Genomic DNA, 57671 nt, shown 5'->3' with positions numbered 1-57671 from the left:
CGAGTGTCATGAGTTTTTCACCCCCTGGATTTTAACTTTACCCCTTTCGGGGGTAGGGGGTTAGGTCATTGCAATGACGATAACTTCATGACACTGAAGATTTTAGATTTTAGATTTAATCTCATCTAAAATCCAAAATTTATTGGTTTTCCTCCCAAGGACAATAGCGCTGACTATAGTAGTCCAAAATCTGCGTGACCCATTGGTGACTCAATGAATCGGCATCTGCTGCATACTGAATCCACAAGCCGCCAACTTGGCTTTGATAATAGTCAAACGATTGCCCCGAAGGCTGGGGAACCAAACCTGTATCTACTCCTCCCACCTGACGCAAATGGGCAGTAATTTCCCGATATACCGCTAAGGGTAACCCAGGGAAGCGAATTTCATACCGCAGGCGTTCTCCTCCAGCAGTTTGCACCCTTTCAACTCCTACAACAACTGAATCGTGGTAATTGTTTAAGCTTGAGGAGAGCCATTGATTCCTGGCTCCTTAGCAGGAGCAACAGCCGTTGGTGTACCAGGTTGATCGGGCGTTGCAACTGGTTTTTCCCCAACCCGTCTGGCAACTTCTCTGCCGTATTGCTCCAGAATCACTACCGGACTGGCACCATTATTGACTTCAATCCGCTTGACTAGCACCTGTCCATTAGATAAGCGCTGTCCCACTCCAACGTAGCGACTTGGCTCGTTTGGTACCCTCACAATTGCCTGAGGTTCACCACCCACCTGAACCACTCCTGTGACTTCTACACTTCTTGCCAGGTTTGGTTCTGGTAGCGGTGGCAGTTTGGGTAGAAGTGGCGCGGGAGCAGGAATCCGAGGAGCCGTAACAATCGGGATTGGAGCTACACGGTTTCTGTTCCCTGGAGGTGTAGTGTTTCTCCCACGCGGAGGCACCCCATTTGGCCTACTGGGAGCGGGAGCGCGTGGTATTGTCCTCCCTCCGCCTGTACTCCCTTGACTGCCATTGCCTCCGCCTCGATTCGGTCTGGGAGGTCTGACATTGGGCAGGGGTGGCGGTACGGGAATGGGACGCCCGCTAGGAGTCAAACCCTGAGGAGGAGCTACACCAGGAGCCGGAAACGGAGGGGGAGGCGAACCCGAACCCGTCTCGTTTGGTGTCACTTCCACAATTGGTTTCAGGGGAACAAGTGCAAACGGATCTTGCCGCCCTTTCTGAATTTCTCGCAGCCGTGCATCAGAGTTCGTAGATGGAATCAAGCCAGAAAGCCCAGGAAGGGGCGGTTTTGGGGTAACTGTCGGAGGCTCGGTAAATGGCGGGGTTGTTGGTGAAACAGACGGAGCGGGAACTGGAACAATGCTAGGGCTAGGAGCTACAGCCGTATCCTCTCCCTGCGAACAGCCACCCGCTAACACAGCAAGTATTCCCAAAAACGCAATCCATGAATGTTGACGCATGACCAGTCTCCCAGTGCTTTACCTGCATCCGCCAATAGAAATTCCCTGTCTGCTTTCAACAGTTCTAATATATATGCGGATAATTTATTTTATTAAATGTGTGCAAAAACACCCATCTATATATTCAGTTTAGTGGACAGAGATCGATTCATCGCGTTTGTGTTCCTTATCTTCCAGGAATCGGGAATCTCAGTTTCCGGTTGTTGGAAGAATCAATCGTCAATCCCTACCATTGACTTTTTCAGTGCATCCAGTCCCTTTTTTACCCGCCGAGAAACTGTCACAACACTGATATCTAAGCGTTCTGCAACTTCTTTTTGCGTTAAGTCGTGTAAGAAAACAAATTCCAAGATTTCGCGGGTTCGCTTTTCTAGCTGAACTAAAGCTTGTTGCAGGCGAAGCTGGTCTTCTTGCGCTAACTGAAAACTCCGATATTGCGGGTCTGGGACGATTTCACCTAAGCAAGTTTCACCTTCCGAACCATCCCCTAGGGGTACATCTAAACTTACAAGTTCGCGGTTTTGAAAGGCCAACTTGATTTCCTGCCATTCTGCCTGTGAAATTTCTAGCTTTGCTGCCACCTCTGAATCGGTAGGAGGTCGGTTGTACTTCTGCTGGAAATACCGCGTCAAAGAAACTGCCTGATAGTGCAGTGCTTCCCAACGGCGAGGAATGCGGAATGAGCCGCCTTTATCCCGTAAATAGTGCTGAATTTCTCCGCGAATGTAGGGGATAGCAAAGGAACTGAAGGCGTGACCCTTGGACAAGTCAAAGCGCTCAATTGCTCGAATTAAGCCTAAACAGCCGACTTGAAGCAAGTCTTCATAACTTTCTGTACACTGATTAGTCCAGTGATGTGCTTCTTTTCTCACCAATCCAAAATTCAGTTTTACCAGCTGATTGCGAACAGTATCTAAACGATTTTGCTGGTACTCTCGCAACAGCCGTAAGCTTTCATGCTTCAGTTCAGGAGTGGCAGTGCTATACATATACGAAATTCAGTTGGTAGAGTGGCCCGGTTAAAAACGTTTGTTTCAGTTATATTCTGTTTTTGAAGTGGGTGCTGTGATACTAAACATAGGTTGCGATAACAAAACTTTAAGCCGGAAAGCGAACAAATGCAGTTGGGGAAACGCCCAGGAATGTAGCCTTTTCCCCAAATTGCGATAAGTTGCTTTCTTTTCCTCGCTTCAAAATTCAGTTTATTCTCTGAACCTGGTCAATTACAACAGCATTTTCACCGAGAAACTCTCTTGTGGGAATCACTCACATGATTGCGGAGTGTAGGCAGAAGGATTAAACAGCAGATGCTGACCTTGCTAAGGAAAAGAAAAAAGGGGTTCCAAACCCCTTTTCTTCACCTGCCAGCAAAGCCAAGCCGCGTGGCTCGGTGCTAACGAGCAGATTTAAGCCTGATCTGGTGAAATCCGAGCATAGAAAATGCCGCGAATTTTCACTTCCTTAGCTTCGCCAGCGCCTAGATCGGTATCGGATGGCTGTTCGCTCTCAAATGTACCGGCAATTTCACCTGTGGCGTTATCCACTTTAGCGACTTGGAGAGAAATTTCGCCCTTAAGGGTTTCAGCACGCTTCACATTGGCACGTGTCAGTGCTTCCTGATCGGCTTGACTGGGGAGTGCTACTGCATTGTCATAACCAGTGACAACACCGCGACCCTTGGGATCGAGGAAAGCTGCTCCCCGATAGGAGGGAACGTTAAACTCGCCTTCAAAGTCAGTCGAGGTGTTAATACTGTCCATTCCTGGCTGGCTTTTGGCAACCAGATTTTTGATCGTGAATAGAAAGGGTACTCGCTCACCACCCGGTAGCTGGACGGTAATGGCTTGGAAGTCGAGACCATCCTGTTCAATAAAGGTCAAACGACGATCTTGATCAACTTGCAATTTACCCAGCACCTGGTCGATGCTAGAAGTAAACCGGGTCAACAACTTACCCTGAACGAATTGGGCGGATTGACGTTTGTTTGTAGATTCTTCTTTGACAAAGAAGCTGGTTGGCTGTAAGCACAGATTCGTCAAAGCATACGACTGTCCAGGCTGAATGGGAATGGCACCGCGTGTCGTTTCTGACAGTTGCGGGCAGTTATTCGCAAGCCCGGTACCTCGAATTTGGTCGTAAGTGAGTGGAGTGGGAACACTGGTCGCAGCTGCTGGACCTTCACTACAAGCAGTTAATACTCCCAAGCACAAAGCTAGGAAGGCAACAATGAAAGCGCGATACCTCATGGTCAACCTCAAATATTTAATCTAGGAATCCCTACCAGTAGAATCTGATATTGGGCTTAAGTTACAACAGACAAAAGTGAAATTCTTAATCAGGCTCGGAATGGTTCGGCTCAGAATCTCTACAGTGAATTTTACAAGGCTTTGTGTTGCCTTTATCCTGAAGCTCAGTGTAAATTGACCATTCCAGTCAGTGAAAGACTCGGTTAAAGTTGAGTTGATCAAACGGAGTAAAGGGGATGGCGTGAACAGCGATCAGAATTTAGAATTGGGGCTTTTGAAGCCGGAACTGCAAGCGATCGCTACTTCTGTTCGCGCTTTGGCACAGACTTGCCAGGGGGATACTCTGGCTCTGTTGGCGTTGCTGCGGGCGTTAGAAAGTTGGCATCGTGAGATTCGAGATACTGTGTTTCAAGCGTCTTTACCGGATAATCGTCAGGCTCTATATGCCCTGCTGAAGGATATGGAAGAAGAAGGCGGCTGGCCCTATATTGAGCGCATGAAGGTGCGATCGCTGTTGGAAAAGCTCTCAGCCGCAGAATCGCCCAATTCTTCACACCCTCTACCACTGGAGTCAGAAACTCACCCACCTCAGCCTGGTTGAAGTTACACGGTTGAAGGCAAAACTCTTTCACTGGCGTGGCTCTAGGCGTGTGAACTTGTCAATCTTTATTGGGCTATAGAGTACAACAAATGCTAAGATCCTCCAGTTATTAATGCAATCTCTGAACACTAACCCCCTGCTTAATTTATGCCGGTTGCTGTTAATCCGATTAAGTTTGGTACAGATGGCTGGCGAGGCATCATCGCCGCAGAGTTTACGTTTGAGCGGGTGGCTTTGGTAGCACCGTTGGCGGCACAAGTCCTGGCAAATGTCTATGGCGAGACGACGGGTAGCCGCACAATTATTGTGGGTTATGACCGGCGCTTTATGGCGGAAACGTTTGCCCGTAAAGCGGCCCAAGTCGTGCAAGCAGCCGGATTTGAGGTGCTGCTGAGCAGTAGTTATGCCCCCACACCGGCATTCAGCTGGGCGGCTTATCAACGGAGAGCTTTGGGAGCTTTGGTGATAACCGCTAGTCATAATCCCGGATCATATTTAGGGTTAAAAGTCAAGGGTGCATTTGGAGGATCGGTACCTCCGGAAATTACTCAGCAGATTGAAGCGTTGTTAGAGAAGGAACCGTCACCTGACTCGACGATGGCGGGAAGCTTCGAGATGTTCGACCCGTGGCCCAATTACTGCGAAGCACTACGGGCGAAAGTCGATATTGCTTGCATTCAGGATGCGATCGCCCAACATAAGCTTGCTGTCTTTGCTGATGTGATGCACGGTGCTGCTGCGACAGGACTAGAACAACTGCTGCAAACGCCAATCCAGGAAATTAATAGTTCCCGCGATCCTTTATTTGGTGGCAGTGCACCGGAACCTTTGCCGCGTTACCTTTCCCAGATGTTTCGGCAGATGCGGACTCACCGACGCCGCAGCGGTGATGGGTTGGCAGTGGGGTTTGTATTTGATGGAGATAGCGATCGCATTGCGGCTGTCGATGGACAGGGAAATTTCCTCAGTTCCCAAATCCTCATCCCAATTTTGATCGAACATATGGCATCTCGGCGGGGATTGACGGGAGAAGTCGTGAAAACGGTGAGTGGTTCCGACTTGTTTCCCCGCGTAGCCGCCCTGTACAATCTGCCGGTGTATGAGACGCCTATTGGATACAAGTACATCGCCGACCGGATGTTAATGACTCAGGTGTTAGTCGGCGGTGAAGAGTCAGGAGGGATTGGCTACGGCAATCATATTCCAGAACGGGATGGGCTGTTGTCAGCGCTGTATCTGCTAGAAGCGATCGCGCAATCAGGAATGGATCTCAGCGATCTTTACCAGCGCTTGCAGGAGAAAACTGGCTTTCATTCTGCCTACGACCGCATTGACCTACCATTAGCGAGTATGGAAGTGCGATCGCGCCTGCTAGAACAATTACAAAATACACCCTTAACTGAGATTGCCGGTCGGTCGGTAATTGATTGCCTAACGATTGATGGTTATAAGTTCCGGTTAGCCGATGATAGTTGGTTGATGATTCGCTTCAGCGGAACCGAACCCGTTTTGCGGTTGTACTGCGAAGCGCCAACGCTGAAACAAGTTCATCACACCTTAGAGTGGGCGAACAAGTGGGCGAATTCAGTTTAAACCCTACAAAGTATCTAGCTCGGTACCCAATGCCCGTAGTTTCGCAACAAAAAGGAATCGGCTCAAGCTTGAGCCGATTCCTTTTTGTAAATAAGCAAAAATAAATTTCAATGCTGAGTAAACCAGACACTTTAAACACTCCTTTTGGTGCATGATTAGGAATGCAGAATGCCAAAGAATTGCATCATTTGCTTATATAAGTCTTGGTTTTCCTATTCAATATAAAGACGGATATAAGTTGTATATTTTAGCACTGATATAGAGACTGTCAAAACGGTTGGCTTGCTGCTGACAATATCCCTCCTTACTACTAAACAGATATAAACAGATAAAAACGGACTTAGCCAAATTTGCTCCTTTCTGTGGCAATCTGAGAAACAGAGAGGAAAGCCAAAATTAAAGAAAAGGTTATGCAAACCCTGCCCAATCCAAGCACTACCAGTGCATCTTCCAGTCAACCCTCCTTTGAAACCACTATCAAGCGGCGCAAAACTCGTCCCGTCAAGGTGGGAAATGTCACGATTGGCGGCAACTACCCAGTGGTAGTGCAGTCGATGATTAATGAAGACACGCTTGATATTGATGGGTCGGTTGCCGGAATTCGCCGCCTGCACGAGATTGGCTGCGAAATTGTCCGCGTTACCGTGCCAAGTATCGGTCATGCCAAAGCTTTAGCGGAAATCAAGCATAAATTAGCTCAAACCTATCAACCAGTGCCCCTGGTCGCTGATGTGCATCACAACGGCATGAAGATTGCCTTGGAAGTTGCCAAGCACGTTGATAAGGTGCGGATTAATCCAGGGTTGTATGTATTTGAAAAGCCAAAAGCGGATAGAACGGAATATACCCAAGCTGAATTTGATGAAATTGGCGAAAAAATCCGCGAAACTTTAGAACCCCTGGTAGTTTCCTTGCGAGATCAGGGTAAGGCAATGCGAATCGGGGTAAATCACGGTTCTCTTGCTGAAAGAATGCTGTTTTCCTACGGCGACACCCCCGAAGGGATGGTGGAATCTGCCCTAGAATTTATCAAAATTTGTGAATCTCTCGACTTCCGGAACCTGGTAATTTCTCTGAAAGCCTCGCGGGTGCCAGTGATGTTAGCCGCTTATCGTCTGATGGCACAGCGGATGGATGCGCTAGGCATGGATTATCCCTTGCATTTGGGCGTCACTGAAGCGGGTGATGGCGAATACGGACGGATTAAGTCTACCGCAGGCATTGCGCCTCTGCTTGCTGATGGGATTGGCGATACGATTCGAGTCTCAATCACTGAAGCACCGGAAAAGGAGATTCCCGTTTGCTACAGCATTCTGCAAGCTCTGGGATTGCGGAAAACGATGGTGGAATATGTCGCCTGCCCCTCATGTGGGCGGACATTGTTTAATCTAGAAGAAGTGCTGCACGAAGTGCGGGAAGCCACCAAACATCTTACAGGTCTGGACATAGCAGTCATGGGATGTATTGTCAATGGTCCCGGAGAAATGGCGGATGCCGACTATGGTTATGTTGGTAAACAGCCCGGTTACATCTCTCTGTATCGTGGCAGAGAAGAAATCAAAAAAGTGCCAGAGTCTCAAGGAGTTGAAGAGTTGATTAATTTAATTAAGGCAGATGGACGTTGGGTCGATCCTTAAGTAAGTGCTGAGTGGTGAGTGTCGAGACAAAAGTTAATTCAAAACTCACAAAATAATAAGTGTTGAGGAAAGCATTAATTTAAAACTCAATCGCGAGAAATCGCGTTTTTACAGCTCAAAACTCAAAACTCTCTACTTCCGGACTTGCACTTAGTGCAGCTGGATAAATAATTGCGCTCTCCGGCTTCCATATATGGCCTGTGCTAGAGTTAGCGTAATTCCTTGGCAGTAGTTTCCCCCCGGCTCAGAAAGGATCATGGTAATTACAAAACGCGGGCTCGTTCTCGGTGCGACAGCACTGGTTTTATCGACTGTTGCTGTTACGGGCGCTGGTATTCATCTGTCTCAAGGTCAGGCTTTTTTTCGTGAAAGTCCCAAGGAACTTGTAGATGAAGTATGGCAGATTATTGACCGCAGTTACGTAGATGGCACCTTTAATAAAGTCAATTGGCGGTCAGTTCGTAAAGACTACCTGAATCGGTCTTACCCCAGCAAGAAGGAAGCCTATGAGGCGATCCGGGAGATGCTGAAAAAGCTGAACGATCCCTACACCCGCTTCATGGACCCGGAAGAGTTCAAGAGCATGCAGATTGATACTTCTGGGGAATTAACTGGCGTTGGCATTCAACTCGCTCAAGATGAGAAATCGAAAAAGCTAACGGTTATTGCGCCAATTGAAGATACACCAGCGTCTAAGGCTGGTGTTCTGGCAAAGGACACTATCACTAAAATTGATGGCAAGAGTACCGAGGGCATGGATGTCAATGATGCTGTGCGCCTGATCCGAGGACAACCAGGAACGCAAGTAACCTTGACCATTCAGCGGGGCGAAAAGGAATTAGTATTTCCTCTGAAACGAGCGCGGATTGAAATCCATCCGGTGCGCTCTAGCAAGCAGAACAGTCCTACGGGTGAGATAGGCTACATTCGCCTGAATCAGTTTAGCGCCAATGCTGCTAAGGAAATGGCAGATGCGATTAAGGGTTTAGAACGGCAGAAGGTAAATGGCTACATTCTGGATCTGCGTTCTAATCCAGGTGGATTACTCTACGCCAGTATTGAGATTGCCCAGATGTGGTTAAAAGACGGCACAATTGTCTCAACGGTGGATCGTCAGGGCGAAAGGGAGCGAGAGAAAGCGAATAATCGCGCCCTCACAGATAAACCGTTGGTGGTGTTGGTAGATGGCGGCTCGGCGAGTGCTAGTGAAATCCTCTCTGGGGCGTTGCAGGATAACAAGCGAGCTGTTTTGGTAGGGACAAAAACCTTTGGTAAAGGCTTGGTGCAATCGGTGCGGGGGCTGGGGGATGGTTCGGGACTAGCGGTGACGATCGCTAAGTATTTCACTCCCAACGGGCGCGATATTAATCAGGCGGGGATCAAGCCGGATGTGGTGCTGGAAATGACGGAAGAGCAGCGCAAGGCATTGCAAGCCGATCGCAATAAAATCGGCAGTGCTGACGATCCTCAATACGCTAAAGCGCTGGAAGTGCTGAATCAGAGGATTGCCGCCCAGCGAGGGAACCAGGCGCAGAAATAGTTTTGAGTTATGAGTTTTGAGTTAAAATTCCAAACTCAAAACTCATAACTTATTGGGGTTGGCACTTTCCAGCGCGAATTAAGCCGACGCGACGAGCGATCGCTTCCGCTTGAGAATCAAATGGTCCCCATCGTTCCACAAAAGCTGATTTATCCTCTCCTTCGACTTGTTCGCTGGAGAGGATTTCGCATTTTCCTTCTTGGCGCTTGACAATATACCAGATTTGTGTAGCAGTCATTCGGTGAAGATTCGCAAAAAACGCCTTGAAGAGTAGCTTAGTGATGAGTTTTGAATGATGAGCAATTAATTCAGAATTCAAAATTCAAAACTCATAACTTTTCTAGTTAATGTGCGCCGTTGCCGTTTCCAGAAGTTGCGATCGCGCGTTCAACCAGCTTGTCTGGAACTTCTTGGAGATGGTCGTACTTCCAGTGAAAGAAGCCGACGCCCATTGTAAGCGATCGCAATTCCACAATAAAATTGTGCATCTCTGCTTGGGGTAAGTAAGCAGAAATGCAATCCCAACCGGGCCAATCTGACTTCCCTTCGTAGCCGAGAATTTGTCCCCGACGTCCGCTGACTAGCTGGAGAACCTTAGAGGTAAATTCGGCTGGGGCACACGCCTGAATCGCGGTAATCGGTTCTAGGAGCGTTGGTTCGCACTTGGGCATTCCTTCCTGCATCGCAATCCGGGCTGCCTGTTTAAACGCTTGTTCAGAACTATCAACCGAGTGGTAAGAACCATTCGTCAGCGTCACCGCTACATCGACCACGGGGAAGCCCAAGGGGCCATGTACCAAATACTCCCGAACACCCGTCTCAACGCCAGGGATATACTGTCTCGGTACGACGCCACCGACAATTGTTTGACTGAAGTTAACGCCTTCGCCACGCGACAGCGGCTTGATATCCAGATAAACATCGCCAAACTGTCCGTGACCGCCACTTTGGTGCTTGTAGCGCCCGTGAATCGAGGATGCGGGTTTGCGGATGGTTTCTTTGTAGGGTACGCGGGGCAGGTGAGTCGTCATTGGCAGGTTGTACTTGCGCCGCAGTCGGTCGAGGGCAACTTGCAGATGAATTTCACCTTGACCCCAAAGGATGACTTCGTGGGTGTCTCCATGTTGTTCCCAAGCTAGGGAGGGGTCTTCTTCTAGCAGCTTTGTGATGGCGCTGCTGAGTTTAACTTCATCGTTGCGTTTTTCGGGCGTAATCGCTAAAGCAAAAACGGGTGCCATTTGCTCGGCTTTGGGGAGTTCGGTCGCCAGTGGGTCGCCGGAAGCGGTCAAGGTATCGCCTGTTTTAATTCCCTCTAAGCGTCCCAAGACAACAATCTCACCGGCTTCGGCTGAAGTCAGCGGCTGTTGTTGCTGACCCATCAGACGATACAAGCCACCAGTCCGAACGCCATTGAGGACAATTCCATCAGTCAACGTGCCCTGCCACACCCGCACCAGGGAGATTTTCCCGCCTTGAGGAGTGTAATAGGTTTTAATCGCTTGTGCGAGGGGGGCATCGGCATGGAGAACGATTCCCCGACGTTCGGCAGTGGTGGATGGATCGGGTGCTTCTCGCAACAACGCTTCCAGCAACGGTCGCACTCCGTAATCTTGCTCGGCAACGCCCAGGAATACAGGCACGATTAAATCTGCCCCTAACTCCATCTTCAAGTCTTGGAGAATTTCTTCTTGGGGCGGGTTAATTTCTTCTAGCAGTTCTTCTAGCAGGTGGTCGTCAAAATTTGCCAATTCCTCCAGCATTTCGGCACGGGCGGCTTGTTCCTGCTCTTTGAGGTTATCTGGCATCGGCACCGGGTCGGCGGCGGCACCAGGATGGTAGTGATAAGCTTGTTCGCTCACCAGGTCGATAAAGCCGCTGAGCTGTTCGCCTTGACCAATGGGATACTGGTGTGGGATCACGGGGCGACTGGAGACCGTTTTTAGGGCGTGCAGCACGTCCATGAAGTTGTTGTTCGCCCGATCCATTTTGTTGATGAAGACTAGGTGCGGAATTTCCCAGTCGTCGAGGAATTTAAATAGCGGCGCGAGAGTCATGACGCGATCGCTCACGGGTTCGCACACGACAATTGCTGCATCGACGCCAATCAGAGCATTGTAGGTTTCTTGAGCAAATTCAACCGATCCGGGACAATCGACAAAGGTGAAGCGGACACTGTCGTACTCGGTGCTGGCAGTTGATACTTCCACGCTCATGTGGCGATCGCGTGCCTCTTGGGAACTATCTCCCACCGTGTTACCGTCTGAAGTGCGACCTTTGCGGGAAATCGCACCCGTGACGAAAAGCAAACTTTCCAGTAACGTAGTTTTGCCACTTAAATAGGGGCCAACAATTGCAACATTGCGTACCCCGGACATGACTTTTTCGTTCATGATTCACCCCCAACAAAATAAAAAAGATGTAGAGATGTGAGCGATCGCATGGGTATACGGGATTGATGCCATTGGCAGCTCCCGGAGAATTTTTGCCCTCCCGTGCCGATGGCGATCGCTGTTAACAGTTAGATGGAATTTTGTATCCCTGAATGTGAGGTTAGCGCGTTCTAGGGGCAATGACTGAGAAATTGCAATTTCTTTTAAAGCAAACCCAGCAAAAACTTAAGTTGAATGAATCAGTATAAATTAGCTATAAATTTTATGAATATATGCAACAAATAACCGCAAATTTGTTAGAAGAAAATCTGAATGAGTGGGCGACAAACGTAACAATTGTAAAGAGGTGACACGGAGAATGAGAACGTACCAGCAGATGAGATGGATAGCTGGAGGGTTAATACTGTTACTGGGTGGGAGGATGACGCCAGCGGTGGCTGGGACACCCGCGACGCCGGTACAAATCGCTCAAGCTCAATCGGCGGTGGACTTGATGAATCAGGGACTCCAGCTGATCGGTCAAGCAAAAACACAAGAAGCGATCGCCTCTTTTCGACAAGCCGCCAAACTCGACCCCAAACTGGCACCCGCGCATTACAACTTGGGGCTGGCTTTGCGTCAGGTGGGGCAATTGCAGCCAGCAGCGGATGCCTTTTACCAAGCAGTTCAAGCCGATCCTAACTTTGCTCTCGCCTATGCCAATTTGGGTGCAGCGCTGCTTGAGGGAAACAACTTGCAGCAGGCGGGTGATTATTTGTCACGGGCACTGGAACTCAACCCACAGTTGGGAGTTGCTCATTACAATCTAGGTTTGGTAAGGGAACAGCAGGGAGATGAGGAACGAGCGATCGCATCTTTTAAACAAGCGATGCAGTTGAGTCCCAACGCACCAGAACCTGCTTATCATTTGGGACTCGCTTATCTACAACAAAACAACCTGAACGAAGCAAAAAAGGCATTCCAGCAAGCCATTAAAATCAGCCCTAAATATCCAGAAGCCCACTATAATCTCGGTTCCATCCTGATGAATCAGGGGAATTTAGACGAAGCTCTCGCCGCCTTTCGCAAGGCAGCAGAGGCTAATTCTAACTACCCCAATGCCTACTACGCTGCTGGGTTAGTCTTCCTGCGCCAAGGTCGTTACAGTGACGCCCAGCAAGTTTTGCAATATGCCAAACAGCTTTACACTGCCCAAGGGAATACCCAGTGGGCTTCTAATGCAGAGGAATTATTAAAGCGATCGCAAAACCCCTAAACAATTAAAAATTAGTTTTTTAATCTTTAATTGTTTCCCCGATGCACTCTAACCCGCTTATTCGGGTCTTGCTTCTTCACCCAAGACAAAAACTTCTCCATTTGCGGCTCATCCTTCAGCCTATCCAAAGAATTAAGTTCCTGGGCTAATCGCGTATTGTCAAATAAATTATGTATTTGCCGATGGCAGGCAGAACATATCTTTGCAGTCGGCCCTGGATCTTCATTTTTCCGTTTAGTTTTCTGCCTGGGAATCAAGTGATGGACGGTCAACCGCTCCACTTCTCTTTCACACAACTCGCAAATCATGTTTGGCACAAAAAAACTATTATGATCCTAAAAAATATTTTTCACCTGCTGCATTTTCTGTTTAATTAACCTATAGTTGCAGCCCTCTGGACTTATAAAGGGCAAAAAAATAGTCATACAGCATTACCAACAGTAAAGGAAGCAAAATCATGGGATTATCTGATGGCGCTAACCGCTCGCTCAGAGCGCAAATGAACGACCTTATCAACCAAGCTGGAGGTTATGAAGAAATCCTAGAGTGGGCTATCCTGAAAATGCAGGAAGAATTAGAGCATTCCCGTCAAGCTTTGAGCAGTGCAACTGTTCGCCAAAACCGCACCCAGCACCAGTACGACGAAGCCCAGGCAGAAGCGGAAAAATGGGAGCGACGGGTTAAACTTGCATTGGAAAAAGGGCGTTCAGATTTAGCGCTTGAAGCACTACCTCGTCAGAATACTAACCAAGAAATGGTTAGGAGATTGAAAGTTCAGCTAGACCAGCTAACGGTTCAAGTAAAAACTCTTAAAAAGAATTTAACTGCTCTTGAGAGTAAAGTTGATCAAGCTAGAACCAAACGAGACCACCTCCAGATAGCTGCTGTCAAGGTCAATGAACCGTTGCCAACTATCGGCGCTGAGATTATATTGCTTGAGGAAAACCCTGGAGAGATTCTAGAGGAAGCTATCTCGGACACTCAGCAGGCTATTGCTAATGCAATTACCGATTGGGAAAGACTTCAGCAACAATACAACCAAGCTGAGGAAGAAACTAGCCACTGGTATCAACAGGCTCAGATAGCTCTGCAAAAAGACGATGATAATTTAGCTTTTCAAGCTCTGATCAGCAAGACAGTTCAAGGCAAAATAACTATTGCCCTCAAAACTCAGCTCGTTCGGCAAGTGGCAATATTAGAACTCTTAAAGCGAAACTTAATGGCTCTAGAAAATGTCAAGGGCAAGCTTGAGGCACAGGTATCCGCTGAAATCGATGATGAGTGGGATGATGATTTACTGGTTATAGATGCTGACATATGTCTACCTTCCCCTGACCAAACAGCTGTCTCTAAATCAAATTCAGCGGTTAATTTGGAATAAAAATTGCTGCGAGTTGGCTCCGCGCACACTTCGCCAACACCACTCGGTCTCCTTTAGGCTCTCACTGTTTGATCTGACCTAGTCGTGAAGGCTGCCATCCGGCATGATGGCTCCACTCAAATTAGCTTCGCTGAGGTCGGCTCCACTCAAATTGGCTCCACTCAAATTGGCTCCACTCAAATTGGCTCCACTCAAATTAGCTCCACTCAAATCTACCCAAACCATATCTGCCTTGCTCAAGTTAGTACCGCTCAAGTTAGCTCCACGCAGATTAACCCCAGGAAGGTTCGCTCTACTCAGGTCTAGCCCTGCCAGCAATACATTCGGGGCAATCAACAATGCTCCTGCTAGTTTTGGATCAAACTCTTCGGGAAACTTAGTTTGTTCGTTGTAGAGCGCTCTCCGGAAGTTCGTTCCCTCCAAGTTGGCCTCACTCAAGTCAGCTTCATAGAGATGGGATGCACTCAGATTAGCCTCATTCAGATTAGCTCCACTCAGGTCAGCTCCCCGCAGGTCGGCTAAACTCAAGTTAGCTTCACTCAAGTCAGTTCCAATCAAGTCAGCTCCAATCAAGTCGGTTAAACTCAAATTGGCTTTCGTCAAGTCGGTGCCAATCAAGTCGGCTAAACTCAGGTTGGCTGCAATTAAGAAGGCTCCAAACATTTCAGCTCCACTCAAATCGGCTCTACGCAAGTCTGCCTCACACAAGTCGGCTTCCTCCATGTGGGTTGCGGCTAGGGTGCATCGGCTCAGAATCGCTCGACTCAAGGTAGCTTTTTTTAAGTTGGCTCCACTAAAATCCGCCTGACTGAGATTTACCCCACTCAGGTCGGCTCCACTTAGGTCGGCTAGACAAAAATCTCTTTCGCCCTCTACATATTTCCTCAGTAGTTCATCTGCGTCCATCGATTCATACCAATTTGCGGAACAGTTGCATGATTTTCAATCGGGAAAGTCGCTGACTGTCTAAGATTTTCAACCCAAAATCCCAAACCCCAAATCTAAAATTTTAGGACTCCTTCCCGCCTCCAATCAGTAGAGTAACTTTTCCTCATAAAAAAGCCCCCAATTGGGGGCAAGCTTTGTCAAAAAAGCAAAAACAAAGATTCAAATCAGATAGAGGATGGTGAACAAAATAATCCACACAATATCGACGAAGTGCCAATAAATCTCTGCGGCTTCAACGCCAAAGTGGTGTTCGCTGCTGTAGTGACCGGGTTTTAAACTGCGCCACAAAACGGCAATCATCGCCCCTAGTCCTAAAAGAACGTGGAGACCGTGGAAACCAGTCAGAACATAAAACGTGCTGGCAAACAAGTTAGTGCTGAGGCCAAATTCCAAATGGGTATACTCGTAAACCTGACCCCCCAGGAAAATCGCTCCCATCAGGGCAGTTGCGGCAAACCAAGTCCTTAAACCTGCCACATCGTTCTTTTTGATGGCAGTATCCGCATTGTGGATCACGAAACTGCTAGAAATCAGAATCAGTGTGTTGATTCCGGGCAGTAATAGCTCTAACTTTGGCGTTCCTTCCGGGGGCCAACTGGGTGCCACAGCGCGAAAGGCGAGATAGGCGGTAAATAAGCCGACAAAGATCATGCCTTCCGCAATCAGAAACACAATCAGCCCCTGGATGCGGAAATCATGATGTTCTACGCCGTGGGCTTCCACAGTCGCTTCTGAGTTGTGGTGATAGTTGAGGGCAGTTTTCGCTGGGTCAATCGTTGAACCTTGCATGAATCTCCTCTAGAAAGAGTTGGATACGTAATGGGTAGTGGAGAATCGGTAATAGGTCATCGTTTCCCGATTACCGATTACCATTACCGATTGTGACTTTCTCCTTGGCGGTCATCGGGATTCACCGCCACTGCGGGATCGGGATCGGCACGGAGAGCCGAGTCAGGGCCAGCAGCCAAGACTGGATTTCGAGGCTCGTCAAAGGGCACCTCTACTTGAGTGCGGCGATCGCCCATCCCATAGTCATAAGGCCCAGTGGCTAACACTGGGTCTTTTTCAAAGTTTTCCGGTGGCGGGGGCGAGGTTGTCATCCACTCTAGGGTCAGTCCTTGCCAGGGGTTATCAGGTGCCTTGGGACCCGCTATCCAACTCCAGCAGGCATTAACAATGAAAGGAATGGTGGAGACGGCGAGGATGTATGCCCCAATCGTGCAGATCACGTTGAGAGTGGTAAATTTCGGGTCATACGAAGCAATCCGTCGGTTCATCCCTTCTAGACCTAGCTTGTGCATCGGCAGGAATGCCATATTGAAGCCAACCAACATCAGGACAAAGTGAACTTTGCCCCAAGTTTCGTTCAGCATCCGCCCCGTCATCTTGGGGAACCAGTGATAGAATCCGGCATAAATGCCGAAAACACTGCCGCCAAAGAGGACGTAGTGCAGGTGAGCCACGACAAAGTAGGTGTCGTGAACGTGGATATCAAAGGGCACAGCTGCCACCATGACGCCACTGATGCCGCCGATGACAAACATGGAGATGAAGCCCATTGCGAACAGCATGGCGCTGTTCAGGCGCAGTTTGCCGCCCCAAATGGTTGCCAACCAGCTAAATACTTTGATCCCGGTAGGGACAGCAATCACCATTGTGGTGATCATGAAAAACATCCGCAACCAGGCAGGGGTGCCGCTGGTAAACATGTGGTGCGCCCAGACGATTAGCCCCAAAAAGCTGATTGCCAGACTGGAATAAGCGATCGCTTTATAACCAAAAATCGGCTTGCGGGCGTGAACCGGCAAAATTTCAGAGATCATCCCGAAGAAGGGGAGGATCATGATGTAAACCGCCGGGTGGGAGTAAAACCAGAATAGGTGTTGATACACGATGGGATCGCCCCCCCCGGTCGGGTTAAAGAAGGACGTACCCACCAGCAGGTCAAAGGATAGTAGAATCAGTGCCCCTGCTAATACAGGCGTAGCGATAAGAGCCAATGCAGAAGTGGCGAGCATTGCCCAGCAGAACAAGGGCATTTGATTCCACCCCATCCCTGGCGTCCGCATCTTCCAGATGGTGACGAGAAAATTGATCGCTGCCAGGATCGAAGAGGTCCCCAGGATCAGGACGCTGAGAATCCAAATCGCTTCACCGGGTTTGCCACTAACAACGCTCAAGGGGGGATAAGAAGTCCAACCCGCACCGGGTGCCCCGACCAAGAAACTGCTCAACAGCAGCAACCCGGCCGGTGGGATGATCCAGAAGGCGATCGCATTCAGTCTCGGAAACGCCATATCCCTTGCCCCAATTAGCAAGGGCACCAGGTAATTCCCAAAGCCGCCGGTTCCCGCAGGCACGATCCACAAGAAGATCATCACCGTCGCGTGAACCGTAAATAAGCTGTTGTAAACATCTGGGGCGACAAAATCGGACTCTGGGGTTGCCAGTTCCGTGCGAACGGCTGTTGCCAGGACTCCACCAATCAAATAAAAGATAAACGTCGTGACCAGGTATTGAATCCCAATCACTTTGTGGTCGGTACTAAAGCTAAAGTATTCTCGCCAATGCGTTACCTTCGGTTGTTCACCGTGGGCTGGTAGATTTGCTTTTTCTTGAAGCTCTACTTGTGTCATCTCAAATTCAGAAGTTAAGGGGGGTCAGAAGAGTTTTGAGTTTTGAATTTTGAGTTTTGAATTAAATAAAAGATTTTTACGAGAACTTTTTTAACTCACAACTCAACACTCATCACTCATCACTCTCTTACTCAGTGGTGGTGGAGAGGGTGTAGAGTTTCGGCATCGATCCCCATTTCACTGGCGTAGGGAGCCAAAAACTCAGCATCTGAGCGTTCTGCGGGGTTTACTGCCACCGCCCGATCGAGAGCCTCCGAACTGGCAACTTCTTGCTGCTCGGCAAGCCAATTCTGGAAATCTTCGGGGGTCTGAACAATGACCGTTGTCTTCATGACTCCATGATAAGCACCACAGAGTTCCGCACAAATGAGCGGATACTCACCGAGTCTGTTGGGTGTAAACCGCAGCTCAGTTTGGCGTCCTGGAACCGCATCCTGCTTGAGGCGAAACTCAGGCACCCAAAAAGCGTGTATAACATCATTTGCCGAGATGTTCAATTTCACTTCCCGTCCAAGCGGAAGATGCAATTCGCCCGCTGTCACATCGGTTCCGGGGTAGCTAAAAAGCCAAGCAAACTGTAGACCCGTAACATTCACATAAAATTCTGGATCTTGACCTTGCTTGTCAGGTGTGGGACCAATGCGACCGGAAGTTACGCCTACATCGGCTGAATCCCGCAGTTGAGGAAGCTCCTTGCGGACTTTTGCCGTAGCGGGGTCTTCTAAGACTTTATCTTGCAGCTGCTGATTGCGATTTTCAGTGTCCGTGGCGTTTTCAGCCTCTGTTAAGGTAGCTGCAATCGCCGCTCCAGGCATTTTGGCAACCTGCTGATGACTCGGAGCGTGAGCAACCGAATGATCCATCGGATTCAGTCCGCCGATTTGACCATAAACCTCAAAACTGTAAATCGAGATTCCCAGGACGATCACCGCTGGAATCGCCGTCCACAAAATTTCTAAGGGAACGTTGCCATGCACGGGTGGCCCGTCCGTATCATCGCCAGGACGTTGCCGAAATCTAATTGCCGCAATGATAATTATTCCCTGAACCAGCAGGAACAGACCTGTGGAAATGGTCATCATCGCGTTAAACAGCCTGTCGATTAGGGTTGCTTCTTCAGAGGCTGCTATCGGCAAAAGACCGTGGTTTTGACCGTACCACAGGCTGACAAGGGTCAGCACAATGCCAACCAGTAAAGTTAATATCGAGCTTGGGATTTTCACGGGCTTTGTCTTGGATTTGGTGCAATTCTAAACAAAACAGTGTGGGCTGATGCCCAGACCGATTTGGTCTATCTAGACTGCCTCGAAGTGAAGCTGCCTTTGTGTTCGATCTTAGGAAATCAGTAAGAGCCTCATTAACCACGGTAAGGCAGAGATCCCATAAAGGTGAGCCAATCTGAGTTATCTTTTGGAATTTTTTTGGGATCGCCGCCATTTTCAGGAAAGGTACCAGCAGACAAAGCCATTTCCGCTAGGATGAATCCTGGGAGGCGTCTCCCGCCCTGTCAGGGATTCGGGATTTAGAGCTAGAAGATTGCTTCTGGATTCTAGCGGTTTTCTCTTTGAATACCAGTATTCTTTTTTACAATGAAATACCTAATTTAGAAGAAATCTAAAAATTTTAGCTACCAAGATGATTGCATTGCCGTAATTCGCCTCAATTTCCGCAAAATCTCGGCAATTGGAAGAAATTCCTAAAGCGGTGGCTGATGATGCAACGGGGTCATTAGAGTGGTAGCTAGAGCCGGTCATCTTCCTCCATTCAGATGCTAGGTTGGAATTGAGCGGATACTCTGATTTGATTGGTGAAAAATTAGCTTTTTGAACGCTATGACAGAATCCGTCCTTCATCAGGATGTTCGCACTCCGGAGGATTCCCACCCTAGGGACAAGATCCGTCGCTTGGTGTTTCGGTTGGGCGTAGCTACGCTGATTTTGATGGCGATTGGGAGTGCCACGAGGGTGATGAATGCTGGGCTGGCGTGCCCGGATTGGCCTCTATGCTACGGTCAACTGGTGCCTTCTTCGCAGATGAATCTTCAGGTGTTTCTGGAGTGGTTTCACAGGTTGGATGCATCGGCGATCGGCTTAGGCGCGATCGCGCTAGCAGTTCTTTCCTGGTGGCATCAGCGATCGCTCCCCAAATGGCTACCTTGGGCGTCCACCTTCGCACTCTTTTTAGTCGTATTTCAGGGCGTCTTGGGGGGACTGACGGTTACGCAACTGCTGCGTTTTGACATTGTCACCGCTCACCTGGGAACAGCATTGTTGTTTTTTATCACCCTCCTGACAATCGGCGCGGCACTCTTGCCTTATCAAGGCACCGGCACGGTTGGAAAATTGCCGTGGGTGAGTTTAACGGCTGCAATTTTGGTCTATCTACAAAGCCTCCTGGGTGGATTAGTGGGTTCTCGCTGGGCGCTCCATCAGTGCTTTGGGGCGCAAGAGTTGTGTACGGTGATGAATAGCCACATTGCGGGTGTCGTTCCCCCAACTTTAGCGATCGTCGCTGTCGTGCTTTTGGCATGGCGCACACCCGCACTGCACCCGATGCTGCGCCGTCTGGCTAATCTGGGTGGTGGTTTACTGGTGTTACAAGTGATTCTCGGTGTGGCGACCTTCCGCTTGCACCTCCAAGTAGAACCACTGACCGTCGCTCACCAGGCAGTCGGAGCCGCCTTACTCGGAACGCTTGTTGCTTTTACTGTTTTGGCGTTGCGCGATCGCGCCAGTGTCATTCCAAACCCTTCCGTATAGCTCTTCATCGATCTACACCCCTTCGGGTGGGACTCCACAAACAAAGCCTGCGCTCGTTTACCCTTGAGCGATCGCGTTGCGGCAGGCTAAGTAATTTAGGAAAAAATAAATAATGCAGGAAATGATAGTTGGAACCGATGTCTCCCGCAGACACCAAAACTTCCTAGAGGTCATTCAGAGTTACTACCAGCTGACAAAGCCCCGAATTATCCCGCTGCTGTTGATCACAACGGCGGCGAGTATGTGGATGGCATCAGATGGACAGGTAGATCCGCTGTTGTTATTGGTGACGATGGCGGGTGGGACTCTCGCTGCCGCATCTGCTCAAACCCTCAACTGCATCTACGATCGCGATATCGATTATGCAATGGAGCGCACCCGCCACCGCCCGATTCCTTCCGGTCGGGTGCAGTCCCGCGATGCGCTAATTTTTGCAATTGTCCTGGCTTGTCTCTCTTTCACCTTGCTGACCGTCTTCGCCAACCTGCTCAGTGCCCTGTTGGCAATGTCAGGCGTTGTCTTCTACATGGGCATCTACACCCACTTGCTAAAACGCCACACCACGCAAAACATCGTGATTGGCGGTGCCGCAGGAGCGATCCCGGCGCTAGTCGGTTGGGCATCTGTTACCGGCACCTTAAGCTGGGCAGCTTGGCTGCTTTTTGCGATTGTGTTTGTGTGGACGCCTCCCCATTTCTGGGCGTTAGCTTTAATGATTCGAGATGACTACGCCAAAGTCAGGATTCCGATGCTGCCAGTGGTTGAAGGTGAAGTGGTCACGACTCGGCAAATCTGGCTGTACACCCTGATTATGGTGCCGATGACGTTGCTGCTGGTTTATCCTTTGGGGGCGTCTGGTATTGTTTATGGGATTTTTACCTCTTTCTTGGGGAGTATCTTTATTAAGAAAGCATGGCAATTATTGCAGTCACCTGGAGATAAACAGGTCGCGCGCTCGCTTTTTAAATACTCTATCCTCTACATGATGCTGCTCTGCACCGGCATTGTCGTCGATAGTTTACCAGTGACGCATCAATTCACCGCATTTGTTGGCGAACATGTCCAGACATTCATTAGCGCGATCGCAATTTTGCAATGATCCCGCGATTAGAAATCGCATCTAAACAAAAAAACCCGCCTTGGCGGGTTTTTTGCATTGAAAGCGATCGCGCTTTCTCTATCTCACCTATGGGAAGGGCGCGATCGCTGATACCTATACTTGTCTGGCGCTATATTGTCCTGAGATGTCACTGTACGGGCTTTTCGCCTTTCAAAGGATGAATTCAGTACGGTGGGAGTATAAATCCTGATGAGGGATTGAAATACAATAGAAACAAAGAGTGTTTAGATTTGTTAATTTGGGACATCTATGGCTCCCGCTGTTTTAATCGAAAAGCTTCAGAAACGCTACGGCTCAGTAGAAGCCGTTAAAAATGTTTCCTTTCAGGTAGAACCTGGTGAAATTTTTGGTCTATTGGGGCCGAATGGTGCCGGGAAAACGACAACTCTGCGGGTCTTGTGTACCCTGACAAAACCCGATGCTGGCAAAATTGAAGTTTCTGGCATCTCCGTTGTAGATAACCCCAGAGGGGCACGGCAACGCTTGGGCTATGTAGCTCAGGAGGTCGCCTTAGATAAGGTGCTGACGGGGCGGGAACTCCTGCAACTACAAGCCGCGCTGTATCACCTCCCCGGTGCTGTGGCGAAACAGAGAATTGAGGCGGTGCTGAGCGTCTTGGGATTGCAAGAATACGCTGATAAAAAAACTGGCACCTACTCTGGCGGTTTACGCAAGCGCCTCGACTTAGCCGCTGGGTTGCTGCATCAGCCAGATGTCTTAGTTCTGGATGAACCAACCGTAGGGCTAGATATTGAAAGCCGTGTAGTCGTGTGGGATTTCTTGCGCCAGTTGCGAGCATCCGGGACAACGGTGCTGATTACCAGCCACTATTTAGAAGAAATTGATGCTTTAGCCGACCGAGTGGCGATTATCGACCGAGGGGTGGTAATTGCCTCTGGGACGCCTTCTGAGTTGAAGGATCGGGTGGGAGGCGATCGCATCACCCTGCGTATCCGCGAATTTTCTCCTATTGAGGAAGCAGAGAAAGCGAAAAATATGCTGCAATCTCTGCCCTTTGTCCAAGAAGCAATCATCAATAGCGCTCAGGGGAATTCCCTCAATTTAGTCGTAACGCCCCAAAGCGACGCGCTGATGACGATACAGCAATCTCTACAAGCCGCTAATTTACCGATTTTTGGCATTGCCCAAGCTAGACCTAGCTTAGATGATGTTTACCTCGCGGCTACGGGTAGAACCCTTATGGATGCAGAACTTGCAGCAGCGGGTAGCCGCGATCCGAAGGCAGAGAAAAAGCAGAATATGCGGTAGAGACAGCTTTTACACCACCAAGCTACCAAAATCCTACATCCAAAATTGATATGAGCAGTACGATAACTCCTCCTAAACCTGATATCCGGTTGCAGCCAGAGGCAGCGGGTAAATCTAATGCCGGTGCTGCATCCAGCCTCGTTAGCGACTTTATTCAAGAAACTCTGGCTTTAACGAAGCGCTTATTCATTCAATTGCAACGGCGTCCCTCGACGCTCGTGGCGGGAATTATCCAGCCTTTGATGTGGCTGGTTCTATTCGGGGCGCTGTTTCAAAATGCTCCTCAAGGCATTTTTGGTAATGACTTGAGCTACGGACAATTTCTCGGTGCCGGGGTGATTGTTTTTACCGCCTTTGCCGGGGCACTGAATGCTGGATTGCCAGTAATGTTTGACCGGGAATTTGGCTTTCTCAACCGCTTATTAGTCGCTCCTCTGGCATCTCGATTTTCGATTGTGGCTGCCTCAGCTATCTATATTGTGACGTTGAGCTTAATCCAAGCGGCAGTGATTGTTGCAGCCAGCGCTTTTCTGGGAGCTGGTTTACCCAATCTTTTAGGCTTGGGCGCGATCGCATTGATTGTTCTGTTACTGGTTCTGGGTGTCACCGCTTTGAGCTTGGGTTTAGCTTTTGCTTTGCCCGGTCACGTCGAGCTGATTGCTGTAATTTTTGTTACCAACCTGCCTTTACTGTTTGCCAGCACAGCTCTCGCCCCACTATCTTTCATGCCCAATTGGTTGCAGGTTGTCGCAACGCTTAATCCTCTAAGCTATGCGATTGAGCCAATTCGTTATCTGTATCTCCACAGCGATTGGGCACTCAGTAGTGTCGTCATGCAAGCGCCTGGGGGTGCTGTAACTTTTGGCACTGCGATATTGGTGCTTCTCGGTTTTGATGCAGTAATATTATTAGCAATTCAGCCACTGCTGCGTCGTCGGTTTGCTTAAGAATCGTCTTGAGTGATGAGTACGGAGTCTTGAGTGAGTTTTGAGTTATAAAGTTGAACATAGAGATCAATTTTTTCGTCTTTATTCAAAACTCAAAACTCACAACTTTCGTAGCGTGTTTCGCCCCAAATTGTCATGAATAAAAAAACTAAACTGGTTCTCGGTGTCCTGGCTGGCATGGGATTCGTCTCCTGCTTGCTGCCTCAATTGACTCTGGCTCAATCAACCCTGTCGCAACCAGGAGCGGTCAGTCCCGCAGACACTTTCCAAGAGCAAAATACAGACCCATTTTCTCGGACGAATAACGGCGGTGCGTCTGGTGTCTTTGACTTGATGCATCGAGCCACCTTGGGCAACATTCGCAGTATGGACGAGTTTAATACTGACCAGAAGAATAATCTGAATACTGCCGCCGATCAGTTCCGACGTCAACAACTACAACTTCTTGGTACTCCCAATCAGGCAGCACCTGTAGCACCTGTCACTCCAGCAAACTCAGTAACACCCGCCTCTTCGACGCCATAACTAATTACTATTCAAATAGTCCTGTGATGGAGAAGCCCGGTTTCCTTAAGGAAATCGGGCTTCTCGGATTATTTCTAGCGACTAAAGTCGTCGGCTCAAGAAGCCAGTGCCGCTAAGATATCCTGAGCATGACTACCCGTGTTGACGCTGGAATCAACGTGAACGATCTTGCCAGTGCCATCAATCACGTAAGTTACGCGCTGGGCATAACCGCTACTTCCTTCAACGTCATAAGCTTTGATAATGCTGCCATCGACATCTGCCAGTAGGGGAAAAGGCAAATTGAACTTCTCGGTGAATTTCTGGTGAGATGCTTCATCATCCTTACTAACGCCCAAGACGATAATATCTTTGCCTTGATAGTCTGCATAGGCATCTCGAAAGCTACAAGCTTGTTTGGTACAGCCGGGTGTATCATCTTTGGGATAAAAATACAAAATCACGGTTTTTCCCGCCAAATCAGACAACGAGACAGTGTTCCCATTGGTATCTTTGGCGGTGAAAGCGGGTGCCGTTGTACCGACTGCTAGAGCCATAAATTCTATTTCCTACTCAGTTATGATTGTTTGGTGAAAATCAAATTTTACAATATTTTAAAATTCCGCTTGGGCTAAGCTAAGGTGGATGACGGCAGTCAGTCTCCTAAAGAGACGCGCCGGAGAGCGTCTACAGCTACAACCATAAAGCTTGTGGGTGCGATCGCGAGAAGTCGGTGAAAGAATAACCGATATTGACTAGATAGCAATTTTTAATCCTCTGCTGTTTCCTGGCATTAGAGATAGAGATGAATTCTGTTGAGGCAAAAAACTCCCAGTCGATTCAATATTCCCCTAGCAGTGTGTCCCGTGCCGAACGGGCGATGCGCTGTTCGCCCTTCCTCCTCCCTTTGTTTGCGGCGATGCGCTCAACCAGCGTTCCCCTGCAAGCGATCGCGGGTGCTTCAGGCGTCCAACACTCCTACACCCGCCATCCTGTGAGGGAACTAGGCGCAGAAAGTTCGCTGTTGTGGCTGATTCAGGTAGGCATTCTGCGGCGAGAGGTGGATGGTCAAGGAATCACCGATAGTTTTCGCCTCACCCCCTTGGGACGCCAATTAGTTGAAAAATGGGAACTTCAGGGTGGTTCCTGGCCTTCCCCCTCTCTTAGCGATCGCCTTTATAATGCCTTAAATCGTTGGTTCCGGTTGTTTTGAGGACTGAGGACTGAGTAAGAATTTTTCGCTGCCCCTCTGTTTTGTGCCTTTCTCCTGCTTCGTGCTTTTCTCCTGCTTGCCCGCTTGCCTGCTCTTCCCTATAACCCCAAACTATTAGAATGAAAGCGATTATGGTCGTGGGAACCACATCCCACGCAGGAAAATCTCTACTAACCGCAGCACTTTGCCGGATTCTATCTCGGCGCGGCTGGCGAGTGGCTCCCTTTAAAGCGCAGAATATGGCGCTGAATGCTTACGTAACGCCCACTGGAGGAGAAATTGGTTATGCCCAGGCAGTGCAAGCTTGGGCGGCGGGAGTAACGCCTTGGGTGGAGATGAACCCAATTTTACTTAAGCCCCAAGGGGACATGACTTCCCAGGTAATTATCAAGGGCAGATCCGTCGGGCAAGTGGGGGCTGCGGAGTACTACGAGCAGTATTTTGATATCGGTTGGCAGGCAATTGAAGAATCGCTGCAACGTCTTTCCGAAGAATTTGATTTATTGGTCTGTGAGGGAGCGGGTAGCCCAGCAGAGATTAACCTTAAGCACCGCGACATGGCGAATATGCGGGTAGCGAAGCATTTAAATGCCTCAACTTTGCTGGTCGTGGATATCGATCGGGGGGGTGCTTTTGCCCATGTGGTGGGGACTCTGGAGTTGCTGGAGAAGGAAGAACGGGCGTTGATTAAGGGGATTGTCATTAATAAATTCCGAGGACAGCGATCGCTCTTAGACTCCGGCATCACCTGGCTAGAAGAACGCACCGGCATTCCCGTTGCAGGTGTCATTCCCTGGATCGATCAAGCTTTGCCCGCCGAAGATTCCCTAGATTTGTTTGAGCGTCGCACGACCAAATCTCACAGCGATCTCACTATTGCCATCATCCGCCTTCCCCGGATTTCTAACTTCACCGATTTTGACCCCCTAGAAGCAGAATCCAGCGTTACGGTGAAATACATTAGCCCCAGAGAACCCTTGGGACATCCGGATGCCGTGATTATTCCAGGTTCCAAAACCACCATCGCTGACTTGATGCTGCTGCAAAAAACCGGCATGGCGCAGGCAATTCAAAATTACGCGGCAGCAGGCGGTACTATTCTGGGAATCTGCGGCGGTTTCCAGATGCTAGGCAAATTTTTAGCCGATCCTGAAGGAATTGAAGGTGAAACCGGACGTTACAAAGGTCTGGAATTGTTACCCGTAAAAACCGTAATTACCGCCCAAAAAATTGCCCGCCAACGACTCGTAACTTCTAACTATCCTCAAACTGGTTTACCCGTCGCCGGTTATGAAATCCATCAAGGGCGCACGCGGCTGTTGGATTCAGAGGAAGGAATGGGGCCATCCGGACACGCACCCAAGCAATACTCCTACAAAACCCTATTTGACGATCCGAGTTTAGGGATTGTCGATGCTACTCAATCCGTTGTGGGCACTTATCTCCACGGTCTTTTTGATAATGGCCCTTGGCGAAGAGCCTGGTTAAATCACCTACGGCAGCAACGGGGGCTTCCATCTCTCCCCACAGGCGTTGCCAACTACCGCGAACACCGAGAAACCATTCTGGATTCGCTGGCAGATACGGTGGAAGCTCACCTAGATTTAAACCCTATTTTGTCTTAAGGCATGGGTAATGGGTCATTGCTTTTCACCCATTACCCATTACCAAATACCCATTATCCATTACCAACTACTGATGAGCGTAAGTGTACTTTTTTTACCTGACGAGATTGCGGTTGACGCTGAGGTAGGAGAAGCGTTATTACAGGTAGCAGAACGGGCTGGGGTGTTCATTCCCACCGGGTGCCTGATGGGTTCGTGTCACGCCTGCGAAGTGGAGGTAGCGGACGGACATACCATCTGTGCTTGTATCACAGCAGTACCGGCAGGGTGCGAACAATTAACAATCAATCTCTACGTTGACCCCGCCTGGTAGCAAACTATACACAGGGTTGGGCCGTTAATGGAATATTTGCTTTACGGATTAGCAGTCTATGGGTTGCTAGTAGCGTGCCGCTACTTGATTTTTTTTCAGCGACTTTTAGGCTTGACTCTACAGTACATCGATTACGAAATTCGGAGCGGCGAGGAAATCCCTGCTTATATCAAAGATTTATTTGAGATTCCGTTACCAGAACTTGAAAAGCTAGGGTTTCAGTTCCATTCCTATTTCAGCTTTAATGACATTTACCTGGATGCCTCGAAAAGCTGGGGGATGGTGCTATACAACGAGGCATTTAAAACATTTGCAAATGTAAACATTCGTAGCCTACCGGAATCGGTGAGGCTGTTTACGATCGAGTTTCTTACGTTTTTTGAGGATGGTGTTCTGTTACACACGATGAATGGACAAGCTTACGGCGTGATTGGGAAAATACCCAATACCATTCTCCAAGATCCTTACGCGGTGGAAACCCAGGAACAGTGGCAAGTCCATCAAGACAAGCTTGAGCATTTGGCACTTACAAAAATGCCCCTCGCTATGTCATCAAAGACATTTATTGAGACATTGCGATCGCATCATGTCACCTACATAGACAGCTTGGTGAAATCAGGGCAGCTGTCACCGATTAAAGGAACGGAACTGCTAGAACTCAATCTCAGTGCTGCGATGAAAACAGCGATTAAGCTGGGGCGGGATAGCGGCAAGTATACAACTCTGGTCAAAAAGTGGACGCAAAAGGCAAAAACAGAACCCTATCGGTATGTGGAGATTCCTTCGGCGGTGGAAGTGGAGGGATTCCGCCGCATGGAACGAATCGAACGGGGACGTGCCAGAAAGGGGATAAAGTCGTGGTTGTTGCTTGGCAGTTTGGTCGTGTTTGCTATCTCGTTCACGCCATTTTTTGACTTGCAGACACTGCTGATTCTCGTCGGCGTCCTGTTTTTGCACGAACTAGGACACTTTTTGACAATGAGAGGATGCGGCTATAAAGATACGTCGATTTTCTTCTTGCCCTTATTTGGTGCTGCGGCTTCCGGACGCAAAGAAAATGCTACGATTCGGGAAAAATTTCTAGTTTTGCTGGCGGGGCCGGTTCCGGGAATAATCTTAGGAGTTGCGATCGCGCTGGCAATTCCCGATTCTCTCCAGCGTTCCTTAGGGTTGCAAGAGGTAATCAGCTTTCTGGTCATTATTAACTACTTCAATCTACTTCCTATCTTGCCCTTAGATGGAGGACGCATCCTAGATTTATTAATATTTTCTCGTCATCCCTATACCGATGTTTTGTTCAAACTTTTCGCAGTTGGGTTGCTAGTTTTTATCGGCATGAGTCCGGGGACTGGGATTTTCCTTTTCCTCGGATTTTTGATTGCATTTAGCATCCCTGCTAGCTTCCGTAGTGCCAAGATTCTCAAGATACTGCGGCGAGAACTGCCCCAATCAACTGACGATTCTGATAGCGTACTGATGGCTATTTTCCAGACGCTCAAAAAGTTAGGTTACGGTTCCCTACCGTTTGCTCAGAAGTACAGAATGGTCAAAGATATTGCCCAACGCTGTCGAGAATCCCATTCCAGTTGGGGAACCAGACTATTGTTGTTAGGCGTTTATCTGGTGTGTTTGTTTGGTGGTTTGATACTTGTAGGTATCAGCTTTGTACCAGTTCGTTAGCTATTTATCCGCAAAGTGAGATTCAGCTCTTAGATATCTCCCTTTTTAAGACGGGTTAGGCGGGAGCGTATCGGTTCTCATCGAAAAATCATATAAAGATCAACAGTAAGAGGGTGTAATGAATCAAGAACAACTCAACGTTGAAAGTATTGAAGAGGAACTTAGAAATTTTCCTCAGTATGATCTATTTAAATTTACCCTTGAGGAATGGAACAGAATTTTCGCAAGATTTACTGAATTTCTTGGTCATCAGAACGAGAAGATTAGAGAATTAGCGGTTGAGAAAATTGTTGCGGCTATTTGGTCAGAAAGTTCCCAGAAATACCGCCAAGATAACTTTGTACCGGAAGCGATCGCGCAACGCATCGCACCGATTTTAAGCGCGATCGCTTACCAAGAAAATCAAACACCCGGATTAGTTGAAGATTTTTGTTACAACGCTCAGCGCCTTCCCAGATATGACAATTATCACGAATTAATTCTCCAATGGCTAAACGATTTGGCAGAGAATAAACAGTGTGAATCCCTAAGTGCAGAAACAATTCTAACTTGCCAAATCCGCTTTGATTTTTATGGTTGTATTTGGAAAGAAGCTCAATTAAATTTACTCGCTGCTCTGGATCATCCTCACCCTTCAGTTCGAGCTTCTGCTGCACAGAAAATCGGTGAATTTTATAAGGATGGCGATCCAGATATGCCGCCAATTAATGAAATTATGCAATTAATTAAAGACAAAGAAATAGAACGTCCTGGCATTGCTGGACCGTTTTTCTGGCCTATCAGTTTCGATTTTCAAAATATTCAGCAATCCTATGAAACGCAGATTGATGTTTGCCAATGGATATTGGATATTTTAGAAAATCGGAAATCTTCAGCGCCAAACTTAAAACTAAAACATTTCGGTGTAAGTATTGATTTTCAGGCTCACCAATTTCTTTGCCACAATCCATCCCACATTCAACACCTAATAAAAATAGGTAGATTTGACATTGCTGTAGCAGCTGCGACAGAGTGGCAAGGCAAAATCGAAGCGCTTGAATCTATTTTAATAGACTTAGGAAATACCAACGATCCGGAAACAGTACGCCTAGCCTCTTGGCATTTGGCATATTATTACCATCGCTTGCATCCGAAAGGCGAAGAGATGAATTTTGTCAAGCTCATTTCTGAACTAGCAGATATTGATATATTTCTGAATTTTTCCTCGGACTCAAAAACACCTTTTGCAGCAATTATTTATCCAAAAGACGATAATAAACTGATGAATAATCAGACAGCTTGGAGATGGATAAATAAAATTTTCCCGGAATCGGTTCGAGGCAAGGTAGTTCCAAGTACCTGGGATAATTACAACTTAGAAAATGAAGTGACTTATCGGTACCAATACGGTTGCATCCAGTTTCGGGGGTCTGTTGAGCAAAAAGAATGGCAAAATGTAACTATCGCAGATTATGGTAATTTCTGGAACCCTATCAAGCTACTTGAGCTACCCAACTAAGATTTAGCTTGAGAGTTAATCGCGTATTCTCGAAACCGATCCAAATCGGCTTGGATAGTGGATTCGACAACACGCCCTAGAAAAAGATTATCCATTAATCTGCCCAGCCAACCGGGAATGCCGTAAGCCACCGTTAGTTTAACAATGCTACTGCCGTGTCGGTCATAAAAGCGAATCGCACCCCGATTCGGCAATCCATCAACCGATTCCCATTGGATAATCTGGTTGGGCGCTTTTTTCACGATACGAGCAAGCCAGGTAAATTCTAAGCCACCTGTAGCCAGTTTCCAGCGTGACAAGTTTGGGTCATTATCCAGAACTGTAACCGAGTCAATCCACTTCATCCACCGAGGCATTTGCTCCAGATCGGACCAGAGGTTCCACACCTCGTCAATGGGAACCGGCACCTCTACCTGCACGCTATGCTCTAGCCACTCAGCCATTTACTTCTTTTTTCCTTCGCACTATGCAGCGTTTTTTCGGTTTATTCCCCTAAACTGCCGACAACTGGCTCTTACCCTTTATTTCCTGTACATTTTCTAAAATCGCCTTTGCTGCCTGACGCCCAGACAGCGTTGCCCCCTCCATACTATCGATGTAATCTTGCTGAGTATAGCTACCCGCAAGGAAGAAATTGGCGATTGGCGTCTTCTGAGGAGGACGATAGGGGTCCATGCCAGGGGCTTCGCGGTAGAGAGACTGAGCCAGCTTCACCACACTGTACCAAGTCATGTTCAAATCGCGGGAGGAAGGGAATAGCTCGTGTACTTGCTTGAGGACGTGTTGAGCGATCGCTTCGTTACTTTCCTTGATAAACGGATCTCCCGGCGTCAGCACCAACTGCAACAGCGAACCTTGTCCCTCTCGGTAATAATCAGAGGGACTCGTTAAAGCTAAATCTGCAAAGCAGGAAAAGTCGGCATCCGCTGTATAAAGCAGATTATCAATTCCGGCAGCATGATGCACTTGGTGTCTTTCTTCGGCATCGTGCAACTCAGTCACCCAGCCATCAAACCGCAGCTGCACTGTCGCGACGGGCACTGTATCCAGCTTATAAATATTGTCAAATTCCGACCATTGACGCCACGCTTGCGGCAAAACGCGCTGAATTCCGGGCACGTCGCAGGCGCAGACATAAGCATCGGCGGTGATGGTTTCTTCAGTTTCGCCTTTAGCAATCAGTAAGCCAGTTACTCGCGTCTCATTGCCTTCGCCAGTATATTGAATTTCTCTTACCCGGCGACGAGTGTGAATTTTCGCGCCTCGGGCTTCTATGTATTCAATAATCGGCTTGTGCAGATACTCGGAGGGAGAACCTTCCAGCATTCGCAGCACCGATGCCTCGGTTCTAGCAGCAAACATCTGAAAGATGGTCAGCATACAACGAGCAGAAATATTTTCGCAATCAATGAATCCAAGTGCATATGCAATTGGGTTCCACATCCGCTTGATGCTACCATTACTGCCACCGTGACTGCGAAACCAATCGGCAAAGCTAATTTTATCGAGAGCGCGAATTGTTTTCATCGAACCCTCGAAGTCTACCAAGCCGCGCACGATGGTACTGCTGCCAAGGGCGATCGCATTCTGTACTTTATCCTGCAATGACAGCTGCGATGTTGTAAAAAATGCTTTTAATCCGTTGAAAGGCGCACCCGTGATGAAGCGAAAATCCAAGGCACCTGTGACGCCTCCTTGATTGATAAAGGTGTGGATATGTTCTTTCAGGCGCAAATTGTCACCTGCCCCCACCTTCTTCATCAATTCAAATAGCTGGTAGTAGTTCCCAAAAAAGACGTGCAATCCCATCTCAACGTGATTGCCGTCGGCATCCACCCAACTGCCGACCTTACCCCCCACAAACGGACGAGACTCAAAGATTTCGACTTCGCAACCGGCATCGACTAAATCGACTGCCGCTGCCATTCCAGCCAATCCTGCCCCGACGATTGCAACCCGCATGCCATCTGTCCTTCTCAATTTCTTTACAAAGTTTAACAGGTGACAGCAGAAGATTACCGATTTTCATCGCCTGGATTAAGGAATTGGGGATTGGCGATCGCTCACGGCGTCCCCATCTCCTCTAGCCCTTTGCCGCTTTACTCGAACTCAAACTGAGGCATCAGCTGGAGCATCCCCAATCCTAAATCTTTACTAGAGAGCGATCGCGCTTCAAATAAAGCCATCATGTCGCCTAGCTGAGGATTTCCCCTAGATGCGCCTTTTAGCCCCCTAGCCACAATCAAGCCGCAGTAGCCTTTGGTTTTCTTACAACGCTGATCCCATTTGCGACGAGCTTCGCTATGAATCGGATCGTCTTCTTGAAATTCACCAAACAGGTACATATTGCCATTTTCTGTTTGGAGAATTCCCAAGTCATAGCGATCGCCTTCAAAAGGATCTTCTCCCGGATTAAAGCAAATTCCCTTTAACCCTCCCGCGCTTTGGATTTGCTCAATCAATTCCTTTGCCTTGGGACGGGAAGTTTGAATCAAAACCACTGGCATTCCCTCTCCCGCCGCGATCGCTTCCTTCGCTTGATAGCAATCAACGGTTTTACGCAGCAACTCTACTTTCTCCCAAGTCATCATCCCCAAGCTGAGGAAAGAATCTTTGGGCACTAAGTCATCCCGCAGGGGCAGCATCATCTCTTCGAGATCGCTGTCTTCCTCCTCTGCCAACCCTGCCACCTCTGCCATGTCAAACAGTTCCGTCGCCACATCGGGAACCGTTGCCACCTTAACGGGAATCGATTTTTGCAGATCCGCCTCTAGCGGCGCGGCGATGCGGTAGCGTTTGCTCAAGGTAGGGAATTTCTCTGCTGCTAGCTGCCGATTGGATGCTCGGAAAAAGCGATGGAGGGCTTCGAGTGCCACGTAAACTGCGATCGCTTCTTCCTCATATAAAAAGGGTCGCATCCCCTCTAACGGATGCACATTTCCGAAATTGGGTTGAATTTCTGAAAGCGGCAAGTCAGCTAAATCAATGCCTTCGTCCTCTTCATCTTCGTCTAAGGAATCTTCAGCCTGCTCGAAGGTGACAAACAAGCAATCTTGCCCTAAAAATGCTTCTTCTAGCTCCTCAAAAGACTCTTTTGCCAAAACCGACGAGCGAAACCGTTTCAGAGAGTCCAGAGAGCGATACAACAAAATGCCGTACTCCATGCCCAGCATTCCCATCACCGAGGCGTACAGCGTCTCCACATCCCACTGATTTAGCTCAATTGAGATAATCTGGTGATCGGCAAGCAGTTCCCAAGGTGCATCGTCCCAAATCTCATAAGCTTTTTGCACCAGCAACTCGGCATATTCAGGCGGTAGTTTGGGGGGGCGAGTGCTGGTGATTTCTTGGAACCCGCGAAATAGTTCGTCAATCAGGGGCAGTTCTGGTACATAATCAACAGCAATGTCTAGATCCTGAAGAACACCCCGCAGGTAGAACTGAAGTTCTCTGTGTCGGACTACAATTTTCTGAGGACGGGATGGCTTGGCAGGGCTGTGGGGATGTTCCATTGCTCGCAGCAGGGCGCGAACAACGGCTTCCGGCCCAGTCTCGGAAGTTACGACATCCATCGCTCGAACCATTCCTTCGACGCCATCCACCCAAACAATGCATTCGCTGTCTGTCTGAGTATCCGACTCTAAGCTTTGCGCCATCCCAGCAGATAATCGACGGCGATCGCCTTCCCAGACGCTAGGAATTTGTTGTAAAGTTTGCAGCCGACGAGACGTGGAGCGAGTGAGAACAGACATAGACTATGCCAACTGGGGGAACAACACACCGTGCGCTTTGTAGATCCTCATTTTAAATACTAATCGCCTCTCTGCCGTCCTCCTCTAAACTAATGCTTGGCAGTGATGAAAGCACCACAATACAATCCTTGCGCGATCGCTCTATCTAACCCCAACGCCTAATCGTTAACATAAATAATAAAAAGCTTTTCGCTTCGCCGGTCTGCGGTTAAGTTAAGAATCTTCGATAAAATTGACCTAGTGGACTGGCTTCCTCAAGTCGTCTAGATAAAACACCAAATTAGGAGTCGAGAGCGCCATGACACAAGCTACTCAATCGCAAAAACGCGGCATCCAGTTAAGCGAATCTGCCCTCAAACACGTTCTCTCTCTGCGGGAGAAACAAGGCAAGGATCTGTGCCTGCGAGTTGGCGTCCGCCAAGGTGGCTGCTCTGGAATGTCGTACATGATGGATTTTGAAGAGCCTAGTCAAATTCGGGACAATGATGAAGTCTACGACTACGATGGCTTCAAAATTGTCTGCGATCCCAAGAGTATGCTATACCTCTATGGTCTGATGCTGGACTATAGCGATGCCATGATTGGCGGTGGTTTCCAATTTACAAACCCCAATGCTGCTCAAAGCTGTGGCTGCGGTAAGTCATTTGGAGTCTAAGTCATTTGCATTTGGTGTCTAAGTTCAAGCTTGGCTTACAGTTTGTAAAAACTTCTGATTGGAAAGCAGGTATCCCGCCTGCTTTCCAGATAAGGGTGGATTCAACCCCCCATGGCCCCGTAAAATAACGCATCCGGCGAAGAGAGCGTCGCTATCTAGCCCGCCATCCGCTACGCGATCGCTAACATCTTTCATCTTTCAGAAATGACCGAGCCAATTAACGACCTTTTTGACAATGGCCTAGAACGCTATAAAGCGGGAGAAGGCCCGGATACTTTGCTTCCTGTTTTCAAGGATATTTGCGATCGCGCCCCCAAACTTACTGCTGCCTGGATTTGTCTATCCTGGCTGTATCTATTAGACGATCAAGCCACTCTGGCCTACAAAGCCGCTCAAAAAGCTGTTAAGTTAAATCCCCAAGATCCCCAGGCTCACATTAACCTAGTTCTGGCGATGCTTGAAGAAGGGAAAACCGGCGTCCGGCAACACATTGAAGAGGCTCAGCGATCTCTGGCGATTAATCCAGAATTACGCCCCGATATCCAAGAAAGTATTGAGGATGGATTAGCGAGAAAACCCGACTGGAAGGGTTTAAATCGGGTAAAAAACTGGTTGTTTACCTAATTTGAAATTGTCCTCAGAATCCCTAACTTTGAAAGTAAAATATTGAAGAAGTTAGGGCTTTTCAGGATATAATTATTTAATTAAATCTGAATAATATGTTTTAAATAATGGAATATTAGCCGTTAGAAAAAAGCAAAACTATTCCATTATAAAAGTATACCATTTGTGGACGAAGAGGAAGATAAAATAGGTACAATGTTTTGTAAATCGCATTAATAAAACATAGTTAGATGCGCCGCTTAGAAACAAAAACAAAGCGCCCTCGCTATACTAATTTGGGATATCTAATCTCACGATCGCCCTGAGATTAGCACCGCATCAATCAATTCTTTTGTTTTAGTTCTTTTTTTTGAGATTTCCTCCATGTTGCCTTCAAGGACACCCTTAATCGGTCTCTCGGCAGATAAATTTCGCCATCCCTTAGATTTAGAAGCGACTAACGCCTTAAAACAACTACCGGGAATGGATATCCTGGTCAGAAATCTGCTTGGTCCCCTCGCAGAACAGTTTTTTTATTTGGAAAATATAGCGGCGGGCGTCCTCGTAGGCGAACAACAGCTGCCTCATCTGCATAAACTGCTGTTAGAAGCGTGCCAGATATTGGATTTGGAACCCCCCCAACTGTATGTCCGTTCCTCACCCACGCCAAACGCCTACACCTTTGCCATGCGAGGAAAGCAGCCATTTATTGTGTTGCACACCTCATTAATCGATTTGCTGACACCCGAAGAGATTCAGGCAGTCATCGCCCACGAACTGGGACACCTAAAATGCGAGCATGGAGTGTACCTAACACCCGTCAATATTATGGTGTTAGCAGCAGGATTAATTCCGACTTGGGGTGCAGCGATCGCTGAAACTTTGAGGGGACAGATGCTACAGTGGCTGCGATGTGCAGAATTTACTTGCGATCGCGCTGCACTTCTCGCCACTCAAGACTCTAAAGTCGTCAGTTCCGTCTTAATGAAACTGGCTGGAGGTTCACCCATTCTTGCGCCGCAGCTGAATCTGGAAGCCTTTTTAGATCAAGCCAGAGCTTACGACGATATCAGTAAAAATCAGCTGGGTGAAATGCTCAAACAAGCGCAGACAGCCCAACTCAGCCACCCAGTACCCGTCCTGCGGGCGCGGGAAATTGACCGTTGGGCTAGCAGTCAAGAATATCAAGCCTTGCTACAACAGCATTCGATAGGCTATAATAGTGAAGCTAAACCCAAGGGCGGGTGGCGAAATTGGTAGACGCATCAGACTCAAAATCTGACGATCGTGAGATCGTGAGAGTTCGATTCTCTCCCTGCCCACTCTTTACACAAGAGAACGACCATGACTCAACGACTCAAGCGGTGGGAATCTCCCCGCCGAGAGGGACGAAACGACAAAGGGAAAGGTGGCTCCGCTAGGGCGAGACAGATTAGAAAGCAACAGAAGATGTTGCGGAAGAAGCTAAAAGACCAGGGCGCATCTGAAAATAGTCAAGATTCGAGGAGAGGGAAGATTAACTTCCCTCTCTTTTTTTATGCATAATTCCAGTTAAGTTAGACCTTGAGAAATGGGAATCTCAATCCAAAACTCCGCTCCTTGTCCTGGTTTGGAGACACATTTTAAAGTGCCACCGTGCTTTTCCACCACAATTTGATAACTGATGGATAATCCCAGACCTGTACCTTTCCCTACAGGTTTAGTCGTAAAGAAGGGATCAAATAGGCGAGCTTTTACTGGCTCGGTCATCCCTGGGCCGTTATCAGCAATCCGAATCAAAACATAAGGGTCAGGAAGGGATTTCCCACGTCCCACTTCAGTCCGAATGGTAATGATTCTCGGTTCGGGCTGCGTTTCTAGGGCATCAATCCCATTGTTGAGCAGGTTCATAAACACTTGATTGAGCTGTCCCGCGTAGCATTCCACCAGCGGTAGATTGCCATACTCTTTAACAATTTCAATGCTGGGATAGTTGGGGGCGGCTCTCAGTCGGTTTTGCAAGATCAGGAGGGTGCTATCAATCCCTTCATGAATATCCACTGCCTTCATGGCGGCTTCATCCAAGCGCGAGAAATTCCGCAGCGACAGAACAATCTGACGGATGCGGTCAGTCCCCATCTTCATCGAACCCAGGATTTTCGGGAGGTCTTCTACCACAAAATCAAGGTCAATCGCCTCGATTTCATCTTGAATTTCCGGAACTGGATTGGGATAGTGCTGCTTGTAAAGCTGGAGGAGATTCAGTAAATCTTGGCTGTATTGATTTGCGTGGGTGAGGTTGCCGTGGATGAAGTTGACAGGATTGTTGATTTCGTGAGCAACACCAGCAACCATCTGACCGAGGCTGGACATTTTTTCACTTTGAATCAGATGACTTTGAGTTTGTTGCAACTGGTGCAAAGTTTGCTGTAGTTGGTGAGCTTTTTCTTGAGCTTGCTGTGCAGAGTCTTGAGCTTGCGTGTAGAGTTCGGCTTGGAAAAGCGCGATCGCGAGTTGGTCAGTTACCGCTTGCAGCAGTTCCACCTCCGAGCCACTCCAAGACCGAGAACCACGATGATGGATGCAACTGACCACACCAATCTCACCAGAAGGAGCTTGAATTGGCAGCGATAGGATAGCATTGTAGCCCGAAGCACTATAGAGTTCCTGTTCGGCTGGATCGCTGGCGTTTGCAAGATCGTCAACTTGGAGGATTTCCAAGTTGGTGAACTTCTGAGTTAGCGAACTTGCTGGGGCTGGGTATTGACCCAGCAAGCTAGGCAGGGTAGGTATCTTCGCTTCTTTTACCACTTCCCAGACTGGTTGTTCTGCTGATGGTCGATACCAAAGAAACAGGCATCGGTCAATCTGCAACAAATTGCGGATCTCCTGCACAGCCGTTCCTAATATGGTACTGACATCAAGGGAGTTCCTGATATCGCTGGACAAACGGTTGAGCAGTGCCTCGCGTTGAGCGAGTTGTCTAAATCGTGCTTCCGAGTGTCGCAACGCCTCCTCTGCCTGTAGGCGCTTAACACCTAATGCAATCTCGTCCGCTGCAAATTCTAGCGCCCCCAGCGTAGCTTCGGTAAGCGGTTTCCGGGCAAACATGGCGATAACCCCTAATATCTGGTTTTCGATAATCAGGGGATAACCAGCGAAGGAGATCAAGCCCTCTCTTTTTGCCCAATCTTTATCAGCAACACGAGGATCGTCAATCACAGAGTTGGTCAGGTGGGGCTGGCACTCTTGGGCAATTAGGCCGATCTTGAATTGACCAACGGGTACGCGGCTATGAGAGCCATTAAGGTGGGTATACATCCCCGCACTCGCTTGCAACTCCAATACATTCTCCTCTCTGTTAAGCGTCCATAGCCTTGCAAACGCGGCATCGAGATGTTGGACTACAGCCTCGGTGCAGCGTTGCAGTATCACCTGCAAGCGATCGCCCTGAGTCAGCGCAGTGTCTACATCCGCACGAAACGCGGCTAAGCAAGCTTTCTCTGCTAGCGCTTCTTCAGCGGCTTTGCGTTCGGTTACGTCCACACCAATGCCCCAAGTGGTCCAGCCGGGAATGGGGAATCCCTCGGAGATATTCGACCATGCTACTGTTTTGACACTTCCATCTTTAGCCGTGATTTCCCATTCCCAGTTACGGTAGTTATTGCCAAGTTCAGCCCATATGGTCAGCATTGATGTGCGATAGGCGGGATCTGGATACACCCACTCCAGTGCTTTGGGATTGCCAACAATTTCCGCAGCACTGTAGCCTGCAACCCTTTCGCACTCGCGGTTCCAGACAGTGATGTTTCCGTCTGCATCGAAGGCAGTCATCATAACTGGCATATTCTGAAGAATCTGGCGCAATTGTTCTTCCCGCTGCCGCAACGCCTCCTCTGCCTGTTTGCGATCGCTGATATTTTGCGTCAACGTCATCCCCGCAAAGATTTCTCCCTGCTGGTTGGTGACGGGCAGAATTTGCAACAGATAGGTGCGCTCGCCATAGGGGATTTCAGAAACCGTCATGGCACCAGCTAATGCTGCTTGATACATCGGTTCCACAGTTTCGCAGGTGTCTGGAGGAAAAACCTCCCATAGGGTTTTTCCTTCCATAAGTTCTTTGGAAAGCCCGATGGCGGCTAATTCGCTTCCATCTGCCAGCAGGTAGCGCAAGTCCTTATCAAATAAAGCCACCGAACCGTCGGGGAAATTTCGGGCAAGGGCGCGGTATAGTTCTTCGCTTTGTCGTAGGGCTTCTTCTTGTTGCTTGCGCTGGGTGATGTCTAGTCCTGTTCCAAATAGCTTGATGACCCGACCCTCAGAGTTGATAATCGGTTGCCCTTTGGAGAACATATATCCAATCGAACCATCAGGGCGCAAAGTGCGATTGTCGAATTCGTAGGGCTTGCCTTCAGTAATTGCTAGCTCAACTGCTTTTACAAAAACTTCCCGGTCATCCGGATAAATTTTTTGCACCAACTCTTCGTAAGTCGGTACGGGTTGGTTCGGCTCCATACCCCACACGCGGAATAGTTCCTCCGACCAAGCGATTTCTCCAGTCGCCAGATCGAATTCCCAACTGCCGATATGGGCAATTTTTTGAGCTTCTGCAAGTCTAGTTTCGCTTTGGCGGATGGCTTCCTCTGCCCGCTTAGCAGGAGTGATATCGCGGGCGATCGTAGAGAAAAATTCAACCTCCCCATTTTCTAATTTATGGCTCATCCATACCTGGGAGATAGGAACCTCTCTGCCATCCCGGTGCTGCAACGCTGATTCGCCACTCCAAATACCTTCTCTGACAACAGCCTGCCACCCTTCGTTCAGAATCCCGTCGATAACTGAAGCTGCCATAAAATCGGGGATATACATCGTTGTAATATCCTCATTCTCGCCAATTCCTATCATTTGGCGACCGGCCTTGTTGACGTATAAGGCGCGTCCTTCTGCATTGGCGATGCCTACGAAGTCAGGTGTTGCTTCTAAGATTGCGGTCAGTCTTGCCTGAGCTTTTTCTGCCTGTTTGCGCTCGGTAATGTCAGAAGATAAACCATCTATACGAATAGCTTTCCCGGTTTCATCGTAAATCACCCGGCTCTTGTCACGAACCCAACGAACTTCGCCATCGGGTCGGAGAATTCGGTACTCTATGTCACCGCTGCCCTCGACTATAACCTGACGGTTGTATTCAAAGGCGCGATCGCGATCTTCGGGGTGAATGCTATCAAACCACACTTGGGGGTTGTCAAAGAAATCTTGTCTTGGGCGTTGATAAACACTCTCGGTCGCTGGGTTGAGGTAAAGCACTTCAAAGGTGCTGGCTGAAACAGACCACACCACGTCTTTCAGCGAATTTAGGATGCTGTTGAGCCGCGACTCGCTTTCGCTCAGAGCTGCCTCGGCTTGCTTGCGATCTGTGATATCGGTGGACAGACCATCCATGCGGGTAGCAGTACCGTACTCGTCATAAATCATCCAGGCTCGACTGTAAACCCATCGCACTTCGCCATCGGGTCGGATAATTCGGTACTCCAGTTCACCATTGCCCTCTTGCATAACCCTGTGGTTATAGGCAAGGGCGAGTTCGCGATCTTCTGGATGAATAACCTCCAGCCAGAGGTTGGAGTTGTTGAAGAACTCCGAGTAAGACCGCCCATAAAACTTCTCAGCCACTGGGTTCATAAACAGCGTTTTATAGGTGGTGGCTGAAATAGACCACACCAAATCTTTAAGGCAATTTAGAATACTGTTGAGTCGTAACTCACTCTGTTGTAAAGCCGCTTCTACTTCCTTGCGCTCGGTGATGTCGTGCATCGCCACAACTGCACCTAGTTTTTTTCCCTGAGCATCAACGATCGCTTGTCCGCTAGCTAGTAAGGTGCGGATTTTTCCTTGCTTCGGGGCGATGATCATTTCTACTTCCCGAACCGTCTCTCCCCGAAACGCTCTAAACAACGGAATATCTTCCGTTTTCATCAGTGTTTTCCCATCAGGCAGATATAAATCGAAATGTTCAGCCCATTGCTCGGCAGGAAGAGCTTGTTCCGGCAACCCATGAAACTCTTGTGTCGCTCGATTAAATAGCGTTAAAACTCCATTGGCGTCACAAGCGACAATGCCGTCTGCCAAGTTATTGAGCAATGCATTTAAGAATTCTCTTTCTTTGTATAAAGCTTTCTCTGCCCGCTGGCGCTCAGTTATTTCGTCTTCTAGCTGCTGGAGGGTATGCCTTAATTGGGCGGTGCGTTCCTCGACTCGGATTTCGAGGGCTTCATTCGCCTGTTTGAGTGCTGACTCTGCTAACTTGCGATCGCTGATATCAACGAAGGTGACAACAGCCCCTTTGATTTCCTCTCCCTCAAAAATCGGATAAGCCGAATATTCGGCAGCAAAAGCAGCTCCATCCCGCCGCCATAGAACTTCGTTGTCGATTCGGCAACTGTTCCTGTTGCGAACAGCACAAAAAATCGGAGACTCAACACTGGGATAGAAGGAGCCATCGGGGCGACTGTGATGGATTAACTCGTGCATATCCTTGCCCATCACTTCATCCGGCTGGTATCCCAGCATCTGAGCCGCCGCTTTGTTGATGAAGGTACAACGTCCCTGTAAATCTATGCCGTAGATGCCTTCCCCGGTCGATTGCAGCAGCAATTGGATGTGATTAGCTAATTGCGATCGCTCTTGTTCGGTTCGGTGACGTTCGGTGATGTCTTTCATAAAACAGTGATGACCGATAAATCGCTGCTCTTGGTCGTAATCGCAGATCATCACCACTTGCTTATAAAAAATAGAGCCATCTTTACGGATGCCTCTCGTTTCAGCTTCTACCTTGCCATCCACCAACATTTTGTGGTAAGCAGCGATCAGCTTGTCGATCTCTTCCGGATGAACCGTTCGCTGCCATTCCATGCCAATCATTTCTTCAGGTTCGTAACCCGCTGCATTGGCGTAGGCTTTATTAACGGTAACGTAGCGCCCTTGAGTGTCTAGCCGGGAAATTCCTTCGACGGCATTCTCCAAGACAGCTCTTAAATTGAGGAGTTTTTCTTCAGCCGCTTTGCGATCGCTAATGTCACGAGCCACTGCATACAGCAAACCTTCTTCAGTGGAGACCGCAGAAGTCCATAATAGCCATTTATAGGAGCCGTCTTTGCATCGGTAGCGGTTCTCAAAAGAGATTGTTTCCGCGCCTGTAGCAAGCTTCTGCGCTTCGGTGATGGTTGCTTCCCAATCTTCCGGGTGAACCAACTCCATAAACGATTGGCTTAAGAGTTCTTCCTTCGTAAAACCCAGAGTTTTTTCCCAGGCAGGGTTCAGGTGCTTGAAGTAGCCATCAAGTCCGGCGATACAAAGCAGATCCAGCGAGAGATTGAAGAAACCCGCCTCTGCCCACTCGTATCCGTTTAGGCTCTTTCCTTTGTCGCGATTGTGAGTCAACACTTTGGTTTACTTCCTTCGTCTCAGATGGAACTGAACTTAGTTTTCCCATAAACCGAACTAAAAGTTGCCGCGATCGCACACTTAATGAATGTTTAGGGAACAGAGCCGACTTGCCAAATTTTAATGGTTCTGTCAAACCCCCCACTCGCCAGAGTTCGCCCGTCAGGACTAAAGGCAACCGATTTCACCCAATCGGAATGTCCGACCAGCAAAGCAATCAGTTCGCCCGTTCTCAAGTTCCACAAGCGGACTCCATCCTGACTCGCGGTAGCCATAACTTGTCCAGAAGGAGCGATCGCGATCGCCCGAATCCAACCTGTATGCCCTGAAAGGGTGTAAAGCAATCGTCCGCTATTAAAATCCCAAACTTTGATGGTGCGATCGTAGCTGCCACTGATCAGCGTACTTCCATCCGGCGTGAACGCTAAAGTACTGATTGCACCGCTATGTCCCGACAATGAGTCAAGAAATCTTCCATTCTGGAGATCCCAGACCTTAATCGCAGTATCTTTGCCGCCGCTTGCTAGAATCTCCCCATTGGGATTTGGGGCAACTGCATAAGTTTGGTTATCGAAACGCACCAGGTTGTAAATCGGGCGCTGCGTTCTCAAATTCCAGACTCGAATCCCATCCAAAGCACCCGTCACCAGCATTTCACTATCCGAGGTAATCGCCGCTGACAGAATATTACTCGTATGATCCAGAAAAGTCCGGGTATATTTTCCAGTCTTCCAATTCCATAAATTCAGCGAGGAGTCATTGCTGCAACTCGCCAGAATTTCTGAATTAGGACTCATCGCAAGGGTCATCACTGCCTGACTATGCGCCCTGAGGCTACCCACTTCTTTCCAACTTCTCACCCACCAAAATTTTATTCTGCCGTCATTGTCGCTCCCCCCGCTGATGAGAAATTTTCCATCAGGGGTGAAGGTCAAGGAATCAATTGTCGCGTTGTGACCCTTGAGGGTGCGGAGGAGTTGAACGTTTCTCCAAGCTTCAGGAGGCAGGTTTTGGGCTGGGGCAGACGGAACAGCTTCAGCTTCCTGGATTATTGTTTTGGCGGCGGCTGGGAGAGGCTGACTGGCAAGGGCGAAACAATAAAAGCTAAAAGGTAAAAATGCAAAACTCAGAATTTTTTCTTTGTATAAATGCCTTTTGACTTTTGCCTTCCGAGCCGGAGGTTTCATGGTGCTGATTGAATATTGGGGCAGATAGTATGATCGATGTGGTGAGCGGGCGGTCGGTCTTGCCAACCAGAGATTAACCCTTCTAGCTCGCTCTTGAGGATTTCTAGCGATTCAATTTGTTCTGCGATCGCCTCTACTTTCGCGTGCAGAAGCTGCTTCAAGGCACCGCAGGGTAACTGCCCCCGATCGTGAACTGTTAAAATTTCTTGAATCTCGCTGAGAGTGAGTCCGAGTGCTTGCGATCGCTTGATGAATGCCAGCCGATTAACAATCTCACGATTAAAAAGACGATAGCCGGAAGGTGTCCGCTTCACCGTCGGTGCTAACAGACCAATATCTTCGTAATAGCGAATGGTTTTGACAGGCAGACCACTCCGAGCGGCAACTTCACCGATTTTAAGCCATTCAATTGAAACAGAAGTGCCAATCATGGTTTTCGGAAGCTCCCACCCAAAGGGTTACGGTTTTGGATGGTGTTTGGAGTTACTCAGCATGGGCAGGACAGGACGAGAGGTTGGGGGGGGAAGAAAGTGTTTTGCCGTTTGGGGGATTGGTTCGACTTCTTTACCCTGGGTTTGCCACCAACGCAGAGCGATCGCTGCCCCTACTGTCAACACTCCGAAACTAAACAAACCCCAGCTTTCATCTACGCCGCCAATCACTGCATCTACAGTACCAACGATTACCACAAAGCTGGAAATTGGCTCTTTACGATAGGCTGACTTTAAAAATCTAGGCCACAAAGCATTCATCACGACTTGCTCTATTCCGTTATTCTTTAATCTAATTTCAGGTTATCTCATTCAGGAGTCAGGAGTCAGGCGGCAGAAGTCAGAATCATTTTTGGATTCTAAACTTCATCCTTCATCCCACCCTTCGGCAAGGGCAGAACCCTACATCCTGTATCCTGAGACAAATTCTTGTACTTGTTGTGCTAGACCGAGGAAAGCCTGTACGGGTTGCCGATTCCGAAGGACTAGACAAAAGAAGAGCGCTTTTTTATTGCAAGCCCAGCCAGGATAGCACTCCTTGACCCGTGACATATTCAATGAGCACCATTAGCAAAAAGCCGATCATTGCGGCTCGACCATTCAATCGCTCTGCGTAATCATTGAAGCCTAACTTGGGTTCTTCCAGCTTAGGAGTGGTCGTAGGTTGAAGTTGTGTCATGGCTTTGGCAATCCTTGCCCCTTCAGAGGTTTACAATTCGTTATAGATTGTCTTCTATTGTAGAGGTGCTAAGCCTTGAGTCAAGAGCAAAGCAAACACAGTTGCTAATCAACCTCTTTGATCACCATGACTTCGGTCGCCTTGATCAGGGCACTCACTTCATCGCCAACTGAAATTTGCAGATTTTCTGCCGAACGACGAGTAATCACCGCATCAATTAAGTTATCTCCCACCTGAATTGTCACCTCGGCGAGGATATCACCCAGTTGAATCGCAGTCACTTTACCCCTGAGTTGATTCCGTCCGCTAATTTGCATCGTCATATTGGTGTTTCCAAATCCTTTGGATAAGGTAGCCGTCTTGATTGTTGCAGCATTTTTGTGAAGTAATCCGAAAATTTTTGGGACTCCTAAATAAATAAGTAATGATGGGGATCAGGGGCGAGAGAGAGTTTCAGGAATAAAGAGACTTCAGGAGTAAAGGGAGAGGGGAGCGATCGATACCTCATTCGATACCTCATTCCCGATCGGCTGCCCCTCCCGATCGATGCGCGAATTACCCAAACCAAAAACCGTTTTACTTGAGAAGTTGTCAGTCCAATTTCTCACTCGCTCCTTCAGGGAGGTAACTCCCAATGCAACAAGTCACCAGGTGTGGCACCTATAGTCAATTCAATAGATAGCCGAGCAATTTGAGGTATATAAATGGAAATTGGCGTTCCCAAGGAAACCAAAGATCGTGAATTTCGGGTAGGGTTAAGTCCTAGTAGCGTCCGGGTACTCAGTGAAAACGGTCACGCGATTTTTGTAGAATCCGCGGCTGGTAATGGTGCTGGCTTCTCTGATGAAGATTATATTCTTGCCGGGGCAAAAATTGTCCTAGAAGCGAAGGATGCTTGGAACCGAGAACTGGTGGTTAAGGTGAAAGAACCACTGAAGCCAGAGTACCAGTTTCTCCAGAAAGGGCAGATGCTGTTTACTTATTTGCACTTGGCAGCCGATCGGGGGTTGACCGAGCATCTGATTGATTGTGGCGTCAGCGCGATCGCTTACGAAACGGTAGAACTCCCCGATAGAAAATTGCCCCTGCTCACCCCCATGAGCATTATCGCCGGTCGCCTCTCCGTACAGTTCGGGGCACAGTTTTTGGAGCGCCATCAAGGAGGTCGGGGGATTCTTCTGGGCGGTATTCCCGGTGTCAGACCGGGTAACGTGGTGATTTTAGGCGGCGGTGTCGTTGGCACCGAAGCGGCTCGAATGGCGGTAGGACTGGGTGCCCGCGTCCAGATTTTGGATGTGAATGTCGAGCGGTTGGCGTATCTGGAAACCCTCTTTGGCTCCAGAGTTGAGCTGCTCTACAGTAACTCCCTGCAAGTAGAAGCGGTCGTTTCGGAAGCCGATTTACTTGTTGGGGCGGTTTTAGTTCCAGGGCGTCGCGCCCCTATCTTAGTCCCTCGGAAGTTGGTACAAAAAATGCATCCCGGTTCGGTAATTGTCGATGTGGCAGTCGATCAAGGCGGTTGTGTCGAGACCGTGCGACCAACGACCCACACCAATCCTATCTACATCGAGGAAGGCGTCGTCCACTACGGCGTCCCGAATATGCCGGGAGCCGTTCCCTGGACAGCAACTCAGGGACTGAACAACAGCACTTTACCCTACGTCCTGAAGCTGGCGAACCAGGGGATGAAAGCTCTAGAACTCGACCCGGCTTTAGCAAGGGGCATCAATGTACAGAATCACCGCCTGGTTCATCCTGCCGTCCGCGAAGTGTTTCCCGATTTAGCTGATTAACTGTGACATTACGGGTAAGGAAATAGGCGAGAGGTTGGTAGTGGGGCGATCGCGATCTGTGGCGTTCATGGTACAGCGATCGCCCCCAGCGTCCTCACGGCGTAGGCTGAGATTCACTCACCAAAATTGATTGCTCACTGGCAGGTTCGCCCTTGCTTGGGGGTTCGACTGGCTCACCAAAGGCGATCCGCAGAAACGGTGGAGCCAGAAATGTGGTCAGAATCACCATGATAATAATGGATACCTCTAACGGCTTATCCAGAACCCCACTCGCAGAACCGATTCCGGCAAACACTAGCCCGACTTCACCCCGTGGAATCATGCCAACTCCGATCGCGAGTCGATTAATTCCGGGCTGACCAAACACCGCCCAACCCGTCACTACCTTGCCGAGAATGGCAACTACCATCAAAAATGCGGCAATCAAAATTCCGGCACGATTCTCAGGCACCGTCGGATTCAACACGCCTAGATCGGCTCGCGCTCCCACCGTCACAAAGAAGATGGGTACCAGTAGATCGGCGATCGGTTTTACTAGTTCATCTAACTCATTACGGGCATCAGTTTCATCCAGAACCAAGCCAGCGGCAAAAGCACCCAAAATCGCTTCTAGATGAATCGCGCTGCCCAGAAATGCCATGAAAAAGGCAAAGATAAATGCTGGCATAACCACATTGCCACGGGTTTTGAATTTCTCCACAATCGCATTGAAGGTTTGGTTAAAGATGCCGCCCAACAAAATGGAACCGAGCAGAAACGCTGTTGCACTCACAATCAGGTAGATGACATTAGCAACATCAATCTCACCCGTTTTGGCTAAACTGGCGACAACAGCCAAGACAATGATTCCCAGGACATCATCAATCACCGCCGCACCAACAATGATTTGACCTTCTTTGGATTTAAGCTGTCCTAACTCAGACAACACTTTGGACGTAATTCCGATGCTGGTTGCCGTCAAAGCAGCGCCTGCAAAAATTGCTGGAATTGCAGGTGTGTGAAAGAACATCATCAAGCCAGCGGTACCAGCGGCAAACGGAACTGCCACCCCCACGCAGGCGACTATCGCAGCTTGAGAACCCACTTCTTTGAGTTGTTTGAGATCCGATTCCAGACCAATTTCAAATAGCAGAATAATCACGCCCAATTCAGCCAGCACTGAAATGACTTCACTCTGGGACTCATATACGCTCGTGAGGGCTGCGGGAGACAGATGATTAATCCATTGCAGCACGGTCATCACCGCTGAATCTGAGGCTGACAGTCCACTTTCGGGAAAGATGATCAGGTGTAAAGCAGATACCCCGACAACCACCCCTGCCACCAGTTCACCCAGAACGGGTGGAAAATCAAATCGTTTAGCCGCTTCCGCGCCGAGTTTACTGGCGATATAAATCACGACTAAACTCAGCAGAACTCCAGCCAGAACAATCGGTGAATTTTCTGCCTCTACCGTTGCTAACAAGGGCATGGGAGCAATCAGAGATGCCATCCCAGAACTTAAAGCTGTCATTGTATGGTTCAAAAACATGGGTTAGGTTTTGGTGGTAAAAATGAATCAAACCTTATTTGAATGGGAGGCAATTGATTGCCAGCTAGTTTTCTGACGCATTAGATCGCCTCGATTCATCAAACCTCCAAACAGGTGAATTAGGCAACTATCTCTTTGCGGTAAACCAGATCAACCGCTTGACGCAGGGCTTCAGTGCGATCGCTTAAGATATGCGCTGGGTTCACCAGATCAAACAGTCCTAACTTTTGCAAGCGGTGCTGAATTTTCTCACTGGCACCGACGATATAGACTTCTAACCCCTTATCGTGGGCATCGCGAATCGCATTTTCGATCGCCAGTGAAGCTGTTACCCCCAGTATGGGTACATCGCTGAGATCCATCACCAACGCATCGGCTTCCTTCATGGCATTGTGTTCGCGTGCGATCGCTTTCGACAAGCCAAAAATCATTGGGCCACTCAGGTAAAACAGCAAGACGCGCCCGTTGCCTTTATCCAGCAGTTGCTTCTGCTCATCGCTCAACCGAACGTCATCATCTGTATCGGTAATCAACTTGACTTCCTTGGATTGCAAATTGCTCAACCGTTCAATGGTGAGGATATTGGCAATAAACACACCCACACCCACACCCACTGCCACGATTAGATCCACAAACACCGTCAAGAGCAACACCCCATACACGATCGGGGAACCCTTGAGGGATACTTTGTGCGATCGTGCGATCGCTTCAAGAAGCTCCAGTCGAGAATATCTATCCCTACCTTCAGAGCAATCCCCGCTAACACTGCCATCGGAATCGGTTCAGTCAGTCTGGCAGCGCCCAAAACGCCGGGGTCATGACCCGGCTTTTTGTGTCTACGTCGTCTCGATTCAACAGCCGTCTGGTCCACAGAAACTGTGCCCGTACAGTACCTCCGCGTCACAGATATAGATCATGCCCGCAAAATCGAGGAAAAACTTTATTGCGACCTGATCCGCAATATTCTCGGCCATATCCCGATCCGGGGTGAGCACCTCGAATTTTATATTCGCATTGGTGTCAGAAACGCTGGGTTGTCCCGTCGAGCGCACGTTGCGACTGCCTTTACCGCCAGTTTCTAGAACCGTATAACCGGTTGCCCCGGCTTCTTCGATGATATTGGCGATCTTTTTCAGCAGAATCTTTTCCGTGACGATGACGAGCTTTTTGGCTGGCTTTGCCATGTTGGTTACCTCCTTACCGTAATTGATCTTATATATTGAGTCGCTTGGTCTGCCGGGTCAAGGGAGGGCCGACAGACCGCGACCCGTCTGGGATTAGCTGCCGCCTATCCCGCCTATCGCCTGGGCGAGTCCGAGGAAGAGCGGTATTGCCAAGCCAATCGCAATGGGTGTACCGATGGCTGTGGATGCGCCGATGTAGGCGGAGGGATTGGCCGACGGAATCCCGGCTCGCAACGTGGGCGGACCTGAGATGTCTGAACTGGAGGCGGCGATGACGGCCAGGATCACAACACCGCCCAGGCTGAATCCCGTGGCGTAGTGGGCAATCATGCCGAGACCGAAGGCGATGAACCCATGCACCAGCGGTGCCACAACGCTATACACGACGTACCACTGGGCTACCTTGCGCAGTTCGCCAAGTCTTGACCAAGCCTCCATACCCATGACCAGCATCAAGATCGAAAGCAAGCCGCGGAAGAGGGGGTCGTAGAAGCTTTTATAGACACTTTCCGGCTGGGTGAACAGGCCAAGAGCAATGCCGAGCAACATTGCCGATAGGGCAGGACCCTGGAGGCTTTCCTTCACGATCGGCCATATTTTGACCCGATTATTCGCAGACTGCTGCTTTCTGAGATACTCTTGTCGGCTGCTGGGATAATCTTCCTGATTGGGATAATCGCCTGCTGCAACGGGCTGCTTGCTGAGAGACTCCTGCTTGCTGAGAGACTCGTCTGCTGCCCTACGCTTCTTCTTGTGGTTGAGATAAATGTTGGCCACCACAATCGCCGTTACGAGCGCTGGGATATCCATGAAGGGATAGAGTGCGGCAGCCCATGCCTCGTATGGCATTTTTTGTTCTTCCAGTAGCGTCAGGGCGGCAGCCATGGTAGAGCCACTCACAGCACCAAACAATCCCCCGGTCGCAATCGCATCCACGGTGTTGACCTTCGGCAGCTTGGCTAACGTATAGCGTGCGATGAATACAACAAGAATCCCTACTGCTACAGCAAACGCTGCAGGTAACACCATCTCCGTTAGGTTAGAATTGCGGATCGCCTGACCACCGGTCAGACCGATTTTCATGAGCAGCATAAAGACGATGATCTGATTAATCGCCTCTGGAATTACCAATTCGCTACCAAGGGCGGCAATGACCATACCACCAATCAAAAACCCAAGTGTTGGGGACTGCAACTGCTTAACGAAGTCCATTAAAAACAAGGACAAAAAATCCACGAATACCTCCTTATGCCTCCTCGGATGAGGAGTATTGCAATAAATGAACTAAAGAAACTTTAAAGAGTTAAAGAGAGAACGAACTAAACGGTAAATGCCATCGCCAAACCATTGTCTGGATTGCTGGCTGTGAGTCCTGCCACAATCGCAGTCATCACCACGGTCATCGGTCCAGTTGGTTCAGAAATTAGCGTGGGAGTACCGCCAAATAACGCCGCAAAGAAGCCGACGAAAACAGCACCATACAGACCACCGATTGGTCCGACCCCGGAGGCAACCCCGAAAGCTAGGGCAAGGGGTAACGATACAATGGCAGCCGTGACACCTCCGAAGATATCGCCTCGCACATTGTTAAAACTAATACGATTGGTAATTGACATGGAACAGTGACAGACAGAATAGTAGGACAGTCCTGGATTTGAACGATTGAGCGATCGCAAGACAAAAATTTTGCCTTTTTAATGGAATCAGCAATAGTAGAACCGAGCAGATTTAAATAAATATCTGCCTGCATGTCCTCAGAGACTCAAAACTTTTAGCTGATTAAATTCTTTAATGTTTTTTACTATACGCTAGTGTAAATACGAATACTCGCTTTCTAATCAATAAAACAGTCGATTTTTCATTGAAATTTCTTAGCCTTTCCATAGATTAGAGCAAGCAACCCATCGCTTATCGCTGAGAATAGGCGATTGCCACTATCGCGATTGCGCTAGTAACACTCTGCCAAGCATCTGTCAACCGCTATCTAAATTCATAGGTTATGCCTTTTTACCTAGGGCGATCGCAGGGTGAGACAATTTAATTAGTGGAAGATGTAGGAAAGATTTCAGTAACTTTCTGAATATGCCTGCAAAACTCTCTGGGCCATACCAACCTCTTCTTCTTCGTATTCTGCATGGCTTTACTGGTCTTTTCGTAATTGCCGCGATTTTGACCGCATATTGGACATACGATGTCTACGACGGGCGATGGGGAAGAATTCCCTTGCCTGAGTTAAAGGAAATAGAAGGAATTCATGGCACGTTTGGGCTATATGCCTTACTTGTATTTCCTCTATTTGCTCTATATGCTTTCCATCGTGGACACAAAAGACTTATCCAGCAGGATTTTGTGGCAAAACTTGGACAGTTGGGTAAACCTGTATGGTGGTACACGCTGCATCGAGTTATTAACACCCTTGCTATCTTGGCACTGACTTTTGCCGTTTTCTCTGGCAAGATGATGGATGAAAATTGGTTGCCAAGGGGAGAGCTTAATCATGGTTGGTATTATGCTCACCTCATTTCATGGGTAGTGATGGTTGTCTGTATCGCCTTGCATCTCTTAATGAGTGCCAAGGTAGGAGGAATTCCCCTTCTCTTGTCAATATTAAGTTACCAGTTCCGCCCTAAAGATAGTCCCACTTTGTGGCGAGAAAATATTCTTCAATGGTGGTCTGGTTGGCAACCGACTTTTGCTAAAGAGTGGTTGAAACTGTCCTTTCCTCTCAAAGTTTTAGAGATTCTCGTGTTGATGAGCCTAACTGCTGCTTGGATTGTTCCACTCTTTAAGTAGCTGCATAATCTCTTACAACAATCCCCGATAATGAATAAAAACCAAAACAGCCGCCCAAGAACCCAACGCAACTTTTACGGCAACCAGAATATTGAGCAGGGGGATAACCCCGCCGCTGAAAAGTGCGCCCAACTCTCCGTGCGGTAATTCTAATCCGGCTAGAGTGATAACCGACAGGACAATGAAAATAAGAACGGAAACCTTCTCCCATGTCGCAGCGTGCCAGCGCTTGTAGATTTCCTGCATCCACTCCGTTGATGAGGTAATCGCAACAAGACCGATCGCCGTTCCACCCGCCACTCCAGCCGCAAAACCACCGCCGGGACTCAGATGCCCCCGAATCGCCAGTTCGATACCCACTAACGCGGCAATGGTTGCTCCCAGACGCGCCATAATAATCGAGGGTTGATCGGTGAACTGATAGATCGCGCAGAATGGTCGTTCATTCGCCAGCAAATAGTGGGCACCCATTACCGCGATCGTAAATACCACCACTTCAAAGATCGTGTCATACAGCCGATTCCTGAGAATGACAGCCGTAACTGCATTAGGTACTCCACTTTCTTGTACAAGCGTTTGGACGATCGAGAGCGATAAGTCCGGTGCCGGATTGGGCATAACCAGGAATTTGACGAACAGCGCGATCGCCGCTGCAATGTAAACCCATTTCATTTATGTTCCTCCCCTGAGTCTGGTGCATTTACATAGGTTAGGCTTGTCGCTGGTGACGAAAGTTCGGTTCGCATGATGTCATAGAGGCGTCGAACCCTAGTTGTGGTGTGATAGGGTTGCTGTTCGTCCTCACTCGCTACAAGGTCTTGATTATCGTAGTCTCGTCTGGCACAGGCGGCATGAACTTCTTTGTCCATCAGCGCCCGGTGCAAAGCCTGCGTATTCGTGTACGGGATTACCTCAAGACGCATATAGTGTTTGCCGAAAATTGTTCGTAAGTCATCCATCAGTTGCCCTAAATGGGACTCGTCATCTGTCTTGATCGCCCCGTCTTCGAGTACACCAAGACGCATCACCAGGGATGAACGCACTGCGATCGCATAGAGAGTAATCGCAAGCAGAGTCCCCATCAAGGCTTGCGTCAAAGCCACATCCGCTGCCCCCAAAACCGCAAATACCAATGTCGCCACCGCTCCCGATATTCCCTGAATTACCAGGGCATGGTAAGGATTGGTCTGAAGTAACAGCATGAGCGAGGACAACGGCAGCAGGGCGGTTATGACATAGATATAGCTATCATTCATGATTGATTCCCTCCACTACTGGCACCGTATGCCAACACATACCCCAGCACTGTATTCCAGATTGCTAAGGTGATAATGCCAAGGATGAGCAACGGCCATTCGCTAGGTACTTTCGGAAGCAGCAGTCCGACCATGATCAGCATCGAGCCGAGCGTATCTGCAACCGAAAGAGTATGCAGCTTGAATAATACCGAGCGATCGCCGATTAAGGGAAAGGTTCCCCAAAACCAGAAGAAAATTCCTATACCGATGCAGGCGTAACTAAGTGCGGTGATCATACTTCATTCAGGCGTTTAAGAATTTGTGCCAACAACATTAATCCGGCATTACCCACACTCAGGATGATGACTCCTACAACACCGAGCATCCAATCATCCCGTAAGACCGATACCACCAGGAGTATGATTGATGCCTTGGTGGCGACACTGGCAAATGCCAACATCTTCTGCCAGATATCCTCATCCTGCCAAGCCTCGTACATGGGTATGAGCAGAGCCAGAATCATTGCAACCAGTGCCAAGTTCAGTGCCAAGTTCATGCCTTTCTCCTCCGTCGTACCCAGTGGACTTCGTACCAGCCATTCTCGTGGTACTTCAAGACAATGCTTGTGGGCGTAAAGGTGATCAGAAATATATCCAGGAAGATGAGTCCAGGTGTCCGTCCGGGTTTGACTTGTTCCATCGTCACCTCTTCGTAATTATGGGGACGGAGGATCATTTCAAAGGCTTCCTTATATGCCTGCGGAATTGCCACGAGGGTTTCCCACAGCGCCCGTAGCCAGTCCTTTAATGCGCCTGGGGCTTTGGGACGCCCCGGTAATAGAAGTGCGATGCTGATGCCGATGATGATATTTGCCACACTCAGATTGGCGGTGAGCAAAAACCAGATGGCCAGTCGCAATATCAGATTCAGATACCCAATCATGCCATCACCATCCAAAAGAGCAGGATTAACATTAGACTCATCCCACCGATCAGATGCTCAAATTGCTCCATAACACGGGGCAGCTTGAGTACGGATCGTTTAAAAATCAAAAGATATGCCAACCAACCAATGCCGATAGTTGCCAGTGGTTTCACGATATTCTCAAGGCTATACGCCTCGTAATAGACAACGTTTGCCGCAAACAAGCCGCCGAGCAGCAGGCTCACTGCTAGCCAGAAACCGGGCTTTACTGCCTCCTCGCCGTCCGGTTTATGCGGCAAGAATATGAATTTGGCAAACGAGATGGCTGTTCCCAACGCCGCAACATTCATGGCGATCGCTTGCCAGGGCAGTAAATTTTTCGTCGTCAACACCTTCGCCCCAAAGCCAGACAACAAGGGAAAGCCTGAGATCGAGAAGCTGGCGATAACCAGAGCAATCCAGACCGTTGTATTGATCGGCTTGTGTTGCAGTTCCTTGAAGTTGCGGCTCGGTAAAGCGCCCGCAATCAGGAAGAGTGCCGATTTGACCAGTCCGTGAGTCAGTGCATAAAAGCCACCTACGACTGGCGCAGCGAGGATAAAGCCTAACTGCGAAACCGTATGAAACGCCAGCATCCGCTTGGCATCCTTTTCAAAGACAGCATAGAACACGCCTAGCAGGGCTGTCCCAACTCCGAAAATCCGGATGAGTGGATCGAGTTCATCCACCATTAGCGCACAACGCACTAGCGGATAGACTCCAGCTTTGACCACAACTCCCGACAGCAACGCCGATACTGGTGTCTCCGATTCAGAGTGGGTCAACGGTAGCCACAATCCCGATACAAAGATTCCCCCCTTAACCAAGAGTCCCAGAAATACAAGGGCTAGCGCCTCTGGAGGTGCCCCGCGCAAACTTGCAAAACTAAACGAATGATTGGTCTGATAGGCAAGCACCGCACCCACCAGATAAAACAGCATTGCCGTGTTGCTGATAAACAGATAGCGCAAGCCAACCCAAATCGAGCGATCGGTGCGAGTATAGGTAATCAAGAGAAACGCGGCAATCCCGCTCACCTCTAACGCCACGTATAAACTGATAAAGTCTGCACAGGCGAACGCGGCATTGAGGCTGCCATGCAAAATGATGGCTTGTGCATAAAAGAAAGTCGTCTTATCGCTGTGCCAACAGTAGAGAATGACTGCGGCTGTTACCAGCGCATTGGTCAAGATAAAGTAGCCGCTTAACTGATCGACTATTAATGTGACGCTGAAATGATCGAGTAACTCTAGTTTCAGTGGCGACTGTTCGACAAATAGCTGCAACGCATATGCAGCCGAAGCAAATGCCGTGAACAATGCGAGGGTTTTGTCAAGTTTGGGGAGCAGATAAATGGTGAACCCCAAGAAAAACGGTAGTGCGATCCATGCAAGGGTAATGGTAGTCATGGGGTATTGCTCTTCTCGATCTCGTTGGTTTCCAGGGTGGGATTATCCCGTGCCAACTTCATGACACCGACCAGCATTAAGCACTGAATCGAAAAGCCAATCACAATCCCTGTCAAGATGACTGCCTGGGGGACGGGATCGGCGTAAGCCCCTTTTGCCGCGTCTGAAATAATGGGTGTGAATAAGCCATCTCGCGATGCAATCAGCACGTAATAGGCGATAACGCCTGTGCTCATGACATCCATAGAGATGATCTTCATCACCAGGTTCTTTTTAAGGATGATGCCGAGAAATCCGCAGAATATTGTTGCGAAGACGAATGCTTCTAACACGGGAATTGCCTATGAGTAAATGCCTGTTAAATGGTGCTAAAAAATATATAGCACTTTTTAATAGTGCCGGAAAGTATTAACACTATTGAAAAGTGCCAGGGTAAACTATAGACTCATGCCACACTAACTTGTTGGTTTGAGCTTGCGATCGGGTAGGATAAAACACGCAGCAATAGCGGTATGACAGAATCGATTGGCAAATCAATGCTTAACCTCAGCCCTGGCTCGTCCACCGATACAGGTGGCGGCTTGCCAACGAGTCAAGGCGTGCTGCCAGAAGGTTTCTACACTTGGGAGCGGGACGCTAAAGCCGTGAATCTTGTGGATTTATCAGCACCGTTTCAATTAGTTGGGCGGCAAGGGCAATTCCAGCGAATTACGCAGGTTTTAGCGCGTGATGGCGACCTGCTAATTACTGGAGTGCCGGGAAGCGGACGGCGGACTCTGGTACGGCGCGCAGCTCAGGAAGTTGGAATTAAAATCGTGGAGGTTGACTGCATCCGGGTTACTGATGGTCAGCGCTTCGTGCAATTGCTGTGCGAGAGTATAGATCAGACGTTTCAAAGTGCAAATGCTCAAGCTTTCATCAGAGAGTGGATTGAACGCAAGGCATCTGAATTATTTGTCCTGAAAGATGAAGCAAGTGGCAGGCAGCGACTGAAACCCGTTCGCGCAGAGACTAAAGAGCAGCTTTGGCAAGCATTTGAAGCATTACTTTATCTTCTGCAACAGTTAGCGGAGTCTTCGGGGAAACGGGTGGTGCTGATTTTGGAAAGCTTCCCCCACATTCGCTCTTGGGATCGCAATGGAATGTGGGAAACGTTTTTGAGGAACGAGATTCAGCGTCAGACTCAGGTGAGTTATGTATTAATCGCCACGATCGCAGAAACTAGTCTTCATCCTGATGAACCAGGCAACAGCTTGGAAACCATGCAGTTGGCTCCCTTATCGGACGATGTTGTCGCTGCCTGGGTTCAGGCAGTTTTGCATGGCGAAGGGCTGACTTTCGATCCGCGATCGCAAGCGCTGGAACTGTTTGTCAATGCGGTGCAGGGACATTTAGGC

Annotated in this window: 55 protein-coding genes, 1 tRNA gene and 2 pseudogenes; 24 read left to right on the top strand and 34 right to left on the bottom strand. The window is 48.8% G+C overall.

From position 1 onward, the window contains the following. Positions 1-139: 139 nt before the first annotated feature. From NDI34_RS12440 to NDI34_RS12425, 4 genes are all read right to left on the bottom strand, one after another. Positions 140-421, bottom strand: coding sequence for a hypothetical protein (locus tag NDI34_RS12440; RefSeq protein ID WP_348232800.1), 282 nt, complete (start codon positions 419-421; stop codon positions 140-142). Between the two features lie 38 nt (positions 422-459). Continuing rightward, entirely contained in the window at positions 460-1422 is a 963-nt protein-coding gene (locus NDI34_RS12435) for a hypothetical protein (protein ID WP_348232799.1), read from the bottom strand. A gap of 212 nt (positions 1423-1634) precedes the next feature. After that, positions 1635-2411 (bottom strand): RNA polymerase sigma factor SigF, encoded by a 777-nt coding sequence (locus NDI34_RS12430; protein WP_190410989.1) that lies wholly within the window; start codon positions 2409-2411, stop codon positions 1635-1637. 417 nt (positions 2412-2828) lie between these two features. Next, complete coding sequence (locus NDI34_RS12425) at positions 2829-3668, bottom strand: photosystem II manganese-stabilizing polypeptide (protein WP_190410988.1); 840 nt, start codon at positions 3666-3668, stop codon at positions 2829-2831. Between the two features lie 241 nt (positions 3669-3909). Between NDI34_RS12425 and NDI34_RS12420 the strand changes: the two genes are divergently transcribed. The 4 genes from NDI34_RS12420 to ctpC all read left to right on the top strand — a co-directional run bounded on the left by NDI34_RS12420 (position 3910) and on the right by ctpC (position 9039). Beyond that, on the top strand, positions 3910-4269 hold the full coding sequence (locus tag NDI34_RS12420) for a hypothetical protein (protein ID WP_190411053.1): 360 nt from the start codon (positions 3910-3912) through the stop codon (positions 4267-4269). Between the two features lie 147 nt (positions 4270-4416). Next, positions 4417-5862: a phosphoglucomutase/phosphomannomutase family protein gene (locus NDI34_RS12415; RefSeq protein WP_348232798.1), complete on the top strand. Its 1446-nt coding sequence runs from the start codon at positions 4417-4419 to the stop codon at positions 5860-5862. Between the two features lie 410 nt (positions 5863-6272). Continuing rightward, a complete protein-coding gene (gene ispG, locus NDI34_RS12410) occupies positions 6273-7499 on the top strand; it encodes a (E)-4-hydroxy-3-methylbut-2-enyl-diphosphate synthase (protein WP_190410986.1) in 1227 nt (408 codons plus the stop codon). 256 nt (positions 7500-7755) lie between these two features. Continuing rightward, a complete protein-coding gene (gene ctpC, locus NDI34_RS12405; protein WP_190410985.1) occupies positions 7756-9039 on the top strand; it encodes a carboxyl-terminal processing protease CtpC in 1284 nt (427 codons plus the stop codon). A gap of 49 nt (positions 9040-9088) precedes the next feature. Here ctpC and NDI34_RS12400 read toward each other — a convergent pair whose 3' ends face one another. Further along, positions 9089-9277 (bottom strand): DDE transposase family protein, encoded by a 189-nt coding sequence (locus NDI34_RS12400; RefSeq protein WP_190430219.1) that lies wholly within the window; start codon positions 9275-9277, stop codon positions 9089-9091. A gap of 106 nt (positions 9278-9383) precedes the next feature. Beyond that, complete coding sequence (locus tag NDI34_RS12395; protein WP_190529825.1) at positions 9384-11429, bottom strand: elongation factor G; 2046 nt, start codon at positions 11427-11429, stop codon at positions 9384-9386. Positions 11430-11787: 358 nt separating this feature from the next. Between NDI34_RS12395 and NDI34_RS12390 the strand changes: the two genes are divergently transcribed. After that, a complete protein-coding gene (locus NDI34_RS12390) occupies positions 11788-12684 on the top strand; it encodes a tetratricopeptide repeat protein (protein WP_190430221.1) in 897 nt (298 codons plus the stop codon). Between the two features lie 26 nt (positions 12685-12710). Here the strand turns inward: NDI34_RS12390 and NDI34_RS12385 are convergent, their stop codons facing one another. After that, a complete protein-coding gene (locus tag NDI34_RS12385) occupies positions 12711-12992 on the bottom strand; it encodes an HNH endonuclease (protein WP_348232811.1) in 282 nt (93 codons plus the stop codon). Positions 12993-13141: 149 nt separating this feature from the next. Here NDI34_RS12385 and NDI34_RS12380 point away from each other — a divergent pair, with 149 nt between their 5' ends. Continuing rightward, complete coding sequence (locus NDI34_RS12380) at positions 13142-14065, top strand: PspA/IM30 family protein (RefSeq protein WP_348232797.1); 924 nt, start codon at positions 13142-13144, stop codon at positions 14063-14065. A 78-nt stretch (positions 14066-14143) separates the two neighbouring features. Here NDI34_RS12380 and NDI34_RS12375 read toward each other — a convergent pair whose 3' ends face one another. The 4 genes from NDI34_RS12375 to NDI34_RS12360 form a co-directional block, all read right to left on the bottom strand. Then, positions 14144-14971: a pentapeptide repeat-containing protein gene (locus NDI34_RS12375; RefSeq protein WP_190410979.1), complete on the bottom strand. Its 828-nt coding sequence runs from the start codon at positions 14969-14971 to the stop codon at positions 14144-14146. A 201-nt stretch (positions 14972-15172) separates the two neighbouring features. Beyond that, the gene (locus tag NDI34_RS12370; protein WP_190410978.1) at positions 15173-15802 is read right to left on the bottom strand and encodes a heme-copper oxidase subunit III; all 630 of its coding nucleotides are present in this window, start codon (positions 15800-15802) and stop codon (positions 15173-15175) included. 83 nt (positions 15803-15885) lie between these two features. Then, a complete protein-coding gene (ctaD, locus tag NDI34_RS12365; RefSeq protein WP_190410977.1) occupies positions 15886-17649 on the bottom strand; it encodes a cytochrome c oxidase subunit I in 1764 nt (587 codons plus the stop codon). 131 nt (positions 17650-17780) lie between these two features. Next, a complete protein-coding gene (locus NDI34_RS12360) occupies positions 17781-18872 on the bottom strand; it encodes a cytochrome c oxidase subunit II (protein ID WP_190430223.1) in 1092 nt (363 codons plus the stop codon). Between the two features lie 609 nt (positions 18873-19481). Between NDI34_RS12360 and NDI34_RS12355 the strand changes: the two genes are divergently transcribed. From NDI34_RS12355 to NDI34_RS12335, 5 genes are all read left to right on the top strand, one after another. After that, positions 19482-20408: a heme A synthase gene (locus NDI34_RS12355; RefSeq protein WP_348232796.1), complete on the top strand. Its 927-nt coding sequence runs from the start codon at positions 19482-19484 to the stop codon at positions 20406-20408. Between the two features lie 112 nt (positions 20409-20520). Beyond that, positions 20521-21507, top strand: a complete 987-nt coding sequence (locus NDI34_RS12350) for a heme o synthase (RefSeq protein ID WP_348232795.1) — start codon at positions 20521-20523, stop codon at positions 21505-21507. Positions 21508-21777: 270 nt separating this feature from the next. After that, positions 21778-22797, top strand: coding sequence for an ATP-binding cassette domain-containing protein (locus NDI34_RS12345; RefSeq protein WP_190683998.1), 1020 nt, complete (start codon positions 21778-21780; stop codon positions 22795-22797). Positions 22798-22847: 50 nt separating this feature from the next. Next, positions 22848-23744 carry an ABC transporter permease gene (locus tag NDI34_RS12340; RefSeq protein ID WP_348232794.1) on the top strand — a complete coding sequence of 299 codons (897 nt, stop codon included), beginning with the start codon at positions 22848-22850 and terminating at the stop codon, positions 23742-23744. A gap of 135 nt (positions 23745-23879) precedes the next feature. Further along, on the top strand, positions 23880-24269 hold the full coding sequence (locus NDI34_RS12335; RefSeq protein WP_348232793.1) for a hypothetical protein: 390 nt from the start codon (positions 23880-23882) through the stop codon (positions 24267-24269). 95 nt (positions 24270-24364) lie between these two features. Here the strand turns inward: NDI34_RS12335 and NDI34_RS12330 are convergent, their stop codons facing one another. Further along, on the bottom strand, positions 24365-24805 hold the full coding sequence (locus tag NDI34_RS12330) for a peroxiredoxin (protein WP_348232792.1): 441 nt from the start codon (positions 24803-24805) through the stop codon (positions 24365-24367). A gap of 248 nt (positions 24806-25053) precedes the next feature. On the opposite strand from NDI34_RS12330, the gene NDI34_RS12325 reads away from it, so the two are divergent. The 5 genes from NDI34_RS12325 (at position 25054) to NDI34_RS12305 (ending at position 30577) form a co-directional block, all read left to right on the top strand. Continuing rightward, the gene (locus NDI34_RS12325; RefSeq protein ID WP_348232791.1) at positions 25054-25461 is read left to right on the top strand and encodes an Npun_F0494 family protein; all 408 of its coding nucleotides are present in this window, start codon (positions 25054-25056) and stop codon (positions 25459-25461) included. A gap of 119 nt (positions 25462-25580) precedes the next feature. Further along, complete coding sequence (cobQ, locus tag NDI34_RS12320) at positions 25581-27086, top strand: cobyric acid synthase CobQ (protein WP_348232790.1); 1506 nt, start codon at positions 25581-25583, stop codon at positions 27084-27086. Between the two features lie 73 nt (positions 27087-27159). Beyond that, positions 27160-27399 carry a 2Fe-2S iron-sulfur cluster-binding protein gene (locus NDI34_RS12315; RefSeq protein WP_190410965.1) on the top strand — a complete coding sequence of 80 codons (240 nt, stop codon included), beginning with the start codon at positions 27160-27162 and terminating at the stop codon, positions 27397-27399. 27 nt (positions 27400-27426) lie between these two features. Further along, positions 27427-29079, top strand: a complete 1653-nt coding sequence (locus tag NDI34_RS12310; protein WP_348232789.1) for a site-2 protease family protein — start codon at positions 27427-27429, stop codon at positions 29077-29079. 118 nt (positions 29080-29197) lie between these two features. Beyond that, on the top strand, positions 29198-30577 hold the full coding sequence (locus NDI34_RS12305; RefSeq protein WP_348232788.1) for a hypothetical protein: 1380 nt from the start codon (positions 29198-29200) through the stop codon (positions 30575-30577). On the opposite strand, the gene NDI34_RS12300 is transcribed toward NDI34_RS12305, so the two are convergent. The 3 genes from NDI34_RS12300 to NDI34_RS12290 all read right to left on the bottom strand — a co-directional run bounded on the left by NDI34_RS12300 (position 30574) and on the right by NDI34_RS12290 (position 34329). Continuing rightward, on the bottom strand, positions 30574-31020 hold the full coding sequence (locus tag NDI34_RS12300) for an SRPBCC family protein (RefSeq protein ID WP_348232787.1): 447 nt from the start codon (positions 31018-31020) through the stop codon (positions 30574-30576). The genes NDI34_RS12305 and NDI34_RS12300 overlap by 4 nt on opposite strands. Positions 31021-31069: 49 nt before the next feature. Further along, positions 31070-32539, bottom strand: coding sequence for a 9,9'-di-cis-zeta-carotene desaturase (gene zds / locus NDI34_RS12295; protein ID WP_190410962.1), 1470 nt, complete (start codon positions 32537-32539; stop codon positions 31070-31072). A gap of 137 nt (positions 32540-32676) precedes the next feature. Next, entirely contained in the window at positions 32677-34329 is a 1653-nt protein-coding gene (locus tag NDI34_RS12290) for a hypothetical protein (protein ID WP_190410961.1), read from the bottom strand. A 298-nt stretch (positions 34330-34627) separates the two neighbouring features. Here NDI34_RS12290 and NDI34_RS12285 point away from each other — a divergent pair, with 298 nt between their 5' ends. From NDI34_RS12285 to NDI34_RS12265, 5 genes are all read left to right on the top strand, one after another. Continuing rightward, complete coding sequence (locus NDI34_RS12285) at positions 34628-34984, top strand: iron-sulfur cluster assembly accessory protein (RefSeq protein ID WP_190410960.1); 357 nt, start codon at positions 34628-34630, stop codon at positions 34982-34984. Between the two features lie 204 nt (positions 34985-35188). Next, positions 35189-35608: a hypothetical protein gene (locus NDI34_RS12280; RefSeq protein ID WP_190410958.1), complete on the top strand. Its 420-nt coding sequence runs from the start codon at positions 35189-35191 to the stop codon at positions 35606-35608. Positions 35609-35971: 363 nt separating this feature from the next. Then, positions 35972-36847, top strand: a complete 876-nt coding sequence (locus NDI34_RS12275; protein ID WP_190410957.1) for a M48 family metallopeptidase — start codon at positions 35972-35974, stop codon at positions 36845-36847. After that, a tRNA-Leu gene (locus tag NDI34_RS12270) sits at positions 36826-36909 on the top strand. The genes NDI34_RS12275 and NDI34_RS12270 overlap by 22 nt, the downstream gene beginning before the upstream one ends. 22 nt (positions 36910-36931) lie before the next feature. After that, positions 36932-37132, top strand: a complete 201-nt coding sequence (locus NDI34_RS12265; protein WP_348232786.1) for a hypothetical protein — start codon at positions 36932-36934, stop codon at positions 37130-37132. A gap of 6 nt (positions 37133-37138) precedes the next feature. On the opposite strand, the gene NDI34_RS12260 is transcribed toward NDI34_RS12265, so the two are convergent. From NDI34_RS12260 to NDI34_RS12235, 6 genes are all read right to left on the bottom strand, one after another. Next, positions 37139-43006, bottom strand: coding sequence for a PAS domain S-box protein (locus tag NDI34_RS12260; protein WP_348232785.1), 5868 nt, complete (start codon positions 43004-43006; stop codon positions 37139-37141). A gap of 92 nt (positions 43007-43098) precedes the next feature. Then, on the bottom strand, positions 43099-44193 hold the full coding sequence (locus tag NDI34_RS12255; protein WP_190410954.1) for a WD40 repeat domain-containing protein: 1095 nt from the start codon (positions 44191-44193) through the stop codon (positions 43099-43101). Next, positions 44190-44624: a heavy metal-responsive transcriptional regulator gene (locus NDI34_RS12250; RefSeq protein WP_190410953.1), complete on the bottom strand. Its 435-nt coding sequence runs from the start codon at positions 44622-44624 to the stop codon at positions 44190-44192. Before NDI34_RS12250 ends, NDI34_RS12255 begins: the two co-directional genes overlap by 4 nt. A gap of 27 nt (positions 44625-44651) precedes the next feature. After that, positions 44652-44945 carry a hypothetical protein gene (locus NDI34_RS12245; protein ID WP_190529254.1) on the bottom strand — a complete coding sequence of 98 codons (294 nt, stop codon included), beginning with the start codon at positions 44943-44945 and terminating at the stop codon, positions 44652-44654. Positions 44946-45192: 247 nt separating this feature from the next. Further along, the gene (locus tag NDI34_RS12240) at positions 45193-45363 is read right to left on the bottom strand and encodes a hypothetical protein (protein WP_190410951.1); all 171 of its coding nucleotides are present in this window, start codon (positions 45361-45363) and stop codon (positions 45193-45195) included. A 104-nt stretch (positions 45364-45467) separates the two neighbouring features. After that, positions 45468-45686: a TOBE domain-containing protein gene (locus NDI34_RS12235; protein WP_190410950.1), complete on the bottom strand. Its 219-nt coding sequence runs from the start codon at positions 45684-45686 to the stop codon at positions 45468-45470. A 381-nt stretch (positions 45687-46067) separates the two neighbouring features. On the opposite strand from NDI34_RS12235, the gene ald reads away from it, so the two are divergent. Beyond that, positions 46068-47156, top strand: a complete 1089-nt coding sequence (ald, locus tag NDI34_RS12230; RefSeq protein ID WP_190689918.1) for an alanine dehydrogenase — start codon at positions 46068-46070, stop codon at positions 47154-47156. Here the strand turns inward: ald and NDI34_RS12225 are convergent. The 6 genes and pseudogenes from NDI34_RS12225 to NDI34_RS12200 form a co-directional block, all read right to left on the bottom strand. Continuing rightward, positions 47145-47273, bottom strand: coding sequence for a hypothetical protein (locus NDI34_RS12225; RefSeq protein WP_277878942.1), 129 nt, complete (start codon positions 47271-47273; stop codon positions 47145-47147). The genes ald and NDI34_RS12225 overlap by 12 nt on opposite strands. Further along, positions 47251-48687, bottom strand: coding sequence for a cation:proton antiporter (locus tag NDI34_RS12220; RefSeq protein ID WP_190987032.1), 1437 nt, complete (start codon positions 48685-48687; stop codon positions 47251-47253). The genes NDI34_RS12225 and NDI34_RS12220 overlap by 23 nt, the downstream gene beginning before the upstream one ends. A 119-nt stretch (positions 48688-48806) precedes the next feature. Then, positions 48807-49495, bottom strand: a pseudogene (locus NDI34_RS12215) (STAS domain-containing protein); the annotation flags it as partial. Between the two features lie 43 nt (positions 49496-49538). Then, positions 49539-49871, bottom strand: a complete 333-nt coding sequence (locus NDI34_RS12210; RefSeq protein WP_190987031.1) for a hypothetical protein — start codon at positions 49869-49871, stop codon at positions 49539-49541. A gap of 93 nt (positions 49872-49964) precedes the next feature. Next, positions 49965-51107 carry a sodium-dependent bicarbonate transport family permease gene (locus tag NDI34_RS12205; protein ID WP_190987030.1) on the bottom strand — a complete coding sequence of 381 codons (1143 nt, stop codon included), beginning with the start codon at positions 51105-51107 and terminating at the stop codon, positions 49965-49967. Between the two features lie 86 nt (positions 51108-51193). After that, a pseudogene (locus NDI34_RS12200) lies at positions 51194-51487 on the bottom strand (SulP family inorganic anion transporter); the annotation flags it as partial. Positions 51488-51953: 466 nt separating this feature from the next. On the opposite strand from NDI34_RS12200, the gene NDI34_RS12195 reads away from it, so the two are divergent. After that, positions 51954-52664 carry a cytochrome b/b6 domain-containing protein gene (locus NDI34_RS12195; protein ID WP_190987029.1) on the top strand — a complete coding sequence of 237 codons (711 nt, stop codon included), beginning with the start codon at positions 51954-51956 and terminating at the stop codon, positions 52662-52664. A gap of 12 nt (positions 52665-52676) precedes the next feature. Here NDI34_RS12195 and NDI34_RS12190 read toward each other — a convergent pair whose 3' ends face one another. The 7 genes from NDI34_RS12190 to NDI34_RS12160 are packed head-to-tail and all read right to left on the bottom strand — an operon-like array spanning position 52677 to position 56606. Further along, positions 52677-53336, bottom strand: a complete 660-nt coding sequence (locus tag NDI34_RS12190; protein WP_348232784.1) for a Na(+)/H(+) antiporter subunit B — start codon at positions 53334-53336, stop codon at positions 52677-52679. Then, on the bottom strand, positions 53333-53920 hold the full coding sequence (locus NDI34_RS12185) for a DUF4040 domain-containing protein (protein ID WP_348232783.1): 588 nt from the start codon (positions 53918-53920) through the stop codon (positions 53333-53335). Before NDI34_RS12185 ends, NDI34_RS12190 begins: the two co-directional genes overlap by 4 nt. Continuing rightward, positions 53917-54198, bottom strand: a complete 282-nt coding sequence (locus NDI34_RS12180) for a monovalent cation/H(+) antiporter subunit G (protein ID WP_348232782.1) — start codon at positions 54196-54198, stop codon at positions 53917-53919. Before NDI34_RS12180 ends, NDI34_RS12185 begins: the two co-directional genes overlap by 4 nt. Continuing rightward, positions 54195-54446 carry a hypothetical protein gene (locus NDI34_RS12175; protein ID WP_348232810.1) on the bottom strand — a complete coding sequence of 84 codons (252 nt, stop codon included), beginning with the start codon at positions 54444-54446 and terminating at the stop codon, positions 54195-54197. The genes NDI34_RS12180 and NDI34_RS12175 overlap by 4 nt, the downstream gene beginning before the upstream one ends. A gap of 8 nt (positions 54447-54454) precedes the next feature. Continuing rightward, positions 54455-54844: a Na+/H+ antiporter subunit E gene (locus NDI34_RS12170; RefSeq protein WP_190666830.1), complete on the bottom strand. Its 390-nt coding sequence runs from the start codon at positions 54842-54844 to the stop codon at positions 54455-54457. After that, positions 54841-56274, bottom strand: coding sequence for a cation:proton antiporter (locus NDI34_RS12165; protein ID WP_348232781.1), 1434 nt, complete (start codon positions 56272-56274; stop codon positions 54841-54843). Before NDI34_RS12165 ends, NDI34_RS12170 begins: the two co-directional genes overlap by 4 nt. After that, positions 56271-56606: an NADH-quinone oxidoreductase subunit K gene (locus NDI34_RS12160; RefSeq protein WP_190410940.1), complete on the bottom strand. Its 336-nt coding sequence runs from the start codon at positions 56604-56606 to the stop codon at positions 56271-56273. Before NDI34_RS12160 ends, NDI34_RS12165 begins: the two co-directional genes overlap by 4 nt. 180 nt (positions 56607-56786) lie before the next feature. Here NDI34_RS12160 and NDI34_RS12155 point away from each other — a divergent pair. Next, a partial coding sequence (locus tag NDI34_RS12155) for an AAA family ATPase (protein WP_348232780.1) occupies positions 56787-57671 on the top strand: 885 nt, incomplete at its 3' end.

Origin of the sequence: Trichocoleus sp. DQ-U1 (genome assembly GCF_039961925.1) — a bacterium.
Lineage (GTDB): Bacteria > Cyanobacteriota > Cyanobacteriia > Cyanobacteriales > FACHB-T130 > FACHB-T130.
This window is presented reverse-complemented; position numbering and strand designations above follow the sequence as displayed.

Bases quoted from the DNA above. Each gene is read 5' to 3' on its own strand.
- ctpC (WP_190410985.1), top strand. From the start codon at position 7,756: ATGGTAATTACAAAACGCGGGCTCGTTCTCGGTGCGACAGCACTGGTT.
- NDI34_RS12315 (WP_190410965.1), top strand. From the start codon at position 27,160: ATGAGCGTAAGTGTACTTTTTTTACCTGACGAGATTGCGGTTGACGCT.
- NDI34_RS12170 (WP_190666830.1), bottom strand. From the start codon at position 54,844: ATGATTGGGTATCTGAATCTGATATTGCGACTGGCCATCTGGTTTTTG.
- NDI34_RS12300 (WP_348232787.1), bottom strand. From the start codon at position 31,020: ATGGCTGAGTGGCTAGAGCATAGCGTGCAGGTAGAGGTGCCGGTTCCC.
- NDI34_RS12210 (WP_190987031.1), bottom strand. From the start codon at position 49,871: ATGGCAAAGCCAGCCAAAAAGCTCGTCATCGTCACGGAAAAGATTCTG.
- ald (WP_190689918.1), top strand. From the start codon at position 46,068: ATGGAAATTGGCGTTCCCAAGGAAACCAAAGATCGTGAATTTCGGGTA.
- NDI34_RS12250 (WP_190410953.1), bottom strand. From the start codon at position 44,624: ATGATTGGCACTTCTGTTTCAATTGAATGGCTTAAAATCGGTGAAGTT.
- NDI34_RS12290 (WP_190410961.1), bottom strand. From the start codon at position 34,329: ATGTCTGTTCTCACTCGCTCCACGTCTCGTCGGCTGCAAACTTTACAA.
- NDI34_RS12305 (WP_348232788.1), top strand. From the start codon at position 29,198: ATGAATCAAGAACAACTCAACGTTGAAAGTATTGAAGAGGAACTTAGA.
- NDI34_RS12275 (WP_190410957.1), top strand. From the start codon at position 35,972: ATGTTGCCTTCAAGGACACCCTTAATCGGTCTCTCGGCAGATAAATTT.
- NDI34_RS12400 (WP_190430219.1), bottom strand. From the start codon at position 9,277: ATGACTGCTACACAAATCTGGTATATTGTCAAGCGCCAAGAAGGAAAA.
- NDI34_RS12345 (WP_190683998.1), top strand. From the start codon at position 21,778: ATGGCTCCCGCTGTTTTAATCGAAAAGCTTCAGAAACGCTACGGCTCA.
- NDI34_RS12340 (WP_348232794.1), top strand. From the start codon at position 22,848: ATGAGCAGTACGATAACTCCTCCTAAACCTGATATCCGGTTGCAGCCA.
- NDI34_RS12375 (WP_190410979.1), bottom strand. From the start codon at position 14,971: ATGGACGCAGATGAACTACTGAGGAAATATGTAGAGGGCGAAAGAGAT.
- NDI34_RS12220 (WP_190987032.1), bottom strand. From the start codon at position 48,687: ATGTTTTTGAACCATACAATGACAGCTTTAAGTTCTGGGATGGCATCT.
- NDI34_RS12430 (WP_190410989.1), bottom strand. From the start codon at position 2,411: ATGTATAGCACTGCCACTCCTGAACTGAAGCATGAAAGCTTACGGCTG.
- zds (WP_190410962.1), bottom strand. From the start codon at position 32,539: ATGCGGGTTGCAATCGTCGGGGCAGGATTGGCTGGAATGGCAGCGGCA.
- NDI34_RS12390 (WP_190430221.1), top strand. From the start codon at position 11,788: ATGAGAACGTACCAGCAGATGAGATGGATAGCTGGAGGGTTAATACTG.
- NDI34_RS12280 (WP_190410958.1), top strand. From the start codon at position 35,189: ATGACCGAGCCAATTAACGACCTTTTTGACAATGGCCTAGAACGCTAT.
- NDI34_RS12265 (WP_348232786.1), top strand. From the start codon at position 36,932: ATGACTCAACGACTCAAGCGGTGGGAATCTCCCCGCCGAGAGGGACGA.
- NDI34_RS12370 (WP_190410978.1), bottom strand. From the start codon at position 15,802: ATGCAAGGTTCAACGATTGACCCAGCGAAAACTGCCCTCAACTATCAC.
- NDI34_RS12240 (WP_190410951.1), bottom strand. From the start codon at position 45,363: ATGACACAACTTCAACCTACGACCACTCCTAAGCTGGAAGAACCCAAG.
- NDI34_RS12255 (WP_190410954.1), bottom strand. From the start codon at position 44,193: ATGAAACCTCCGGCTCGGAAGGCAAAAGTCAAAAGGCATTTATACAAA.
- NDI34_RS12325 (WP_348232791.1), top strand. From the start codon at position 25,054: ATGAATTCTGTTGAGGCAAAAAACTCCCAGTCGATTCAATATTCCCCT.
- NDI34_RS12235 (WP_190410950.1), bottom strand. From the start codon at position 45,686: ATGACGATGCAAATTAGCGGACGGAATCAACTCAGGGGTAAAGTGACT.
- NDI34_RS12380 (WP_348232797.1), top strand. From the start codon at position 13,142: ATGGGATTATCTGATGGCGCTAACCGCTCGCTCAGAGCGCAAATGAAC.
- NDI34_RS12180 (WP_348232782.1), bottom strand. From the start codon at position 54,198: ATGATCACCGCACTTAGTTACGCCTGCATCGGTATAGGAATTTTCTTC.
- NDI34_RS12330 (WP_348232792.1), bottom strand. From the start codon at position 24,805: ATGGCTCTAGCAGTCGGTACAACGGCACCCGCTTTCACCGCCAAAGAT.
- NDI34_RS12185 (WP_348232783.1), bottom strand. From the start codon at position 53,920: ATGAATGATAGCTATATCTATGTCATAACCGCCCTGCTGCCGTTGTCC.
- NDI34_RS12435 (WP_348232799.1), bottom strand. From the start codon at position 1,422: ATGCGTCAACATTCATGGATTGCGTTTTTGGGAATACTTGCTGTGTTA.
- NDI34_RS12395 (WP_190529825.1), bottom strand. From the start codon at position 11,429: ATGAACGAAAAAGTCATGTCCGGGGTACGCAATGTTGCAATTGTTGGC.
- NDI34_RS12355 (WP_348232796.1), top strand. From the start codon at position 19,482: ATGACAGAATCCGTCCTTCATCAGGATGTTCGCACTCCGGAGGATTCC.
- NDI34_RS12165 (WP_348232781.1), bottom strand. From the start codon at position 56,274: ATGACTACCATTACCCTTGCATGGATCGCACTACCGTTTTTCTTGGGG.
- cobQ (WP_348232790.1), top strand. From the start codon at position 25,581: ATGAAAGCGATTATGGTCGTGGGAACCACATCCCACGCAGGAAAATCT.
- NDI34_RS12425 (WP_190410988.1), bottom strand. From the start codon at position 3,668: ATGAGGTATCGCGCTTTCATTGTTGCCTTCCTAGCTTTGTGCTTGGGA.
- NDI34_RS12415 (WP_348232798.1), top strand. From the start codon at position 4,417: ATGCCGGTTGCTGTTAATCCGATTAAGTTTGGTACAGATGGCTGGCGA.
- NDI34_RS12335 (WP_348232793.1), top strand. From the start codon at position 23,880: ATGAATAAAAAAACTAAACTGGTTCTCGGTGTCCTGGCTGGCATGGGA.
- NDI34_RS12285 (WP_190410960.1), top strand. From the start codon at position 34,628: ATGACACAAGCTACTCAATCGCAAAAACGCGGCATCCAGTTAAGCGAA.
- NDI34_RS12195 (WP_190987029.1), top strand. From the start codon at position 51,954: ATGCCTGCAAAACTCTCTGGGCCATACCAACCTCTTCTTCTTCGTATT.
- NDI34_RS12385 (WP_348232811.1), bottom strand. From the start codon at position 12,992: ATGATTTGCGAGTTGTGTGAAAGAGAAGTGGAGCGGTTGACCGTCCAT.
- NDI34_RS12310 (WP_348232789.1), top strand. From the start codon at position 27,427: ATGGAATATTTGCTTTACGGATTAGCAGTCTATGGGTTGCTAGTAGCG.
- NDI34_RS12190 (WP_348232784.1), bottom strand. From the start codon at position 53,336: ATGAAATGGGTTTACATTGCAGCGGCGATCGCGCTGTTCGTCAAATTC.
- ctaD (WP_190410977.1), bottom strand. From the start codon at position 17,649: ATGACACAAGTAGAGCTTCAAGAAAAAGCAAATCTACCAGCCCACGGT.
- NDI34_RS12245 (WP_190529254.1), bottom strand. From the start codon at position 44,945: ATGAATGCTTTGTGGCCTAGATTTTTAAAGTCAGCCTATCGTAAAGAG.
- NDI34_RS12350 (WP_348232795.1), top strand. From the start codon at position 20,521: ATGCAGGAAATGATAGTTGGAACCGATGTCTCCCGCAGACACCAAAAC.
- ispG (WP_190410986.1), top strand. From the start codon at position 6,273: ATGCAAACCCTGCCCAATCCAAGCACTACCAGTGCATCTTCCAGTCAA.